Below are 56,117 nucleotides of genomic sequence, written 5' to 3'. Positions count from 1 at the left end.
GGCCGCAGCCAGGCTCGACTCGCTGACCGGCCCAGCGCCGGTGCGAAAGGTAGCTGAAGGCTTGAAGGGACTGCTGGCTCGCCAAGGGACTCTCGACGCTCAGTTGCACGAGATGCAGAGTGAGATCGAACAGCTGACTGCTCGCCTCGCCGAGCGCGAGGCCGCGGTTGACCGTTTGGCTACCCGCTTCAACCTGGTCAATCGTGCTACCAGTGAAGGCCTGTGGGATATGGAAGTGGTCGCCGGAGATCCGGTGAACCCGCGTAATGCGTTCTGGTGGTCGGATCAGTTTCGTGCCCTCCTAGGCTTTCGCAGCGAACAGGACTTTCCGAACGAACTCGGAAGCTGGGCCAATCGGCTACACCCTGAGGACAGCAAACCTACCCTGGACGCATTCGCCCGGCACCTGAATGATCGCAGCGGTAACACCCCCTATGACATCGAATACCGGGTGGCGACCAAAAGCGGCGAATATCGCTGGTTTCGCGCGAGCGGCGAGACTCTCCGCGACGCCCGGGGTACGCCGCTGCGGGTGGCTGGCTCTCTCAGAGACATCCATGATCAGCGCCAGCGCGATGCTGAACTCGAGGTGACCCTGACACGTTTCGAGCTTGCGCGTGAAATGCTCAACGATGGCCTGTGGGACATGGAGGTGATAGCGGGCGATCCGGTCAATGCGCAGAATCCTTTCTGGTGGTCGCCGCAGTTCCGCCGCCTGCTGGGATTCGAGACAGTCGAAGAATTTCCCGATGTTCTCGACAGCTGGGCGTCCCGTTTGCATCCCGAGGACAAGCAACGCAGCATCGAGGCCTTTGGCGCCCACCTCAATGACCGTAGCGGCAAGACCGGCTTCGATATCACCTACCGTCTGAAACTGAAGGATGGAAGCTACCGTTGGTTCAGGGCACGGGGTCAGACCAGGCGCGCCAACGACGGAACGCCGCTGCGGGTAGTGGGCGCCCTGACCGATATCCATGCCACCCATGAGCAGAATGCGCTTCGGGACGCGCAGCAAGCCCAGCATCGCGAGATGGAAGAGAGCCTGAAGAACGTCACCGACATCGTCAGCTCGATCCAGGGCATCGCCGCCCAGACCAACCTGCTGGCGCTCAATGCCGCGATCGAAGCGGCACGAGCCGGAGAGGCCGGTCGAGGCTTTGCGGTGGTAGCCGACGAGGTTCGAAAGCTAGCTACGCGCACGTCCGAAGCGACGCAGCGAGCGGCCAACATGATTCAACAGTGACGTTGCGCACGTCCTGGCGGCCTGGCCTGAACCGCCAATTGGCGGTGCAGTCAGCTTGAGAGAGTGCTCCAGCTCTTCTTTCAGGTTGGCATATCTGAAGGCTTCGAACTGAATCTGCCTCCGCCCTGTGCGGGGGCTTTTTTGGGCCACGATTAAGTCAACCGCTCGCGACGCCAGGACGCAAGACGCTCAAACCGAACACCTCCCCCTTGTCGCAGTCGAATCCGTGCCCACCGGCGTGGCGCTGACATCCACGCCGGTCCAGTCGCCCGGGGTGACGCTGCCTGTCCGGCAATCTCCCAACCGTCCCTCAGGCGCCGGGCCCCTTTTCGTCAGCTATTGTGCCGGTAGCCGTTCTGCCCCAGGCGAGAGCGGCCACATCTGCAGGTTAGGGGCGCGGAATACGCCTCGGCGCTGGAAGTAGACGGGGCTTTCCAGCATATAGCTCAGGCTGGTCCCATGTCCGACTTAGTGGTTAAACCCCAGGGCAACAGCTCCTCGCAGCCCGAGCGAGCCTTATCCTGGCGGCAGCTGGCTGTGGATTCGACGATGCCATTGGGAGGATGACCTACCCTGTCGACATGCAAAGGCACCTGCCGATTTTCAGGTAGGTAAAGGCTAAGGTCCTATCCAGACGCACCTGTGCATGGACCTGCATAGGCGTTTCAGAGGTGGCTAGACCCGGCCTATTTGGAATCAGGTGCATCCACCGCGCAACGCCAAACCGTGCAGCCAGGGACGCAGCGTTTTTCAAGCCGATATCGACGCCCTCCGACAACATCAGAGGACCGCGCTGGACCTTACGTGGATCGCCGCTGTTTGGGCCTGAAACGCAGAAACCCTCCTTGCGGAGGGTTTCTGGTGAAGATGGTGGGTCGTGTGGGATTCGAACCTACGACCAATTGGTTAAAAGCCAATTGCTTTTGACCCATCACTGCACCCAGGCGCGACGCGCCTCTCAGTGAAAACAAGCGGCCTCTAATGAACCCATTAGAGGCTGCAAATTTGAAAACTACATCCAAGATTTCTGGCAAGGGCGGTACCGGAAAAACCACGTCGGTAGCCAACCTAGGCGCATTCTGCGCCGATGCCGGGCTCCGTACCCTACTGATCGATCTGGACCCCGTCCAGCCTTCCCTTTCCTCGTACTACGACCTCGTCGAGCCCGCCCCCTGCGGCGTCTTCGAGCTGATCGCCAGCAACGAGACCCGCCTCGATCGCATCGTCTCCAAGACGAATATCCAGAACCTGTCGCTGATCTATTCCAACGATCCGCATAACCACCTGATCAACCTCCTCCTGCAGGCGCCTGATGGCCGGCTTCGCCTGGCTCATCTCAAGGACATCTTCCAGGATGACTTCGACCTGGTGCTGATCGATACGCAGGGCGCCCGTACCGTGCTCCTCGAGATGGTGATGCTCGCTTCGGATCTCGCCGTCTCTCCCCTCCCCCCTGAAATGCTGTCCGCCCGTGAATTCAACCGCGGCACTCTCCAGATGTTGGAGGGGCTTCGGCCCTACGCTCGCCTTGGACTGCCGATACCGCCCATCAAAGCCGTCGTGAACGGCCTTGATCTCACCTCAGACGCTCGCCAGCTGGATGCGACGATCCGCCAGACCTTCAGGGATCATCCCGACATTCAGGTCACGAGCACCATCATTCCTAAGGCGGTCGTCTACCGAGAGTCCGCGACTCGTGGCATCCCAGCTCATCGCCTTGAATACCGCCAGCCTTCTGATCGCAAAGCCCCAGCGGCCTTGCAGGTCATACGTGAGCTCGCCATCGAACTCTTCCCCGAGTGGGCTGATCGCTTCACGGCCATGAATGAGTCGGTTGTGCATGCCCTGGTGAGAGAGGGCAAGTGAGATGGCCACGCCCCAAAAGCATGATCTGACCCAGGCCACGGGCATCACTGCAGAAGTGGTGCTGGAACAGGGAAAATTCTACGACGCGAAGGATTTCCGCAAGGTGCAGACCGGGCTCTCCAGCGCAGCCCGCGAGCTCCGTGCGCTGACCCAGTACGGCAATCTCCTAGGTCGCCTCGGCGAGCAGCTCTCTCGCGAGCAGCGCGAGCTGCTTAGCAACGCTGCTGCCCTACTGGACTCAGTGAAGTACAACGTCGAGCACGCCAAGGAACGGAAGGCACGAGAAGAGAAGGCTGCCGCCAAGCTTCGTGAGCAACGCGAGCGACAAGCCCAGCAGCTGGTAGCTAAGCACTTCCAGCTGCCGACCACGACGGTCGAGCAGCAGATCGACGTGCTGAAGCTGTACATCGCCACTAGGCCTGTTACCGACGGCTGGATGCTGAAGGAGGATCATCACCTTCGCGACATGATGCAAAGCCACGCTCCCAAGTGGTCCAGTGAGCGCAGCTGGCGTCTGGACCAAGTATCCAGTCTCATCGCCGACCTGAAATATTCCGTCGAACGCCACCTGGTTCATCCTGGCCACACACCCGCCGAACGGCTGAAGGCCCTCCAAGAGCGTATCGCAGAAGTCCGGGAGGCTCAGCTCTCCAAGCCAAGCGCTCAGGAGACCCTCAAGGTCTGGACAGAGGCGCTTCAAGAAGTCGTACTGGTGTCAAACCCGGCACCGGCAGCGGCCCCTTCGCAAGGAGGGGCTGCCTGATGGACACTAACAAGCAGAAGATCCTGGAACGCGTCGCCAAGTGCTTCGCTCTGGCCAAGGACGCCGGCGCCGCGCCGAACGAAGCCGAGATCGCGCTGCGTCAAGCGCGCAAGCTCATGCAGCAGCACAACCTCATGGACGTTGATGTCCAGGCAGTGCTGGCCAGCGAAGCAGTTGTTGCCACCGGCACCCGCAAAGCACCCGCCCATTGGCTTCACCAGCTCGCACTGGTGTGTGCCCAGGCATTCGATTGCGATCCCCTGGCCTTTCGTGATCAGCGCCTGGGGTGGGCCTTCAAGTTCGTCGGTATCGGTGTCGGGCCTGAGATGGCCAGCTACGCCTATTCCGCGCTCCACCAGCAGCTCCTGGCCGCGCGCAAGGTCTTCGTCCGCAGCCAAACTCGCTGCAAGCTGGCCACCAAACGCCGTCGTGGCCAGGTCTTCGCCGAAGGCTGGATCGAAGCGGTAAGCGTCAAGGTTCACCAGTTTGCCAAGGGCAAGCCAGATGAGACCCAGCGCGTCATCGATGCCTACCTGGCCGTGCACCATCCTGACCTCACCACCTTGGAGCTTGAGCACCTGGAGGCCAAAGGCCACGACGTGCGAGCTCGCTATCAGGGCTACGAGCTGGGTACTCAAGCGCAGCTCCACCGCGGCGTTGGCCAGCGCCGCGACCAGGTAGCGCTGGGAGGTCGGTCATGAGCGTCGCTCAGCTCTTGGAAGCCCCCGCCCACGATCACACAGTCCATGTCTCAGACGCTGAGCGCGTTGCAGCCGGCTTGGTCCCGCCTCACTCCCAAGAAGCCGAGCAGTCCGTCTTGGGCGGACTGATGCTCGACAACAGCACCTGGGACCTGATCGCTGACGTGTTGCTGGAGGAGGACTTCTTCTTCCGGCACCACCAGCTCATATTCCGGCGAATCGCCCTGCTCGCCTCGCAGTCGCGGCCCTTCGATGTCGTGACCCTCGCCGAGGTGATGCCCGACGTCGACGAGGTCGGCGGCCTTGCCTATCTGGGTACCTTGGCCAAAGACACCCCCTCGGTGGCCAACATCGTCGCGTACGCAGAGATCGTCGCCCAGCGCGCGCACCTACGCCGCCTGATCCTGCTGGGCTTTGCCAGCAGCCGCGAGGCCTCAGCACCAGGTGCCAATGCCGCCGAAGTGCAGGAGCAGACCGAGCAGCGGCTGTTCGCACTCGGCCAAGATCGCAAGGGCGCTGAGTTCTGCAACGTCACTGCAACGTTGAGCAAGCTGATCGACACCATCGACGAGCGCTTCAACAACCCTATGCCGGTGACGGGCGTTCCTTCAGGTCTTACCGACCTCGATACCCTCACCTCGGGATGGCAGGACACCGACCTGATCATCGTCGGTGCCCGCCCGGCCATGGGCAAGACCGCCTTCTTGCTCAACTGCATTACCAGGGCACTCCAGCATGCGCAGAACAAATCGGTGCAGGTCTACAGCCTGGAGATGCCGGCGGAGCAGTTGATGCTCAGGCTAGTGGCGATCATAGGCCGTATCGATGCCACGAAGCTCAAGAGCGGACAGTTGGCGGATGAGGACTGGCCGAAGCTGACCATGGCCGTCAACACCATCAACAGCTTTGGCGATCGCCTGGTCATCGACGATGAGGCGGGCCTATCCCCCACGATGCTACGTGCCAGAGCCCGTCGCGCCGCGCGCCGTTTCGGCCCGCCCGCCCTGATCTTGATCGACTACCTGCAGATGATGCGCTGCGTTGGTCAGGAGAACCGCGCCAACGAGATCGCCGAGATCTCTCGCTCGCTCAAGGCGCTCGCCAAAGAGATGAAGTGCCCTGTCATCGCGCTCTCCCAGCTCAACCGGGGACTGGAGTCCCGGCCGAACAAGCGGCCTGGCCTTGCCGATCTCCGGGAGTCCGGCGCCATCGAGCAGGACGCCGACGTGATCATGTTCCTGTACCGCGACGAGTACTACCACCCGGAAACCGAGTTCAAGGGCATTGCTGAGCTGATCGTTGGCAAACACCGCAACGGCGAAGTCGGCACGGTCCGCGCCGCCTTTATCGCGAAGCAGACGCGCTTCGAGAACCTGAGCGCGCAGGCCTGGCAGGAGATGAACGCATGAACCTGCTGACCGATGCCCTCGTGCCCGCTACCGATGAGTCGCAACCCTCTTCCCTGCCCTTTCCCTCGATCGTTCGCCGGCGGGAGCCGGCAAGGAGCTGCCCGATGAGCCCGCAAGCTATGTTATCTGGGGTTACTCACCAGTGCCGCAACTGCGGCCATCACCTCTGCCGCCGCCCCCTTACCGCTGATGAAAATCTGGTCTGCAGCGTCTGCCATTCGCTCGACGTGGAGCCCCTGCAGGTCGTCGATCAGCCAGCACCTGGTCCCTTCCACGACACCACCGTCGTCTTCCGCGTCGCCGGCTCCCGCAATGACGCGGCAGGGCTGATCAAGACCCTGGACCTGCTGTTCAAGGACGATGGTCTGGCCGAGATCGTGGCCATCGAATCGGGCAACCAGCTCCAGCACCGGGCGGGAGGCCAATGACATGCTCTCCCATCACACCCCGGAACAGGATCTCCCTTCTCATACCAATCGCGAACGTGACCGGCAGAGGCTGGATGCAGCGCTGAACGACTTCCTGGCCAATGGTGGCCAGGTCGTTGAAGAGAAGCCCACCGAGCGCGCCGCCGGCGGCCCGAGCTTCGTCATCAGCGCGCAGCGCGAGGAGCTGCGTCAGATCGCCGAAGCGAAGCCGGCAACCGAAGTTTCCGATGAGGATCTGGTGCGGCTCCTTCGAGCCCGCGCTTTGCTCGGGGATACCCTGCGTACCGCGTCCAAGCGCCTACAGCAGCCCCTGGAGCGTTGCCATGCCCTTGCCAGGGCGCATCGGCTGCCTTTCAAAGTCGGGTACGTGAAAGGGGGTAGCCGCTCATGACGACGCCCGCCCATGCGCTACGTGGTGCCAACAAGAACCTGCAAGACCTGGTGGCGTTCGCCCTGGACGAGGGCTGGATCGTTGCCCGTACCAAGGGCGGCCACGTCAAGTTCTTGAAAGTCGGCTACTGCCCCATTTTCACGTCTTTCACGCCCAGTGATCGCCGCGCCGGCCTCAATGCCCGCGCCCAACTGCGCCGTGCCCAGCCTATGAACGAATTGGATCAGACCCTATGACTACCGCAACCAAGCGCAAGCCATCCGTACGGAAATCTGCAACAGAGGATGAGAAGTTCGTCGTCCGCTTTCCCAAGGGGCTTCGTCCTCAAATCGCCGAGGCCGCCAAGCAGGCCCATCGGTCGATGAACGCAGAGATCATCAGCCGCATGGGCCGCACGCTCGAGCTCGAGGATGAGGTCTTCCGTCTGCAGCGCGTTATCGACCAGCTGCTGGCCGCCAATGATGAGCCCAGCCGGCCCGTAAGTCGTGTTGCTCAGGAGATCCACGCATGAGCAAGCCCAGCAACGAAGCCGTCACTCAGCGTCTGTTGGCCGGCGGCTTTGCCGGATCGAGCGTTCCTGTCGCACGCCTGGCGGATCCGATCAAGGAAACGCCTATGGTCCTGACACTGGACCAACTAGCGCCCTACGACCATAACCCTCGCAGAACGCGCAACCCGATGTTCGATGACATCAAGGCCTCCATCTCTGCGAGAGGTCTCGACCAGCCGCCCCCAGTTACTCGCCGACCAGGAGAGGAGAAATTCATAATTCGAAGCGGCGGTAATACCCGTTTGGCGGCTTTGAATGAACTGTGGCAAGAGACCAAAGACGAGAGATTCTTCCGTATCAGCTGCCTGTTCCGGCCCTGGGGTGACCGCGGCGAGATCATCTCGATGACAGGCCACCTGGCTGAGAATGATCTACGCGGCAACCTTATGTTCATCGAGCGAGCGGTACATCTTGATGCCATTAAGCAGCGCTACCTAGACGAATCCCCCGAATCGCTATCACTGAGAGAATTCTCAAGGAAGCTCAAAGAAGATGGCTATTCAATCTCCCACTCGCATCTATCGAAGATGCAAGATGCAGTGCGACTGCTGTTACCGGCTATTCCCAGCCTGCTCTACTCTGGACTGGGCAAACATCAGGTCGAAAAGCTACTGACATTGCGCAGCTCTAGCTTGAAAGCATGGGTGAGCTTCAATGGTCAGGAAAGCGATTTTGAGCTGCTGTACCAAGATGTGCTCAATGGCTTCGATGGCTCGACCGACAACTTCGTATTCGAGACCATCCAGGACGAGCTGATCGGCCAGATCCGCAGAGCGCTGAATGTCAGCTACGAAGAAGTACTCAAGGCGATCCTTGATCACCAAGACAGTAGCCGACGCTCGCAACTTGTGGGGGTGCAAGTGCCCGATGGCCAGGCTCCTCAGGTTCCTACTACCGGTGCTATCGCGCACGCGCCTGGCAACAGTACTAGGCAGGAACAACCATCAGGAGCGCCCAGCAAGCAGAAGCAGGGAGCTGCCTCCCCTTCCACACCACCGCCACTACCTGAGCGTACGGGTGGTTCAGGCGCAATCGACACCACTCCCCTTCAGCACACTCCGCCGGATCCCGAGCAGCTCTCCGAGGAGGAACGTGCCGCTCGCCTGAACGGCCACATCGTCACGCCCGATGGCATCGGTCAGAAGGTAAGGGACGTTCAGCGTCGCATCGCGGCCGAGCACGGCGAGACACTGCCTGACTTCAACAGTGATGCCCTACGTGCGATCCCTGTCCAGGCCGGCGGCCTGCATGCCATCTCGGATGTCTGGTACATCGAGCGCAACACCGATACCCCTGAAGAGTTGCGTAAGGTCCTGCGAACGCTGGTCTTCGAAATTGCCCAGCTGTGCGACGTTTCTGGAGAGCTCCTCAAGCCCACCGATTTCGCACTCGGCTTCACGCTTTCTACCCCTCATTCAGAGCTGACCGCACGCGGAACAACGTCTTGGCAATTCCTGCAGTCGTTGACGGGCATGTACAGCTACGTGGTGTCGCGTGATCCAGAGACTGCCGAGGAGCTCAAGGCAAGCATCGCGGAAGAGAACGCGACCTTTGCCCTGAACCTGGGCCAGTTGCTCCTTGGCGATCCCCTTTTCGATAGCAAGTCAGCCAGCACCGAAGGCCGCATGACCGATGCCGCCGTCGTGAAGCTGTTCAGGGTGATCCGTCTCGCCCGCCGGCTGATCGAACTCGAGGCCGGGCAGTAGCCCGGTCACCTTCTGGACCTGCATTAGGAAGTCGCATATGTCCACGAAGTACAACCCCATGAACCAGGCGCTGATGGATCAGATCCTCCATCACCTGCGCAACGGCCAGGTCCAGCGCTGCCTGGACATTGGCCTGGACGTCGAAGTCTTGAACCTGCTGCGTCAGCCCCAGGCTCACAGCATCCTGAAAAATGCCCCAGCGCGATGGTGCAAGGTCCAGATCGATCTCGATATGGTCAAAAAGCTCCTGGAGAACTGCGAGCGCGATGAGCGCGAGACCCGCCTCGTGCATCGCGCCATCCAGTTAGGCGCTACCAACGGGATGATCCGCGAGTTCTTCGGCATGGCCCCCAGCGAGATCAGCGTGGTGCGCCAGCTTCTGAACGTCCCCGGTCGCTCCGGGCGGGTTGCAGGGCTCAACGATACCGATCAGGTCTGGTATCGCTTTCTCGACCTGATGAACGCTCACGAGGTGGACCACAAGGACGCCATCGCCCTGCTCGACATCTGCATGATGATCACCGAGGAGCTCAACGGCCCGTTCGAGTCCATCAAGGACAAGCACGATCAGATCACCCTCGGCCTCATCTGGAATCTCGTACAGACCTGGCTCAATGAAGGTCTCTACCCACCCAAGATCGCCCGGGCACCGCTCTTGCTGATTTCCGATGCAAGGAAGCGGCGAGATCGGCAACTCGGTGAGGAGCAAGCCGTCGACGATGCCCTGCCAGAGGCGCAAGAACAGGATCCGTCCGCTGCCCTCGGGCAAATGAGCTTGATCGAGCTGGATTCGGCAGAAGGCGACAATAGGTGAAAACCACTGCTCCACGCGGCTCCCATCTACTCGGTCGCGCCCTGGACGTTGCAGCGTCACACCTGAACGTCCATGTCCAAGCCCAGCGCGACTACAAGCAAAAAACCGGCGAAAACCTACCCAAGGAATTCGCCGGCATCGTTTTCAGCGGTAACCCTCACGAGACCGTTCCTCGCCGACTGCTGCTCGATGAACGTCTCTCGCCCCTTGAGCGCAACGCCTGGCAGGTGTTTCGCCTGCTCATGAATGGTGATGGGGTCACGGCGTTCCCGACCTACGATCAGCTGCGCCCCTACCTGGGCAATAACCCAGGACGTCCTGCTTCGCGTGAGACCGTGGCCAAGGCCTTGACCGTACTGCGCCTGACTCGCTGGCTGAGCCTCGGCCGCCGTGTCCGCGACGCGATTACCGGCCAGGTCCAAGGCAACATCTACATCCTGCACGACGAGCCCGTGGCCTACTCCGAGGCCATCCAACTCGATCACGACTTTCTGCCACTTGTGGCTAATGGCCTCGAACACACCAACACCTCAGTCCGCGAGATCGCCGGCCTGACCTTTGACGAGATGCTGGTCAGCGAGACCCAGGACCTGCCCACCCGCGTGGAAGTGTTCAGAGAGCGCTTTCGCGCCCAGGGGCTCGAAGATCCAGCACGTGCAGCGAGACCTCCCGCTGAGTTCGGATTCCGAACGCCGGTGTTGGCAGCTATGAATCACCTGAGTTCGGATTCCGAACTCAGTCAAAAAAGCCTTGTTGATCAGGTCTTGAGCCTCAGTTCGGATTCCGAACTCAGTGAAAATCAGGGGGCTTCACCCTTAGTTCGGAATCCGAACTCATCTAGTACGTATACGAATACAAATACTGATGTATCTAAAAGCTCTGTACTGCGCGAGCAGGCGGACGTGGACCTTGTGTGGCCGAGCGCCTATCAACGGATGACGTCGGAGCAGCAGCAGCGGGCCCAGCTCGTGATCCTGGCTGTTCCCGCAGACATTCGAATGCCCCTTGTGAAGCAATGGGGCGTTCGCTGCGCTTCGGGCAAGGTAGCAAAGCCCTTTGGCTACCTGATGAAACTCATCCAGAAGGCCCAGACCGGTGACTTCAACGCCGATTGGCAGCCATCCGCAGTTCAAACCGCCACTCCAGCCATGCCCATACAAGCGCCTTCATTGCCGGCAATTCCGCGATTTGAGCCGGCCACTGTCCAGCCAAAGGCAGTCAGTGATGCTCAAACCGGAAATGACGTACTCAAGAGCCTTCGGAAGATGATGGGCCGTGGAGGTAGCGAATGATCTCCGCTCACTCCATCCGCATCTTCTCAATCTCAGCCATTGAGGCTAGCGATGACAGTTGGGAATCGATCACCCGACCGCCCCCAGTAGCGGTTCCCAGGGAAACACTCTCCGAATTCAAACCAGTGGTTCCCGGGGAAACACCATGCGGGTTCGAAGCCCTGGTTCCCGGGGAAACACCTTACGGGTCCAAAGTTCTGGTTCCCGGGGAAACACCTTACCGGTTCGAAGCTCTGGTTCCCGGGGAAACACCTTACGGGTCCAAAGCTCTGGTTCCCGGGGAAACACCTTACGGGTCCAAAGCTCTGGTTCCCGGGGAAACACCTTACGAACCCGAAGCTCTGGTTCCCGGAGAAACACCCCGCAGTTGTCAGCGAGTGATTAACAGAAAACAGGCTGATCGAAGACGTCGATCACAACCTCCTCGCACCCAAATACGGTTTTCCGCTGCCCTCCAGCGCCAGTCTCGGCACCCTGCCCGAGCGTCATCTCACAACCCAAGGAATCCTTCTCATGGCTGATACCTTCCAGCTCAACCTGGGCTCGCTCAGATCGAAAGTCGATCTCACCCTGCATACCCATCACGCTTCCCGCCTCTGGTTCGGTCGGCAGCGCTCCGATAACAAGCCCGGCATGATCGGCTTGTCCGGCTTCTCCAACATCATCAACCGCATCTCCGCCGGCGCCGCCAAGGACGATCCCTATTCCGATCTTTTCCTCATCATCATCGAGGACAAAATCGAGGAGTCGGAGCAGCAGCTGACCGCTATAGATGAACGACTGAACCAGGTCATGGCCATGCTGCCCAAGCAGCTCGACGTGGGTGTCAACCTGTCGATCCAGCCGCTCAAGTTCCCGCTCTACCTGAACTCGCCGCTGGCCTTCAAGGGCGTGTACCTGCTCACCCGCTATGACGAGCTGGTACGCCGGATCCTCCTGGCCGCTCACATCGGCCTGATCGACAACGGCTCCAAGGAGGCCTGGCTGGATGAGGGCGCCGCCGTGCTTCGTCGCCTGTACGGCGTCGGCCAGCGCTACAAGGGCTACAGCGGTGCATCGCGCGACGACATCGCCGCCAACAATGCCCGCGCCACCAACGCCCAGCAGATGTACAGCTTCCTGGAAATGCCCAAGGACGTCCTGGAAGGGACCCGCCGTAGCAAGTTCGCCCCGGCGATCCAACGTCCCGGCGATGTCCCCGCTAGCTCCAGTGGTGGCGATGACGGTTTCGATGGCGACTCTGCCGACGAGGATGAGCATTTGGGCGCTATGACCAGCTCCCAGAACATCACCGAGATGAGTGAGGCCTGATCGCCATGGCACTGCAACAGTCCACTCAAGGTTCGAAAACCGCAGACCTGCAACAGGCCGCCTTCCAGCCCCTGCAACAGGATGTCTTCGCGAACCTGCAACACGCACCCTTCTACAAAGGGCTTTTAAAACCCTTTAAAGGTAAGGGAGCACTGGACCAATTAGCCGAGCAGTGCCGTTCCCTTGAAGCCGAACTGAACACCCTTGCCCAGGAGCGGATTCTCGCGCAGGCCCAGCGCTTCCCCTTCACGCTCTTGCCGATCCGGATGACCCACCAGCACACCTCCGCTGGCCCAGTCTTTCTGCGCTGGCAGCAGAGTGGGACACGAAAGATGGGCGTGGGGCTTTGGGCGGACCTGTGCCGCCACGACCTGGTCACCGAAACACTGCTCCAGGATCTGCACGCCATGGAGCTGCAGCGCATTGCTTTGAATATGCAGATCAGCCTGGTCCATGCCATTGGCCGGCAGGCCGCCGAGTGCGCCGAGAAGATGGCCCAGGCCGATGCCGTTTACACCGAACAGCTGCAACAGATCATCCAATCCCGCGGCGAAGACGCCGCATCCCAACAGGAGGCCTGACATGGGCACAGCAGTAGTATGGGAAGGCAACATCGGTTCCGCCCCCGAGTACAAGCGGTTCCAGAAGGACAATCAGGATCCGCGGCACCTGCTCCGGCTGAACGTCTATTTCGATAACAGCATTCGCCTGCAGGATGGCTCCTACGAGGATCGCGGCGGTTTCTGGGCCAACGTCGAGCTCTGGCACCGCGACGCGGAAAGCTATAGCCGGCTGTACCAGAAAGGTATGCGGGTGCTGGTCGAAGGCCGTGCGGTCCTCGACAACTGGAAGGATGGCAACGGCATCGAACAAGCCGCGATGAAAGTCCAGGCCAACCGGATTGCGTTCCTGCCCCAACGCATCGAGTCCATCACCATGGGCCAGGGTACGGGTCAGGCGCAGGCGCGGCCGGTAGCGAACGGCCAGTCGCGGACACCTGCCCCCACGCCGGCACCGATGTCCGAGGATTTCGACGACCAGATCCCCTACTAGCTGCCCCCCGAAAAATTTGCCGCCCCAGCGTGAAGCTGCCGGAAGACAGGACTCACTGAGCGTGGGCCTGTCGCCCCGGGCCGAGCAGTGGCAGAAAAGTCGCGCCACTGCGTGAAGCTGCAGGGAGATCTACCTCGCACCTCGTGTCTCCCCCGCCACCCACTCAACCTCAGGGTTGTCAGGAGCCGCGGCCCCACGTGAAGCCGCAGGTATCACTCACTCGAATAGCGTGGAACTGCACATGGACAACTCCTACCGTTTCAAACGCGCCGTCCAGATTGCCAGCTGCGATATGGATGCTATACGGGGCCTGTGCCAGGCGAAGGTCAACGAGGTAGCAAAGGTTCGTAGGCTCCGTGCCATCGGGGATGTATCGATGCGCGCCCAAGGCTACATCGACGCCTGCCACGATTTTCTGGGCCTGCACGAAGACGATGTACGGCGCCTGGTCTGGAGCCTGAACGAGAATCGAATGACTCGACGCGAGCAGTTGGTTGGGGCCTATTTCCGTGGTGAAGCTCCAGACGTCACCCACGAGGTGGAAGTCGCCATCGACTGGTGGAATGGTATGGATCAGGCCGAGCAAGAGCACTGGCTGAGTCAGGCCGAATCCACATGTCCACGGCATGCGCGCCGGGCCTATATGGGCCACCTGAAGCAGGAGTGCGAACGAATGGGGTTTCCTTCGTAGATCGCGGCTCAACGTGACTCTGCTGGTGGATTCAGCCTTATCAATCGGGACACTGCCATGGTGAACGAAGCCCAATCTAGAGTGACTTCCATGGATGGTCGATCTGGAGCGAACGCTCACCGATCCGCCATGCGTGCAGGTGAAGCCGCAGGCCTAGCCAGAGCCGGTGTTCATACCTGTCCCTACCAGCACCCCGCCTTTCGATCGTCCTGGCTCAAAGGGTATGCCCAGGCCCAGCAGCAGAGCTTCGACTTCTAGGCCAACCTATTCCCTTCCAGTTAGGGTTTTCCCTTCCGCCGCTGACCGGCTCACCGCGACCCTAGACCTTCCTACCCACTATTGAAGGTCTTCACCATGTTTATTCGGACCCTCTTCTGGTTGTCCGTCATCACTGTCTTGGCTGTTGCGGGCGCAGCCGTTTACTGGTTGTACGGCTACTGCGCCCTGCGTGAGGCTCAATCCTTCGTCTCTTTCGGGTTCCGTGCACTCGCATTGGGCTGGGGCTGGCTGCTGACCTTCTGGGCGGCCAAGTTCGCACTGGAATTGCTGGTTCTCGCCCGGAAGGAGCATCAAGATGATTGCCGCCAAAAGAAAGCCGTCGAGTGGTACGTCGAGGCGCTTGGAGGGGAAATCACCCAGTCCCAGGCCGATTTCATCAACGAGCGGCTGACCTATGGCGATCGCTGGGAAGCGGCGGAAGGATTGCTCAGGGCCTACTACGGCCCGGGCATTGAAACCAGCGACATCAAGCGCCTGGATGACCTCGCGGATCGCGGCTGGCGAGTGACCGGCAAGCTCAAGGTCGACGCCCTCTGCCTGAGCCTTGCGGGCCGGCATCAGATATACACCCCGCTACGCCTACTGCCTCAGTACTCGAAAGCCCCTTTACCGGCCTCGCCTCCCTCCCCGTCGCCGCTGAAGCCCTTTCGTGAGGACGATCCCTGGTACTCGCCCGACGTGCTGAAGTTCTTCGCTGCGCGTAACACCTTCACCTTGTTCCAGCGCCATGGCGGCATCGATCTCGACTGGACGCGCAACGATGGCCAGCGCACGGACCCTATCTCGCGCGAAGACTGCGTGGCCATGCTCAAGGCCATGCAAGCCTGGACCAGGCGAAAGACGTCCGAGGCTGAAGCGGCGGCCTTAGGCACCGACCTTGAGTACGTGCGACACGATATTGCTCATGTCACCGATTCTCTCGCCCGTGAGCAGCATCGGCACTGTCACAGCGTCATGTGGGAAGCGACCAGGGACGACAATCGGGAGCGCGACAAGGACGAGCGCCGGGCGGATGAGTACTGCCACCGGCTGTATTCCGGGCCTGCCGATGAGTGAGCTTTCTAGTGCCTGCAAGGCCTCCAGGTACAGCGAGCGGCAGCTTGCCGTTGCTCATACCTGGGCCTCGCACTTCCAGATCAACGGCCCTAAGCGCGACACGTTCATCGAACATTACCTTAGCTCTACGCGGTTCACCCGCTGCTGGAGTGTCAGCGTTCAGGTACCCGGCCGAGAAAGTCCTGTCACCATCCTTCGCCTGGGGCACCTGGTGCAGCTCTACGATGGCGTGTGCATCCGGACGAAGAAGGTCAAGGCAATCGACCGCATGCCCAAGCGCAAACCGGCGGCGCAATCGGCCCTGCGCTTGGCCAGGTATCTGTTACTGCCTCACATCAGCTGGCCGCTCCAGCCGCTGATGACGTCGTTCTGCGACTCAGCCCGATCGGTTGCCAGGCAGTTGGCCTGCGACGATCTGGGGGCCTTCGGGAAGGCATGGGACATTGATGGCCATAGGCACAATCGCTATTTCAGTCCCCGGACGGCCTACTACCTCACGCAGATCGGCGCGGCGCTCAAAGCCTTTCTCGCGGCGGTCGATCAACCGCGGCTGTTCGCTATTCGCTCCGCGAACTGCCCTTCGGCTGAACTCTACAATTGGCTGTCGCGGGGTAACTCTGAACGACGACATCAGGCGTTGCGGTCACAGCCCATCCTGGTGCCGCTTCTTGTGCTATGTGAGGACGACGACTGGCCTATTGGGAGGCGAAACTTCGACCAATGCCCCGCCCAGCTGCAGGCATCGCTTCGGTGTTATCAACCCAACGACACGACCCTTGCGGAGGCACTTCTTGGAACGGCGGTGGATGCAGGGCTACCTCTGGTGCCGTTGCTCGCCTGGGTGTTTGGGGCACCAGCCGCCTCGATCCGTTTTCTAGGAAGCGTCCGCCCCAACTGCGCCGGCACGGCCCTCAGCCTCATCAAGCGGGAGGGGCGTGGCTTAGGATGGCTGGGGCTGCTGGTGGGCGCCCAACTAGGCAATCGCAGGCCTCAAAACCGCCGTGATTGGTGGGCCGTCCATGAGCTGCACCGCTGCGTGCCCCACAGCGCCGCTGGTGTCATCGACTGGTCGCGTCTACTCGCCGGTACTCCGACGGCATGGGATGACCCCCGATGGCCAGGCATCCGCGCGACGCTGACGGACGTCAGGGAGCTGCTCAGCGCTGTGTGTGATGAGTCACCGAGTGCCCAGCGCGCCGCCAGGGGGCTTGAGGACTTTCTTGGACGTAGCTCCTACGCCCAGATCGCCCGCCTGGTGGGTGACTTCCACGAGGCCATGACCAGGGCCCGAGAGTTTGCCGACAGCCAGGGTCCGCTACGGGAAACGGATGCGCACACCGCCTGGTCGCCTCTGCTGAGCAAGTCGCGCACCGTCGATTGCCCGAATGGCCTGCAAATCTTGGAGCTGGTGTGTCCTGCTGATCTGATGAGTGAGCACCTCGCCCTGGGTCACTGCATCGATAACTACGACTATCGCGCCTATTCCGGAGCCTGCCGGCTGTTCTCCGTCAGGGAGTCAGGCCGCGCCCTGGCCTCGGCGGAGCTGGTCATGCCCCTCGAACGGCTCACCAAGAGCGCCCAGACGCAGCGGCTGACTCGCTCGCCCAGCGAGCTACAGGTGGTACAGCTGCGCGGACGCCGCAATCGGGCCATCGCAGGTGACGAGCCTGCAGGGGTTGCGTTCGACTGGTTCATGACCACCCTACGGCGTGGCCGACTGTCGGTCACCCTGGAATGGCCAGATGTCTCGCACACCATGAGTCGATTCGCCAAGGATGCCTGGCGTATGCACTATCATCGATTCCTGTGGGAGTGGCTGACGCACCGTTTGGGCCTTGCTGACGCTGTCGCCGGCCTGGCTCACACGGCATGAAGCGGCCCTCCCTTCGCAATACCTCAGGCACATCCCAGCTACTGCAGCGCGCCGTGTTCGACGGCTATGATTTTGGCCTCAAGATGCCCTATCTCGAAGGGGCCAACCGCCTGCTGATGACCAGGGGTGGCTCCTTCATTCGCCGTGGCGAACATCCATTGTCCGGGTATTGGCGGCTGCCCCAACGGCGGCTGCTGGAGGACCTGGACGTGCTCTTTCACCAGTTGGGCGAGCTGGCAGATAGTCGATTCGTGCTGGACTGGTCTGGTTTCAGCCGTAAGATCGCCGACGCCCAGGCCGATGCTCGGCGGGACCTCTTCATCTGGGGGATGCGTCTGCGGATCGCGCCGCTGTCTGGTGGCGGCGTGGTGCTGTCCGGGGATTATCACCCGGGGTGCGTGGCCGTGGCCAAGCGCATGCAAGGCCTTTTCCTCTCCACCAGTCGCGCCTGGCGGGTGCCAGCTTCGGCCGAGCTACTACGCAGTAACCTCATCCTAGAGCTGGGGCTGCTCGAGGAGCAGTTCGAGATGCTCGACGTGCTCCAGGAGTTGCTGTCGGATGGCTCGGTCAGCGCCGCCCGCGACGTCACAGCGATGTCGATAGGAGGACCGCCCCAAGAGCGAAGCGCGTCCTCAGCCGACGAGGATAGTGCTGCAGACGTATACCTGGCCGCGGTGCCGGACATCGCCAAGACCAGTTGGACCCTGCAGGCCATCGAGGCCGAGCTCAAGCCGTATTCGCTGATGTCTCACCAGCCTGCGGGGATCCGCCACCTACTGCAGCGCACCAGCGCACTGCTGGCCGATGACATGGGGCTCGGCAAGAGTCGCCAGGCGGTGATCGCCGCTGGTATTCAGTCCGCTGGCCACCAGATCCTGGTGGTGGTGCTGGCCAGCCTCGTCATCAACTGGGAGCGGGAGATCCAGGCGGTCTATCCAGACGCGCGGATCGCCCGGCAGCGGTATCAGGCGGATGCCCAGTGGGTGATCGTCAATTATGAGCGCCTGTGGGACTTCGTCGCGCTCGCCGATCAGTTCGCGGTCATGATCATCGATGAGGCGCACCGGTTGAAGGAGCCCACGGCCGCCTGGACGCGCAACGGCTTCGACATTGCCGCCAAGGTGCCCAATCGCTACCTGCTGACCGGGACACCGGTACTCAACCGGGAGTCGGAGCTGCACACCTTGCTGCGCCTGTCAGGTCACCCTATCGGTCAGCTACCGCTTAAGGACTTCTGCGAGCGCTTCGCTGGCAGCTCCGAATTCCGCCAGGGACTGCGCGCCGAGATCGGCGACTGGATGCTACGCCGGCGCAAGGACGTGCTGCCCGACCTCAAGGGCAAGCAACGGCAAACCGTGCCGGTCGTGCTCGATGAGGCGCAGCAGGTCGAGTACAACGCCATCCGCAATGCCGATCAGCCGGTGTTCGCGCGCCTGGGCCGGCTTCGTCAGCTCCTGGAGAGAGTGAAGGTGCCGGTGGTGATGGAGCTGCTCGGCGAGCTGGATCCCGAGGACAAGGTGATCCTTTTCTGCGAGTACAAGGAGACCGTCACCACGCTGCAAGAGATGTGCGAGGCCGCGGGCCTGGGATGCGTCACCCTGGTAGGCACCGACAGCCTCACGAAGCGGCAGAGAGCGATCGATCGCTTCCAGCAGGACGCCGATTGCCGCGTCTTCATCGGCACGACCTCGGCCGCGGGCACCGGCAACAACCTGACCGCAGCCAACTACGTGTTTTTCTTGGGGCTGCCCTGGACGCCGGGGCTGCAGGACCAGGCTGAGGATCGGGCCTATCGCAACGGGCAGCGGCGTCTGGTGGTCGTGAAAATCCCGCTAGTTGAGAACAGCATCGACTTGCAGCTGTGGCAGATGCTGCAAGATAAACGGCGGATCGCCCAGGATCTGATCGAGCCGGAGGCGATCAATAAGGCCCAAGAACGACTCGGCAGAGAGCTATGCCCTTGAATGACGCGCGCAACGTCGAATGGTTTCTTTCGCGACTACAGCATGAATTTCCTGAGTGTAATTGCCTGATGAGCGCAATCTGCCTCGATGGAGGCGCTGCGTTGAGCGTCATGCAGAAGCACTCGGTTGTGACCGTCACCTTGCAGATTGATGCTCGACGGCTGCGTGATGCCAGGTATATTGGGATGCTGCTGCAGTTGGTCCGTGAACAGCTGCTTCGTAGCTGAACTACCCTCACATCGGTAGGTCATTCGTTGCGGGTGCGCCAGACCACCCCCTCCAGATTTGCATTTCTGGTGGCTTCGAACTGAGTTATCCCTCGCTTGGAGCGGGGGATTTTTTTTGCCTGCGGCTAACCTCTTTCGCTCCAGATACGGTTATCTCCTGCTTTCCAGGTAGGTGACTGGCACCGTGAGCCCCACTACGAAATGGGGCCTCACCGCACATGATCTGGAAGCTCAACACCCTCTCGCCGCTCGCCCTTGCCGTCGCACTGGCAGGCTGTGCCCAGCAGGAGCCTGCGCCCAGCGCACCTGGCCCCGACAGTTCACGCAATCCGGAGCTGCTACAGCCCGACCTCTATCCGAAGGGTGCTGTGTCAGAGCCCCAGGTCCGCTACGGCCGCTACACCTTGGTCAATACCGCGCCCGAGACCGAACAGCGGGACCTGATGGCCCAGATCATCGACGTGAACATCCCGGCGAACATGAAGCCGACTGTTCGCGACGCCATGCAGTACGTGGTCAACCGCTCCGGCTACAGCCTGTGTGGCCCGGATCAGGGTCACGTCAACATCCTCTTCACCCGGCCGCTGCCGGCGGCCCAGTACAAGCTCGGGCCCATGAGTCTGCGCAACACCCTGCAGGTGCTGGCCGGGCCGGCCTGGCAGGTGAAGGTCGATGAGGTCATGCGGTCGGTGTGCTTCGTGCTGCGCCCGGGCTATCAGCTGCCCGAGGGCCAGCGCTATGCAGCGGCGCCCGCAGCGCTCTCGCCAGCCCAGGTCAGCAAACCGATCACAGCGCCCGCCAGCACTGCCGCGGTGACCGTGGCCACCGTCCCGGCAACCAAGGCGCTGGAGACCCACCCGACACCTGCGAAGGTCGTGGTGCCAAGCGCTTCCGTACCGAACACCTCCACCCCTGCCGCAGTCAAACCCATGCCCGCCGGCGCGGCGCTGACATCCGCGCCGGTCCAAACGCCTGGGGTGACGCTGCCTGTCCGGCAATCTCCAACCGTCCCCCAGACGCAGGGCACCTCTCTGGCCGCTGCAGCGCCTGTAGCCACGCCCTCTCCTGCACCGACGGTAGCACCCAGTCACCCGGTGCCGAAGCCCGCCGTGGTTGTCGCGGCCCGGACCACGAAAGTCGACCACATCCCCTCCGTTGCCGCACCGGCACCAGCGAAAACCGTCGCGTCCGCACCGTCCGCCTACCCCCTGCCCTCCGTGCGGCTGACCGAGCCGGCCAGCGTCATCGCCCAGACCTGGGACGCACCGGTCGGCAGCACCTTGCGCCGCAGCGTCGAGGCCTGGGCCAAGCGCGCCGGCTGGCAGGTGGTGTGGACGGCTGACGATCTGGACTACCCCATTGAGGCCGCCCTGCACTTCAAAGGCACCTTCGCCGAGGCCATCGCCCAGGTCTTCCCGCTTTACGACGGCGCCCCGCGCTCTTTCATCGTCGACGGCAGCTCCAGCCAGCGCATCGTCCATGTTTCCGAGAGGAAGAAGTCATGAGTCGTTTTTTCCGCCCCAGCCTGCTGGCAACAGCGGTGCTGCTCGCCAGCTGCAGCTCCGTGCAGCGTATCGACGAAGCCGCCGGGCGCGCCACCCTGCAGGGGCAGGAGGCCTCCAGTTACGCCGCAGTGCTGCGCAACCAGCAGGCCGAACCCAAGCGCGACACGGTCGTGTTCAGTGACAAGCCGTGGGTCTCTACCCAACCTCTGGTTGCCCGTCGCGGCCTGCCCACTGCCACCGATTGCGAGTTGGTCTACCGACCCTCGGGTAGCGTTGGCCTCACCGAGATCGCAGGCTACATCACCAGCCAGTGTGGCGTGCCGGTGCTCATCTCGCCGGATGCCCTGGCACCCAGCGTCTACAGCGGCGGCGCGGGCATGGCCGCCATGGCAGGCGGTAGCCCTGATAGCTTGGCCGGCCTGCTGCCGGTCGGCGTCATCACCGGCGCCGGTGCCACGGCAGGGGCAACCACCACGCCCCCGGCCGCATCTCGCCCGCTGGACGCGACGACCCTCGCCAGCATCGGCAAGGTCAGCGGCCTGGCCTACAGCGGCCGGCTCTCCGGCCTGCTGGATGAAGTCACCGCTCGCCTGGGCCTGGCCTGGCGGTACTCGCCGGCCGAGCGCGCCGTACGGATCAGCTACTACGACACCCGCGTATTCGACGTCTATGCCTTCGGCGACGACCAGGTCATCGAGAGCACTGTGCGCTCGGGCATGAACACCAGCGCCGGCGTCGGCTCGGGCACCAGCGGTGGTAGCGGCTCCAACAACAGCGGCGTCTCCGGTGAATCCGGCAGCAGCCAGAGCACCACGGTTCGCCTGAAGTCTTCGATCCTGGCCGACATCCAGAACAACGTGAAGGCGATGCTCAGCACCGCGCCGGCAGGTCGCTCGTTCTTGAGCACCTCGACCGGCACCCTGACCGTGACGGATCGCCCCGAGGTCCTGGACCGGATCCAGGCCTACCTGGACAGCACCAACCGCAGCATCAGTCAGCAGGTGCTCTTCAACGTCAAAGTCTTCGAGGTCACGCTCAACGACACCGACCAGCTGGGCGTCAATTGGGCCGCCGTCTACAAGTCGCTCTCCAACAAGTGGAACCTGTCGCTGGCCAACGTGGTGCCGGGCATCAGCACCAGTGCCATCAGTGGCTCTGTAGGCATCGTCAACACGTCGAGCTCGGCCCTGGCCGGGTCCAACGTCATCATCCAGGCCCTGGCCGAGCAAGGCCGCGTGTCCAACGTGCGCTCGCCCTCTGTCACCACCCTGAACCTGCAACCGGCGCCGCTGCAGATCGGCAACGTGAAGGGCTACGTGGCCGCAAGCTCCACGACCAACACCGCCTCGGTGGGCTCCAGCACGGCGCTCACACCCGGCACCATCACCAGCGGCTTCAACATGACCCTGCTGCCGCGCGTCATGGATCGCGACGAGCTGATGCTGATGATCTCCATCAACATGAGCTCCAAGCCCACCTTCCAGACCTTCACCTCGAACAGCTCGAGCATCCAGGTCCCGGACTACGACGCCAAGTCGCTATCGCCCAAGGTCAAGCTCAAGAGCGGCCAGACGCTGATCCTGTCCGGCTTCGATGAGCTGAGCGAAGACACCAACAAGGTTGGCGTCGGTGAGCCCGGCTTCTTCGGCCTGGGCGGCGGTCGCACCCGCACCTCGACGCACAGCGTCCTGGTGGTGCTGATCACGCCGATCCTGATGGGCTGACCATGGCCAAGTCACTGTTTGGCTCACGCAAGCGTGCAGCAGCTGTCGCACCGGCGGCAGACGGCACCGTCCAGGTGCTGCACTACCACGGCCGCGACTTCGTGACCGGCCTGATCTGGCACCCCCTGGGCAGCCTGACCAAATACATGAAGGAAGCCCGCGACTATGGTCGCGAGCACCAGATGGACATCGTCGCCATTCGCCACTCAGGCTCGGTGATCCAGGCCGGCTTCGTCGCGCGCAGCGCCGGCGCCATGAAGGGCATGTACTCACTCGCCGCCGCGCTGGCTGGCCAGTTGGGCAATTCGTGGCTTGCGGCCTGGGCCGTGGATCCGGAAGCCAAGCGCTATGCCCTGGTGGCCGTCCACGACGGCGCCGTGGTGCCCGGCAGCGATCGGGTCGGCTCGCGTGAAGAGATCGAGCGCAAGCTGAACCAGCTGCTGGCCCGCAGCCTGGTCTTTGACGAGCTGTATCTGCCGGCGGAGTTCGGCCGCGGTGGCCAGGTCCTGGACATCGAGGCGCTGCTGGCACCGGCCAACCTCAAGCGCGACTACCGCCTGCGTCAGCTCACCTTAGGCCTTTCGACCGGCGAGGCCACCCGGATAGGCCTTATGGCTGTCCTGGTCGTGGGTGGCTTTGCGGGCTGGAAGGTATGGCAGTCCCACAAGCAGGGCGAGGCGCGCGAGACTCAGGCCCTGATCGCGGCCCAACAGCAAGCCCAGCTGGCCGCCATGAGCAAGGAGACCGGCAAGGCGCAGCCGCTGCAGGCCCTGGAGCATCCCTGGGCGAAGCAGATCGCCCCGGACATCTTCATCGCTGGCTGCAATGGGGTGATCGACAGCCTGCCGCTGGCCATGGCCGGCTGGCGGTTCGACTCGGCGCAGTGCGACGGCGCCCTAGTCTCAAGCGTGTACAAGCGCACGGGCACGAGCTCAGCGCTGGACCTACTCGCTGTGACTGCCGGCCACTTCGCGGACGACCCGGGCTTCTTCGACGCCGGCAACAGCGCCGCGCTCAAGCGCGACCTGCAGCTGGCCGTGGCTGGCGATGAGTCGTTGGCACCCGCCAGCAGCGCGCTGGCCGTCCTGACGTCGCACTTCAATCGGCAGCAGACCGAGCTGACCGTGCGCGAGCTGCCGGTGACGCCGCCGGCGCCACCTGCTCTGCCGGGCCAACCCGTTCCGCCCGCACCGCCGCCACCGGACTGGAAGCACTACGAATTCCAGTACCAGAGCCTGCTACCTCCCGCCGTGATGCTCCAGGACCTGGCTCAGCCAGGCCTGCGGCTGCGCGAGATCAAGACCCAACTGCAAGGTGAGCGACTGCTGTGGTCGGTCACAGGAGACCTCTATGTCCAATGACCTCTCTCGTCTGCTGCTCATCGCCACGATCACGGTGGCCGCCCAGGGCGCCCACGCCGCTGAAACAGGTGGCATCAACGTCGGCGAGCTCTCAGCCGTGCAGAGCCAGACGCTGTTCTTCAAAGCGCAGGCCGAGCTGAACCAGGCCAAGGCCAGCGCCGGACAAGGCAGCACCGCCAGCCTGCCGGTCTACGCACCGGCCCCTGCTATCGCACCGGTTGCCCCCGCTCATAGCGACCAGGCGCAGCACGCGCCGAGTGCAGCGCCCGAGTACCTGCCGGTGGTGAAGACGCTGTATGGATCGCCCCGGGATCTGCGCGCCACCCTTCTCTATCCGAACGGCCAGACCGCTGAGGCCCGCATGGGCGGCGACCTGCTGCCAGGCGGGTACAGCCTGTCCGGGATCTCCCTGCAGGGCGTCGAGCTCAGCCGCGGCGGTCGCCGTTTCCCGCTGGGTTTCGCCGACCAGGCACCGGGGTCGATGCCGATGGCCAGCCAGCCGCTGCCCGGCGCTGAATCTGCCCTGCCGGGGGTTCCGGCTGGCCAGCCCACCGCCCTGCAGGAGCCCTGATATGAGCAGCGCCATCCATTCGCTAGAAGACCAGGAGCCCAAGCCCCGGCCTACGCTGGTTGCGCCAGAGGAAACCGCCAGGCAGCTGCATGCGGCCGCCACCGGCGCCGATCGTGAGCTGCTGACTATCGACGGGGGCCGCTGGGCGCTTACGGCTGAGCTACGGCAGCTCTGCGCACTGACTGCAGGAGGTGACCTGTACCTGTCTCAGGCTCACCAGACTGACGCCTATGTCCTGGCGTTCATGGATCGCCTGGAGCGCGCGGGCGTCGACTTCACCGTGAAGCTGGTGACGATGAGCGTGATCAAGGGCCTGTATGACGCCGAGCAGCGTGCAGGAACTGGTCTGGCAGCCGCCGGCGCCAACAGCACTCAGCGTCAGCTGGAGGTGATCCGCATCATGGGCATCGCCCACCAGCGCGGGGCGTCTGACATCCATTTCCTGCTGGGCCACGAGATCACCAAGATCCGCTTCCGCGAACACGGCCGGATGACCAACTTCAGCGAGATCCCGACCTCGATCGGCTTGGAGCTGTGTTCGGCGCTGTACAACTCCATGTGCGACGTCTCCGAGGAGCATTACCAGCCCGAGACCAAGCAGGATGCCCGCGTCAGCCGCCGCTTCGTCGACCAGCTAGGCCTCTTTGGGGCCCGTGTCGCCACCCGTCCCAAAGCAGACGGCCCGATGATGGTGCTGCGCCTGCTGTACGACGACCAGACCAAACGCAGCGTGGAGGACCTTGGCTTTCTGCCCGAGCACTGTGAACTGCTGCAGCGTGTTCGCACCCTGCCCTATGGGATCAACCTCTTCACCGGTCCCACCGGATCGGGCAAGTCCAAGTCGATGCAGGTCATGATCAACCTCATGGCCGAGGAGTGCCAGGAGACCAAGCACATCCTCACCGTCGAGGATCCGCCTGAGTATCCAATCAACGCAAACCAGACCGCGCTTGGCGCCGACGAAACCTGGGCCGATGCCATCACCAACAGCATGCGTCTGGACCCGGACATCCTCATGTACGGGGAAATGCGTGACCTGGAGTCGGCCAAGGCTGCCTATCGCGGCGCCATGACCGGTCACCTGGTGCTGTCGACCCTGCACACCAACAATGCCATCGCCAGCCTGCAGCGCCTGGTCGACCTTGGTGTGGATCAGAGCCTCGCGACCGACCCCGCGCTGACCACCGGCATCATCAACCAGTCCCTGGTGCCCGTTCTCTGCCCGCACTGCCGGATCCCCCTGAGCTCGCCGGCCTCGCGCCGCCGGATCGACAGCGCCTTGTTCGAGCGTCTGGCCAGCCTGATTCCGCTCAAGAACGTCCACCTGCTGGGCGATGGCTGCGACCACTGCCGCGGCCTGGGCATCGTCACCCGTACGGTGGTCGCCGAGATCCTGCTGCCGACCCACCGCTTCATGCAGGTCTTCCGCGACGAGGGTGCCTCCGAGGCACGCAACTACTGGGTCAAGGAGCTGGGGGGCGTCACCAAGCTGCGCCATACCCTGATGAAGATCGCCGAGGGCCTGGTCGATCCGGTCATGGCGGAGAAGGTCGTGGGCCCCCTGGACAATGACCGCTACGTGCTCGAGCACGCCGCCGGCGAGGACGCTACTCATGCTGGCTAAGATCCTGGACGCCTTCAGTACCTTCAGCGATACCTGGCACGCCAAGCAATTTGGCGCCAAGGAGCGGATCCAGTGCTACGAAAGCCTGGTAGCGCTGCTGGAGAACGGCATCAATCTGGACCAGGCGCTGGAGCGCGTGGGCGCCATCTACCAGGAGAAGTCGCGCAAGGCGCGTCATCCGATCGCCCTCGCCTGCCAAGGGATCGGCAAGGGCGTGCGCAATGGCCAGTCGCTGGCCGAAGCCTGCGAGGGATGGATGCCCTATCAGGAGCGCGCCGTGGTCGGCGCCGGCGAGCGATCGGGCAACCTGATCCAGGCTTTCCACGACGCCGTGCGGATGATCGAGGCCAGCCAGCGCATGCGCTCGCTGATCCTGGGCGCGGCCTTCTACCCCGTCATCACCTGGGCGCTGATGGCCTACCTGCTGCACGTAATCGCTGCGCGGGTCATCCCGGCTATGAAGCGGGCATCCGACCCTGAAAGCTGGTCCGGCGCCTCCGCGTTGCTCTATCACCTGGCCACCTACGTCAACGACTGGGGCCTGCTGACGCTGATCGTCGCGGTGGTCGTCATCGTGCTCAGCCTGGTGAGCTTGCCCTACCTGACCGGCCCGCTGCGCCGGCCGCTGGAAGTCTTGCCGCCCTGGTCAATCTACAAGTCCCTGCACGGCTCGACCTTCCTGCTCAACATGGCCGTCATGCTGCGCTCGAACATCAACCAGCTCGAGGCGCTGGAGATCCTGATGAAAGGCGCCAACCCCTGGCTGCGCGAGCGCCTGGTGGCGGCGCATTACGGCGTCCGTCAAGGCAAGAACTTCGGCGTCGCCCTGCAGCTGGCCGGGCATGGTTTTCCTGACCCGATGGCCATCCAGTTCCTGGTCGCGCTCTCGACCACCGGCAGCTTCGCCACCGCGATCCACCGCTACAGCCTGCGCTGGCTGGAGACCTCGCTCAAGCAGGTCGCCGGCATGACCAAGTCGCTCAGCACCGTCTCCACCATCCTGATTGGCTGCCTGATGATCCTCGTGATGATCGGGACCTACAGCCTGACCGGTACCGCCACAGCCGCACGTTGAACCCTTTCATCCACCCCGAGGTTATCGCCATGCAGTACCCCGAACCCTCCGCTGTCTGCACCATCCGCTCCCCATCCACGCGCCGCCGGCAGGCCGGCTACATGTCCATCGAGATGATGTTCGTCCTCCTGGTGGCGCTGATCGGCGTGGGCTACGCCTTGTTCAACGGCAGCGCCCTGATGGGCACCTCCGACGTGGGCAACGAACAGGGCAACATCGGTCAGCTGATCGCCAACACTCGCAAGCTCAAAGGAATGTCCGGCTACGGCGCCTCCAGTACTAACTTGGTTCCGCAGCTGATCGCCGTCAAAGGCGTACCCAATATGTCGATCTCCAGTGGCGCGCTGTACAACGCCTGGGGCGGGTCGGTCACGGTCGTCAGCAACGGCATGACCTTCACCGTCACCGAGAACGGTCTGCCGCAGGACGCCTGCATCAGCCTGGCCAGCAAGATGAGCCGGGGCTCCAAGGCCACCACCGCGATCAACAGCGGCACCGCCATCACCGGCGAGGTCGACTCCGCCGCGGCCACCTCGGGCTGCAGCAAGGACACGGGCAACACCCTCGCCTGGACCGTGTACTGAGTGGTCCATGAGTCTGATCAGCGAGGCGCAGTTCGTGGATCTCTACCTGGGCAAGTCCTTCAGTGACGTGAAGGGCCTGGCCGGCGCGGCAGCCCTGCGCGTCGAGGCGCCTGCCAGCTGGGCCGAGGAGCTGCAGGCGCTGCGCGAGCGCTGCCTGCAGCGCTTCGCCCAGGACCTCCAGCCGGAGTTTTCAGTGCTCGAGGACAACGTGGTCCTGCGGGTGACGCAGATCCCCGATGCCTACGGCGACAGCGTCTTCGTGCTGCGCAAGTCCAATGCCTGCCTCCGCGCCTTCCCCATGCTCGGCTATGCCAACGAGGTGGTCGAGGCGCTCCTGGCCCCGACCACCCGGGGCCTGGTGCTGTTCTGCGGCGAGATGAGTACCGGCAAGACCAGCAGCGCAGCGTCGCTGCTGGCTGCAAGACTTGCGCGGCACGGCGGCTTCGCGCTGGCCGTCGAGGATCCGCCGGAAACGGCGCTTCACGGCACGCACGGCGCCGGGCGTTGCATCCAGATTCCAGTGACCCGCCAGCAGGGCTACGAGGAGGCACTGATACGCGCTCTGCGTACCGGGGCCGACCTCCTGCTGATCGGCGAGATCCGCGACACCCCCACGGCTGCCCAGGCGGTACGCGCGAGCATCAACGGCCACTTCATCATCGCCACCCTGCACGCCGGCTCCATCGCCCAGGCGGTGGAGCGCATCGCGGAACTGGCAGAGCCTGAGATCCCCAATGCCCGCGCGATCCTCGCCCAGGGCCTGGTGGCCGTCATGGTGCAGGCGTTGGGGACCCAGGGCGGCATCTCGACGCTCAAGGTTCGCAGCCTGCTGCTGACCGCCGATGAAGGCCCCGCCATCCGCGAAAAGATCCGCACCAACCGCATCCAGCAGCTCGACCAGGAAGCCGAGCAGCAATCTCAGAGGAGTTACTGGACATGATGATCCGCTCGCGTGGCTTCATCGCCGTGGAAATGCTGTTCGGGCTGGTCGCGTTGGCCCTGATGACCACCATGGGCATCGAGCTCATGGCCAAGCGGATGGACTCGCAGAACTACCAGATCGCCGCCCAGCAGCAACAGCAGGTGGCCGACGCCGCGGCGAAGTATCTCAAGGACAACTTCACGGCCGTGTCGGCCTCGGCCGGCGCAACCACACCGGCGCAGATCACCGTGGCCATGCTGCGCAACACCAATTACCTCCCTACGGGGTTCGCCGACACCAATGTCTTCGGCCAGACCTTTGTCGTCCTGGCGCGCAAGCCAGCAGCGAACCAGCTCGAATCCCTGGTGCTGACCCAGGGCGGCCACACGCTGGACGAGATCGGCGCCCGCGAGCTCGCCGAGAACCTCGGCGCCCCAGGCGGCTTCATTGCCAATGACGCGACTGGCGTGGTCCAGGGCATTCGGGGCGGCTGGCAGGTGGCCCTGTCCAACTACGGCACCAGCCCCGGGGCCGGGCACGTGGCCAGCGCGCTGTTCCTGCAGGACGGCACTCTGGCCAACGACTATCTCTACCGCAACGCCATGCCCAACCATCCCGAGCTCAACCGGATGAACACCGCCCTGGACATGGGTACCCAGGACATCGTCAATGCCGGCGCCATCACGGCATCGAAGGACATCAAGACCACCGGCGACATCTACGGCAAGAACATCACGGCCTCGGCCAAGCTCACGGCTGACAACGCCGAGATCACCAACGACGCGCGGATCGGCGGCTGGATCAGGACAAAGGAAAACGGTGGCTGGTACAGCGAGAAATGGGGTGGTGGCTGGTACATGAGCGACTCGAACTTCGTTCGGGCCTATGGCGACAAGAGCGTCTACACCGCCGGGCAGATCCGGGGTGGCACCCTAGCCTCTGACGGGCGGACCCAGGTGGGTGAGTACTTGCTGCTGGGACAGGCGGCAACGGAAGGCGCGAGCTGCCAGACCTCGGGCCTGCTCGCCCGCGACGCTGCCGGCTTCAGTCTGGCCTGCCAGAACGGCGTGTGGGTACGCCCGGTGCGCTGGTACAACCAGGCCGTGTCCGCCGGCGGGACCTGTACGAGCACAGGGGGCGGCTCCCTCGCCTTCGATGCCCAGCGGGTGCTCTATGTCTGCAAGTAGGCGAATCGCGAAAGCCTGGGCTGCTGGGCTAACGCTTCTGCTGTGGGCCGGTCTGGCTACAGCAGAAGTCTGGACCGAGGTGCCGAGTGCGCCCAGCTCCGGCGGTGGCCTGACCTGGCAGAAGGTCACCTGCGATGAGGGCACGGGCTGGCAGCCCTGCCGGATCCCGCCAACGCCACCGCCGCCGCCTCCTCCACCTGGTCCATCGCCTGGCGATCAATTCCCTTTGACAGCAATGATTTGCGGGGCCGGTGATCCTGGTTATAACAACGTCTCACAAGTACCTGATACTTATAGAGGCCAATTAATTGGCACATACACGAACTTCGGGCGTGCGCGTCGATGTCCTGACGTTGGCGGATATAACTACTGGCTAGGCGAGTTACAAAGGAACTCTGCTTCTGTAGGCTATGCCTATGCCTGGCGGTCAATGCAACCCGTCATTGCTCAAGCTGCGCAACAAAACGATGAAGGCGGCCAAGGTGGTATAGACCGCGCAAACACGGAATGCCAGAATGCTGCTAACGGCCGCTACGGCTCCGGAGTTAGGGCCATCTACGTTGTGGGCTCCGGTAAGTATTGCCAAGTTCAATGAGTTAATAGGAAGCAGTCATGAACTCAGTAGAAGCACGCTCGAATATAGGATATGCGTACGATCGATATCTCTCATCCTATCCGCAGCTCAAATCGTCGATTTTGGAGAGCTTTGACGAAATACTGCCCCTTCAAGGATTTGAGAAGGCTTATGCCCTTTGCATGCAGGCAGTAATTTATGACCTTGCTGCTTATGCCAAAATCTTCCCTGGCTATTTCCCTTCCATGGCAGACGTTGCAGACCCTACGAATTTCGTTAATTCAATACCCGCTAATTTGATTGTCGATGCCTTGTATCCTTCGGCAACGGCGCAAACGAAAACAGACTTGGTCAACCAGATCAATTCTGGGTCGCTTAGCCGCACCGACTTCACCACTGGGCTAGTTGCTACAGAGCAGACGACTCCAGCCCCAACAATCGATCAGATCAAACAGAACATCCCCCATTTCGATGGCTCTGGCCTGCCCTCGGCCAGCCTGAGTTTCTCGGGCATTACCAGTGATCAAGCCGACTTCCTGGTGGGCGTTTATGTCGCCTCGTTCAGCCGCGCCCCGGACTTCGCTGGCCTGAACTATTGGGCGCATGACCTGGCAGTGCTGTCCTCCAAAGGACTGAGCAATACCGCTGCGATCCAAGAGATCACTGCCACCATGTATACCGCTGGCTCGCAGAACGGCGAGAAAGGCAGCAGCATGAGCAACAGCGCCTATGTCGACTACCTATACAACAACGTCCTGGGCCGTGGGCCCGACGCTGCCGGGCAGTCGTGGTGGGTGAACGATCTGAACAACGGCTCGCCCCGGGACAACTTCCTGGCCACCTACCTGCAGGCGGCGCTGGAGCATCAGAGCGATGCCACCTATGTCCAGGCCCGGATCTCGGTGGCCAAGTACGCCGCCCAGCTCAACCGGGATGGCGGCAGCGTCGATCTGTCGGGCGTCTTGAGCGGCGTCACCAATGCCAGCAACGCGCTCACCAAGATCGAAGCCCTGCAGGCAGCCATGCCTAAGGCCGCCGAGATCGACACGATCACCCTGACCGGCGTCACCGCTGACCACGCTATGGCCTACGCCTAGGCTGCGACGACGGGCCATGCCCAGCATGGCCCGCTTCTGGAGCTCGCATGAACTTCACCTGGCTGCTGGCCTTCCTAGCACTCACCGGCTCCGCCTCGCTCTTCTACCTGCAGGACAACGCCGAGCAGACCCAGGCACGCGCCGACGTCTCGGCGATCGCCTACAACCTCCTCACTTATCGCAATGCCCTGGCCGAGTACGCGCATGCCAATCCGATCGTCACCGGCGCGCCCGCCGATTCTGTCCTGCCACTGCCTACCTGGTACCGCAAGCTGCCGAACGTCTCTGGCTATGTGAACGCTGGTCAAAGCTTCACTTACTACCCCACGCCGCCCAATGGCCTGGTCAGCAAGATGGTCGACCTGACCCAGTCTCAAGCTATCGGCACGGTAGTAGCCAGCACGCTGCAGAGTCCCATCAGCGGCAACATGGGTGTCGTTGTTCCCCAAGCCATTCCCAACGGCTCAGCGCTCGCCTACCAGTAGCGACCCAGGCACAACCTTTCTGGAGCCAGATGCGGTTCCGCGCTGACGCCTCCTGCTGCTGCAGGCACGGTTCCTCTGCAGGCCACTCGGCCATCAACAGGGGAAGCCCATGCGTGTGTTTTTGTGCGAGAAGCCCAGTCAGGGCAAGGATATTGCCCGGGTGCTCGGCGCCACCGGGCGCGGTGAGGGCTGCATTCGCGGTCAGGGGGTGGTCGTCACCTGGGGGATCGGCCACCTCCTAGAACAGGCGCCGCCCGAGGCCTACGATCCGCAGCTCAAAGCCTGGTCTCTGGAAGCGCTGCCGATTCTGCCGGCGAACTGGAAGGTCGAGGTCAAGCCCAAGACCAGCAGCCAGTTCAAGGCGGTCAAGGCGGTGCTCAAGGAAGCGACCGAACTGGTCATTGCGACCGACGCCGATCGCGAGGGCGAGATGATCGCCCGCGAGCTGCTGGAGCACTGCGGCTACCGCGGCCCCATCCAGCGACTGTGGCTCTCGGCGCTCAACGACGCCTCGATCCGGCAGGCCCTGGCAAGCCTCAAGCCCGGGGCCGAAACCTTCTCCATGTATCACTCGGCGCTGGCTCGCTCCCGGGCAGACTGGTTGATCGGCATGAACTTCACCCGGCTGTTCACCCTCCTCGGCCGCCAGGCCGGCTACAGCGGGGTGCTGTCGGTAGGACGGGTGCAGACGCCTACGCTGCGCCTGGTGGTCGATCGCGATCGGGAGATCGCCCACTTCGTCCCGGTACCGTTCTGGAGCCTGGACGTGCTGCTGGCGGCAAAAGGCCAGACCTTCACCGCCCAGTGGCGACCTGCCCGCGACATCACCGATGACGACGGGCGCTGCCTGGACCAGCGCCATGCCCAGGCAGCGCAGGCACGTCTCACCGCGGGATCTACCGCCATTGCGGTGTCGGTCGACACCGAACGGGTGAAGGAGGTGGCACCCCTGCCCTTCGACCTGGGCACGCTGCAGGAGATCTGCTCGAAGAAGCTCGGCCTCGGAGCTCAAGAGACTCTGAACGTCGCCCAGGCGCTGTATGAGACGCACAAGGCGACGACCTACCCTAGGACCGACTGTGGCTACCTGCCCACCAGCATGCTGACGGAGGTGTCGGCCGTGCTCGAGGCGATCCGGCGAACGGATCCGTCCATTGCCCCGGTGCTGGCCAGCATCGATCCGGCGCAGCGCTCGCGTGCCTGGAACGACGCCAAGATCACCGCGCACCACGGCATCATCCCGACCCTGGAGCCCGCCAACCTGGCGGCCATGAGCGACAAGGAACGTGCGGTCTATAGCCTGATCCGCGCGCACTACCTCGCCCAGTTCATGCCCCACCACGAGTTCGACCGGACAGTGGCCGATTTCGACTGCAACCAGGTGGCGTTGCGGGCGGTGGGCAAGCGCATCGTCGTGCCTGGCTGGAAGACGTTGTTCCAGGCCGCGCCTGCAGCGGATGATGATGAGGACAGCAAGGAGAAGGACCGCTCGCAGATTCTGCCGCCGCTGCAGAACGCCTCCCGCGCCCAGGTGCAGCAGGCTCAGCTTAAGGCGCAGCAGACGCAACCACCCAAGCCCTACACCGAAGGCGATCTCATCAAGGCAATGAAGACCGTGGCCAAGCTGGTGACTGACCCGCGGCTGGCCGCCAAGCTCAAGGAAACCACCGGCATCGGCACCGAGGCCACCCGGGGCAGCATCATCCAGGGCCTGATCGATCGCGAGTTCCTGCTCAAGAAGGGCAAGTCCCTGCGGGCATCTGACGCTGGCGTCTCGCTGATCGCCGCGGTGCCGCCGGCAGTGGCCGACCCCGGTACAACTGCGATCTGGGAGCAGGCCCTGGACATGATCGAGGCCGGCACCATGCAGCTGGATGACTTCATTGCTAAGCAAGGCGCCTGGATCGGCAAGCTGGTCGCCCAGTACCGCCAGACCACGCTCAACATCAAGGTCCCGGAAGGTCCGTCTTGCCCGCTCTGCCAGGGCAAGATGGCGCAGCGAAAGGGTAAGAGCGGCGACTTCTGGTCCTGCCTGCGCTACCCCGACTGCAAGGGCCTGGTGAACATCGAAACGTCCAAAGGGAAAGGCAAGGGTGGCCCAGGAAAAGCCAAGCGCAGCAGCGCTTCGGCGTAGGCTCCAGGGCCGGCGGGAGCTTTCTTGCCTTTGTCACGGTCACAGCCCCATAATGCAAGCGTTCCACCCCGCTCGCGCGCTGGCGGTCATCAGCGGCAACCCCGGAGTTTCTCGACCTGGTCCTGAAGCTCCACCCCCAAGAGCACGCTAAGCATCGGGTAGGGCGTGTAGATCTTTGCGTGATGCTCTCCCTGTGTCTCCCTGCTCCGCAGCTGACACGCAGCCGTCTAACTTCGTGATAAGCGGGTTTACAGGCACATAGGGCTCACAGAAGGTTCGGTGCATACTGTACTTCGGGCCGACCTGGTGTGTTGGCCCACACTGTTCCTCCCCTTCAGCTGCATTCGAAGGGTAGCCTGGTCCTCTCGGCATCGCCTGGTGGACGAGGCTACCCCTCGGGTAGCCCTCCTCTCTGCCGGTGCCCGCCGGCGCAAAAATGGGATCCCTTTGTGCGCGGATGCGTGCCTTGCGATTACTGGCCCTAGCCACGATAACGGGTCGGGTGAATGCGACGATCATCAGGACGGTAGGTCAATGCCCAGGGACCACCAGTGCCGGTGCTCACGCTCACAGGTGGCATCTTTCTCTTGAGCTCCACTAGCCTCACCCTCGCCGAGGCGCCTTGCTGCTAGACCCAGCGCTGCGCCTGGCGCGCTCTTCTCTTTTCTGTTAATTACTCATGCTAGGCACGGAGCAATGAATGCAAACGTGCAGCCACTCCGTGAGCAGCTTATGAATCAAGAACAAAAATATTGCGCGATCATGATTCAAAAAAATGATTTCGACCTGGAACAAGTGAAAAGGACATGGTCGATAACGCTTCCTGACAAATTCAAAGGAAATGGTCAGTTTAGCACCAGCATCCAATACTTAATTTTATGGGAAGGCTTCGATATCAAGCTTATTGCCTTGATCGATGAATGGACGGTAAATCCTTCAGGAGCCAAACCTCAAACTGCCAAGATATTGAAATATTCTGAACAAACAGAATCATTGAGACATAATCTTCAAAATTTTGAAGAAAATTCTTTCGCTAGCCATCATTATTTAGGGTATTTAGAAAAAGCCATCAACGACCATAGAACCTTTGAAAGACCTGCCTCTCTCCCCCTAGCTCTAAATCTAAAAGATGCAGCAGCAGCAGTTGCTTATCGATATGGTGTAGAACCAAAACAGGTTCAGCTATCCATCCACTATTCCGTTGACCAGTAAAGCTCTTGACAGCCCTATCCGCCTCCTCAGATGATTGCCCCATGTTCCGCTGACGTCGTCAGCAACATGCCCAGGCAGCTCTGGATCTCAAGACTGCAACGTGGCCATCCACGTCGATCCGAACCCATAGTTCGCCAAGCTTCCGGAGGCGCGAACGGTTGACCGGTTCTACCGGTTGATGGAGGCACCTCACACATCTGCTCGACCTACCCAGCGGGGACACACTCCCCCGCCCGGGGTCAGTGTTTCTCCGCATTACTCACCTGCAGGAGAAACACCATGACTACCCCTACCCTGAGCTATCGCTTTGGCGAATCCGTCGGTACTGCCCTGCGTGAAGTCATTCGCTCCGTGCGTAATGCCCAAGCCCAGGCACGTGCTGCGCGTCCGTCCATAGCACCGGCTGAACGTCGTGTAGTCGAGTTTTCGCAACCGATCGTATCGGCTGCGGTGCTTGAGGAGATGGATCACGTGCCGGCGCTCGTTCGCCGCAACGCGATCGACCTCAACACCTGGTTCAAGCAAAACACCCAGGAAGCCCAGCCTGAAAAGCCCAAGCGTGAGCGCAAGCCGCGCAAACCCAAGGCTGCCGCCTCTGTCACTGAGCCCGTCCAGTCGCCAGCGCCCCGCGTGCTGCGTCCGGGCTCCTTGGACCAGCTGATCGCCCCGGTCGACCCTGAGGTCGCGCTGGCCAGCTGATTCACACCTTACCCACCCCTGTCGGGAAACCTCCCGTCAGGGCGGTTTTCCTGACTTCACCCCTGAAGAAGGAAGACTATGAAACCCAAGCGTCAAGCTGCCCTCGCGGAGGATCTTCGTAAGATCGGTACAACCGCTGTAGCAGCTGCCGTCGTAGGTCTTTTCCTCAGCGACCACAAGTCGTTGACGGCTTGCGCACTGGTAACTGGTGCAGTAATTTGGCTGTATGGCATCTACCTAACCAAGGAGGAATGACATGAGCCAGACCGCCTTCGGGATACTCATGCTGGGAAGCCTGCTGACTCTGTGTACTGGTTTGACGGTCTGGGCTGACTGGCCCAACCTCAAGCAGAAGGCTCAGAAACTGCTAGGCCACCACTGATTGATGCGCCGCTCTACCAAAGCCCTCCTCGGAGGGCTTTTTCATTTCAGGGGTATTGACAAGCGATACGGCCCTGAACATTCTGAGGGTGTATGCCGCTGACGTTGTCAGCAACATGCCCCAGGCAGTTTCGGATCTCACGACTGCGATGCGCTCCAAGCGCATTGATCCAAACCCAAGTTCGCTAAGCATTCGGTAGCGCGAACGATTGGCCGGCACCCCCGGTTGATGAATGCACCTTCCACCCACCCTCGACGGGACTACCCGTCAGGGCCGGTCTCCGTCAAAACCTGGAGACCTTCCATGAAAAGCGGTCTTGCGTTGTACCAGGCATTGCGCTCCATCGATGTCCCTGATGACAAAGCAACTGCTGTTGTCGATGCTCTGGAGTCCGATATGCAAACTCACCTTGCTACCAAGGCTGATCTCGCACAGCTCGAACTCAAGCTCACCATCCGCATGGGCGTCATGATTTCTACTGCTGTCGGCATCCTGCTGGCCGCGATGAAATTCATGCACTGACCTGGCACCACCCTTTCTGGCTACACCCACCCACGCGGGGAATACTCTTCCCCTCCCGGGCAAGGTGTTCTCCGTTTTCACCTATTGAAACTGGAGATACACCATGAGCAACCAAGCCAACGAAAGCCAATACTTCGACATGCACACCACCGGTATCGGTTACCTCAACCGCATCCGTGAAGTGAAGCCCAAGAAAGGCCAGCCGTTCTTGGCCGTCACTGTAGCCGCCCTCTGTGGCAGCAAAACCGATGTTGAGTATCGCTACATCGACTGCAATGTCGTCGGCGCCGAAGCTGAAAAGCTGGTTCGCCGCTGCATTGAAGCCGAAACGGCGAACAAGAAGGTCCTCGTGTCCTTCCGCATCGGCGATTGCTGGGCTGACTCTTTCACCTACTCCTCCGGACCGAAACAGGGCACCCCAGGCGCTAGCCTGAAAGGTCGACTCCTGTACATCGGCTGGATCAAGGTCGACGGTGAAACCGTGTACGAAGCCAAACCGCGCGACGCAGCCCCGGCTGAGCAGCAAGGTACGGATCAAGGGGATGACAGCGACCAATCGGCCGCTTGATTCACCCAGTTCTTCCAGGCGCCCACCGGGCGCCCCTGCTCTACCTAGGCTTTGCCACCTTTCTCTTCGCACACCCATCCGGGGGCACCATCCCCGGACCGGGGCATGGTGATCTCCATTAGCTGAATTTTGGAGCCCATCATGCAAGTCATCGCCACCATCAAGTCCGAGCTGCCCGCCCTGCCCATCGTTGCCGAAGTCTCCTATGACGACGTCGCCGAAGAGCTGCTGAGCAGCGACCTGTTCTGCGACAACGCCTGGTTTCTGTTCGAGATGAACGCCTCCAGCGCTGACCGCGTCCAGGCCTGACTGACCACACCCTATAGGCGCCCTCGGGCGCCTTTGTCTTTTGGAGGCCCCATGGCTACCGATACCCCTGCAGGCTTCGGCCGGCTCGCCTTCGAATCCGAAGGCAAACACTTTCCCCTTCAGGTACTGCGCAGCAACGCGGGCTACTACATCGGCACTGTCGATGAGGATGGCTTTCCGCTGAGTCGCGAGTCGAAGGAGTACTTCCGCAAGCAGGCCGAGGCTGACCAAGCCCTGGCAGAAGGCACCTGGAGCCAGCACGGTTTGTCGTCGCTCGTTCCTGCCTTGCTTGGCTTCTAACCGCTTCGTCTACCCTTAAGGGATTCGTCATCCCTTAAGGGCATGATGAATCCAAGGACGTTGGAGGCATCATGGATTTGATTATTCAACACTTCGAAGGCCAGGCTTTCGTCAGCAACCCGTACGCACCTGGTACGTCTCTTCGCCAAGACCTCTTCGAACGGCAGTTCACCATCCTCCTGCATGGGTCGATGGAGCTGCTTGAAGACTCCGGTCGCGGCACCTTCCACATCAATGGCCATGTCCAGCTCGGCCAGTGCGGCCTGCTCGACGACATCCTGCCCATCGCCCTGGAGGCAGTCCGACAAGACCGCTATCCAATACCTGCAGCAGCGCTCGACTTCTACCCGAAACGGATCTCCGTTTCCGATCGCCACGGCCACCTGGTCATGGCGGGCAAGGTGGATCGTGAGAGCCGCCGCATCGACTGGATTGACCCCTGCCGTACGGCCGAGGAAGAGAAGGTGGTGCTGGCTCAGATCCAGCTATTGCGTTCGCGCTCTGCGTTCCAACACGGCTGGGACAACTTCAGTACCTCACGACTGCTAGATATCGACGCTGACCTACTCAAGGGCCGGCTGATCCACAAAGCCTGGCGGCCGCACGTCCGTGCACTGCTAAGCGCCTGATCTCACCCTCCCACCCGGGGACACCGTCCCCAGGGGGCGGCTGTCTGCCAATATCAGGATCCTCGCTATGCCTCACCATCTGATTATCGGCAACGCCATTCACAGCAGTGCAGCAAGCCTCCGGGAAGCCCAGACAGGCCTCTCGACGCTTCGCGCGCAAGGGCTCAAACCGCGGTTGTTCTACTCCCTGTCGTTTGATTCGTTCGGCAGCGAGCTGGACGATGACGGTCGCCCGCTGCACCTCTACATCCTGATGTCCACGGATGAGTTCGAGTCCTACCTGACCCGCTTCGAGCGGATTCGCCTCCTGACCGACCCTGAGCACGCTGCGCCGCCGTTACGGGTCGTGGATGTCCGGGGAGTACTTGAGGGACGCGACTACCACATTGCCGAGCTGCTTTACCCCGGTTTCGCTGAGGAGCCCGAGATTCGCGTTCAGACCCTGCTGATGCGGGCCACCCAAGGGCTCGTTGACCTGCAGGACCTGCTGCACATCTAGCTTCACTGTTATCCACCTACCCAGAGGGGCTGACCCTCTGGGCAGCTCCTCGTCCGAGGAGTCTTCAATGAACAATTCATCCACCTCCACCGCCCAGGCGGTAACCGAACACAGCGGCCTGGTAGCCGTCCTGACCGATCTACAACGCCAAGGGTGGCGCGCCTCTGAACTGTGGGATGGCGAGGCCTGGGGGCCTATCCACGCCATCTGGTCCGCTGACGAGATCGCCAAGCACGCGGCGGAAACCGAGTTGGCCAAGCTGCGCTTCCTATCGGAAAGCACTGCCGGTCACGAAGGTGTGATGCTGCTGGTATGGGGCAATAGCCCTATCGAGTTGATCGCCGACATGACCATAGCCAACGGCTTCGGTGAGGCCGTCGAGCTGGCCCAGCGAAGCGTTTGGCCGCACTACCCGGAGGAGGAATAGCCATGTGCTGGACCTGCCCGCAGTGCGGTTCTACTAACGTCTCAGCTGAGGGGGAAGTGATACCACCTCGACCAGACATTGATGCGCCCGAGGATGCTGAATCCGATTGGGACGACACCTGCGAGATGACCTGTAACACCTGCCAACACCAGGATCTCTCGATGTTCTTCGCGAAGGATCTGGAGCAGCCCTAACCCTAGCTCCGCTGAGCTCCATCAACCACCACACCACCCAGAGGGGCCGACCCTCTGGGCGGCTCCTCGTCCTGAGGAGAGCCCCATGACCACCGCCAACCCCTTCATTCGCGGCTACCAAGACCTGTACGTTCGCCGCGAGCTGCTGGTGACTTACGATGATCACTTCGAGCCCTGCTACCGGCAGATCACTGCACAGCAGCAGGATCTAGCCGACCACCAGGTGGTAGGGCACCACTGCATTTTCAACGAGACCCATGCTGTGGCTGTAGAGCCTGGTGACGTCACGGAAGACCAGCACGCCCTCTACTCGGCCAACGGGCAGATACGTGCCGTGGTCTACGCGGTTCGGGCTATAGAGAACGGCCAGGAGCTTCACCTCGGCGACACGGAAACGCTGGAACGGGCCCAAGGCCTGCTTAAGCGCATCCAGTTCAAGACGGGCTTCTACAGCCGATCTTTCGAGATCACTTCGGCGCATTTGCCGGATGACGAGTGGGATGAGCTGCAGGACCTGGTGCAGCACGCCGATACCCAACAGCTGATGTTCGAGTGCTTCACCCTGCCGGACAGTGATGCCGTCGGCTTTAAGCTGCACGGTACGCCCTGGACGGACGAGCATCTGAACCAACTGGAAGGGTTCGGACTGTCTGCCCTGCAGGCCAAGCAACATGAAGAAGGCTTCATGCCGGAGACCATTCGGGTGCTTGGTCTGGCAGGCCAGGCCGACGTCAGGATCCTGATCCTTGATCCCAATGGCTGCCTGCTCGAAGGCCTGCCTCAGTTCTGACCCCCCCTACAAGGCGCCTTCGGGCGCCTTTCTTTTGCCTGAGCTATTGACCAGGTACGGCGTCGCTTTCAGAATTCATCCCACATGCCGCTGACGTTGTCAGCCATGCCCAGGTGGTCAGGATCTCAAGACCACGGCGTCCTGCGCTGATCCAACCCCAAGCTTGCCGAGCATTCGGTAGCGCAAGCGGTCGGCTCCGCCGATGGATGCACCTCTCACCGTTTTCTCCCACAGGGTACCCATCCCCTGTCGGGCATGGCGTGCCCCCTACTCACGAGGACCGCCATGATCAAGATCCCCGGCCATCTGGCCATCCGCACCATCCAGGGACGCAACGGCGCCTTCAACGTCGGCCGGCTCTCTACCTCTATCGGCGAATTCGTCATCAAGGACGCTGTGCTCGAACAACACGTCGAGGGCAAGTACCGCGGCGAATTCGTCATCACCGAGATCCGTGCATCGTCCTACAGCACCGGCGGCCGCCTAGTCATCGAGATTCGCGCGCGCCTGGACAGCATGGTGCTCGAGGATCTCGACACCCTGACGGCCTACGACAATGCGCAGATCGATGCGCAGTCGCCGGACCCGCTCGATGAAGAGCAACCTGTCGCGGCACCGCCGCCACAGGCTCGACCACGCCCCTCTCGTCCCGCCAGGCCTGCCAGCGCTCCGGTAGCGCCTGCAGACGACAACGTACCCTTCGGGATGCCGGCATCACCTGCCTCTACTCAGCTGACACCTGAGCCCGATGTCGATGAAGCTGACCAGGAGCTCTTCGGTACGGTCTGGCCACTTGGCGAGACCGTGCGGCTCGACTCCACGGTCGACCGGCAACGCCTCCGGCAGCAATGCCAGCGGCTGGGCCAGTTGGGCTACACCATGGACTTCAAGTCGCAGGCCTGGAATCGCGCGGCCTGACCTCACCCCTCACAACCACACCCGGCTGGGACCTCTCCCAGCGGGAAGGCCTGGCCATCACCACAAGGACCTTCCCTATGGGCTGGCTTTATTCGCACCCTACGCGCGATGCGCTGATCGCCGAACTCACCGCCGACGGCGAAACCGACAATTGCACCCGTACAGTCATCGATCATCACCTGGTCGACAACGTGCTGTGGCAGATCGTGAAGCTGGTACCCAAGCGCGATGGCGTCTTTCCTGGCGTGGCTGCCGGCGAAACCTGCACCTTGATCGGTTGCAACCTGCTGGATGTTCACGGAGGCCGCTGGGGCCACAAGTCACTGGATGAAAGCTCGGGCCCCTTCTACTGGAGTTGCCCGCTGCACTTCTTGCCCAGGGCCACCCACGGCATCAACCCCGAATGGCGCGAAGGCGTCCGGCGATACCACGCGGCGCGCTGAGCGCCTTCTCTCACCCACCTCGGGGCAACCGCCCCTGGGCGCGTTGCCTCCTTCAGGAGCTGACGATGCCCCTCTACCCTATTGATGAGTGCCCCGATCTGCTGGTGGACGCCTGCGTCTGCGATGAAGAACGGCGGCTGATCTTTCTGTCGGCCTGGGGCCGTGACACCGCCGTCCAGGAATTCCTGGCCAGGCTCACCCTGGGACGCAGCGAAGGCGGCCTTGAGCAATTCCACCTGGTCCAGAGCGGCCGCAGCCTGCCGGTCTTTCCGGACGCCGAGCGGCTAGAGAAACGCACGACCCGCCAGCTACGCGGCACCCTGTTTGGCAGCCTGCTTCACGTCTGGCTGTTCGACGGGCGCTGCGCGTTACCGGATCGCGCCAATCACCTGGCCTACGCCCTGGTACGCGACAACATCGACCCCCAGGCCAGCCTCTGGCCGTTGGTGGTCGACACCTGCCCACTCCCGCTCCTGCCGCACTGGCAGGGAACGGTCATGGAGCTGCTCCTGCAGGAGCAGATGCTCGAGCGCCTACCTGGCGCCCTGGGCGACCTGGCCGGCTGGCGACTCCGACTCAAGCTCGACGAGCTGCAGTACCACCTTGCCCGGCGCATCCGTGCTGGTCAGCTCACCACCTCCTGATCGGGCCGCTAGCGGCCCTTACTCATTAACGTTTTTAACGTTCCTTAACTTTGCCCAACAGGAGCTCTACCCATGGCCCTGATGTTTCCGCGCCTGGCGCGCAACTTCGCCAAGAACGGCTATTACCCCACCGATGAGGTCACCCTCGAACGTACTCTGCAGGGCCTGAGCCCTGCCTCCACCGGCACCATGCGGATCCTCGATCCGTGCGCCGGCGAAGGTGTGGCTCTGGCAGAAGCCGCTCATATCCTCGGGCGTGAGCGCGTCCAGGCCTGCGCGGTGGAGTACGACCGGGAGCGTGCCGAGCACGCCCGTAGCCTGCTCGATCGCGTCCTGCAGGGCGACCTGATGGACACCATCGTCACGCGGCAGGCCTTTGGACTGCTCTGGCTCAATCCACCCTATGGCGACCTGGTCGCCGACCACAGCGGCGCCACCCAGTATCAGGGCAGCGGCCGCCGGCGACTGGAGAAGCTGTTCTATCAGCGCTCGCTACCGCTGCTGCAGTACGGCGGCACCCTGGTGCTGATCGTGCCGCACTACGTCCTGGACGATGAACTGTGTGGATGGCTCTGCAACCACTTCACCAGCCTGCAGATCCATGCGGCCGCGGATCCGACCTTCAAGCAGGTGGTGATCTTCGGCATCCGGATCCGCCGGCAGGACCTGGCGAGACCCGCTGACGTCAAGGCAACCCGAGAGCACTTCCGAGCGATCGGCAGCGGCGAGGCCTTGGCCGAATCGCTACCAGAGGTATGGCTCAGTGAACCCTATGGGGTGCCGGCTGCCGTCATGGAGCTGGAGCACTTCTACCGCGTCACCCTGGAGCCCGAGCAGCTCGCCCTGGAGACAGGTCGACTGGGCGGACTCTGGAGCGACTTCACGCTGCACTTTGGCCAGGCTGGCCAAGCACCACGACCACCGGTCAAGGCGCTGTCGCAATGGCACCTGGCCCTGGCTCTCGCGGCCGGGGCGATCTCGGGCGTGGTGACCTCTCCCAATGGGCGCGTCCTGGTTCTCAAGGGCGACACCTACAAGGAGAAGGTCAGCCGCACTGAGTTCACCGAGGATGAGGATGGCAACGTACTGGAGTCGCGGATCCTGACTGACCGTTTCGTGCCCGTGATCCGGGCCTGGGACATGACACCGGGATCTCAGACGCTGGGACAGGTCCTGACCATCACCTCGGCGCCGGCAGCGGCCGAGCCACCACAACCTGCAGCACCTGAACCGCTCGGGCTACCGGCTGGACGCTTCAACCCTGGTCGGATCGTCATGACGGCAGCGGTGAGCGAGCTGGTGGAGCGCGGCGAGCTCAACCCCGTGACCTACCTGCGGCGTCACCTGCAGGCGGACTGGGGCGAGCTTGACCACGAGGACAAGCACAGCAATGACCAAGCCCTGCGCCTGGGCAATCGCCTGTTTTCCAACTACGAGACCCCGATGTCCGATGAGCCCCGGCTCTGGATCATCACCGAAGCTGACCGCAGCGTGACCACGCTGCTGTTGCCCTCGGATTACTAACCGACACCGCCCGCAGGCGGAACCGTTCCATCACCTCAACCCCTTGGGTACGCCGATACCCGTCCGGGGTCGGTCGTGCCCGTTTCTCATCCTAGGAGATCCACATGACCGACCTCAACGCTGGCCAACCGGCCCTGCTCACCACCGTCAGCCTGACCGACTTCATCGCCGAGTTCGGCGAGGGTCTGCTCGACTCCCTCAACCGTTCCAACCCACCGGTCTATGCCGGCGCCGCTCACCCCGGGCGCCAGGCCGTGATGGCAGGTCTCAAACGCACACCCTTCCCGGCGCAAGCCGATGTCGTCCAGGCGATCGCCGCCCTGCTGCTCGACCGCGGCGAACAGGCTGGCATCATCAACGCCGAGATGGGGACTGGAAAGACCATGATGGCCATCGCCGTGGCCGCAGTACTTCACGCCAAGGGCTATCGCCGCACCCTGGTCGTCTCGCCGCCCCACCTGGTCTACAAGTGGCGGCGCGAGATCCTCGAAACCGTTCCGGGCGCGCGCGTCTGGGTACTCAACGGGCCGGACACCCTGGTGAAGCTGCTCAAGCTTCGCCAGGCCCTGGGCGAGTCGTACGATGGTCGTCAGGAGTTCTTCATCCTGGGCCGCGTGCGGATGCGGATGGGCTTCCACTGGCGGCTGGCGTGCGGTACGCGCCGCGCCGCCGGCGGAAGACGATTGGCCTGCTGCACTGACTGTGGTCGCGTGCTCGAAGATGAGGAAGGCAACTACCTCACCCTGGAGGACTTTCAGCGCGAGGAGCGGCGCCGGCAGTGCCCTAAGTGCAAGGCGCCCCTCTGGACGCTGATGCGCCCGGGTAAGACCGCCGGCGGTGACAGGCGCGGCGTGATCCTCAAGTCGATGTGCCGCATACCGACCATCGGCCCGATCCGGGCGGAGAAGTTGGTAGCGGACTTCGGCGAAGAGTTTCTCGCCACGATGCTGGCTGACAACGTCCACGAGTTCATCAACCTGATGGACGCCAAGGGCAACTTCGTCTTCAGCGACCGCCAGGCCAAGCGGATGGAGCGGGCCATGGCCAACCTGGAGTTCGGCTTCGGCGAGGGCGGCTACCAGCCGACCGAGTTCATCAAGCGCTACCTTCCGGACGGCTACTTCGACCTGCTGGTGGTGGACGAGGGACACGAGTACAAGAACAGCGGCTCGGCCCAAGGCCAGGCCATGGGGGTGCTGGCAGCAAAAGCGCGCAAGACGCTGCTGCTGACGGGCACGCTCATGGGCGGCTACGCCGACGACCTGTTCTACCTCCTGTTCCGGATCCTCTCCCGGCGCATGATCGAGGACGGCTACCGACCGAACGCGCGCGGCAGCATGGCCCCCGCGGCCATGTCGTTCATGCGCGACCACGGCGTGCTCAAAGACATCTACACCGAGCGCGACAGCCAGTCGCACAAGACGGCCCGGGGCAAGAAGCTCTCGGTACGGACGGTGAAAGCCCCAGGCTTCGGCCCCAAAGGCGTCCACCGCTTCGTGCTGCCCTTCACTGTGTTCCTCAAGCTCAAGGACATCGGCGGCAACGTGCTGCCGGCGTACCAAGAGGAGTTCGTCGACATCCCGATGGAGGCGCACCAGGACGCGGCCTATCGGCAGCTGGCCAGCAAACTGACCGCGGAGCTCCGCCAGGCCCTGGCACGGCGAGACACAACCCTTCTCGGGGTGGTGCTCAATGTGCTACTAGCCTGGCCGGACTGCTGTTTCCGGCCGGAGGTGGTGAAACACCCTCGGACCCGGGACACCTTGGCCAGGGTCGACGCAATCTTCGACGAAGACCAGGCCAGCCCCAAGGACGAGGCGCTGATCGAGCTGTGCCGTCAGGAGAAGGCGCTGGGCCGCAAGGTGCTGGCCTACACCGTCTACAGCGGCACCCGGGACACTACTAGTCGGCTCAAGCGGTTGCTCGAACAAGCCGGCCTGAAGGTGGCGGTACTGCGTGCTTCGGTGGACACGGCCCGGCGCGAGGATTGGATCCTCGACCAGGTCGACCGCGGCGTCGAAGTGCTGGTCACGAACCCGGAGCTGGTGAAGACCGGTCTGGATCTGCTGGACTTCCCGACCATCGTCTTCCTGCAGACGGGCTACAACGTCTACACCCTGCAGCAGGCCGCTCGCCGGTCGTGGCGTATCGGTCAGAAGCAGGCGGTACGGGTGCTGTTCTTCGGCTACGCCGGCAGCTCGCAGATCACCTGCCTGCAGCTGATGGCCAAGAAGATCGCGGTAGCTCAGAGCACGTCGGGAGACGTTCCAGAATCAGGGCTCGATGCGTTGAACCAGGATGGTGATTCGGTCGAGATGGCGTTGGCCAGGCAACTGGTCAGCGGCTGACAATAGCCCCTCTTCGGAGGGGTTTTTATTGCGCGCGCCCTGTCGATTGCTGACACTGTGACCACTATCAGATGCAGTAGGCAGCGGTCGATAACATGAGCGACTACACGGTGACCATCAGCGCCGCCGAGCTGGCCGACCTGCGCCTTGCCGCCGACCGGTACCGGTGGATTCAGCAGCGGGCCGTCCGCCTGCAGTGCGATTCCACGTCCTACAGCGGTCACTATCTCGACATCCGTTGCGACGTAGGGCGCGAGCATGTCGCCGAGGTGCAGGCCTTAGAGCAGCAGCACCCGCCGCGGCTGCGCCGCGAGTAATGGAACCCTCCTCACCACCCACCCAACTCGGCGCCGCCAACAAGGGGCACCCACATCACAAAGGAAAACCACAAATGCCAGACTTCAAAATGAGCGACGTGAAACAGGTGCGCGAGACGACTTCAATCAATACTGCGAATAGCTACTTGGCCGAAGGCTGGGTGATGTTGGGCACCAGTAACGGCAAGGATGAGACTGGTTATCCGATCACTTCCTATTCGCTGGGCTGGATACGGGAAGAAAATCCGCCGAAGTCCTATTGAGTGCAGGCGGTCGTGTCAAGGCTAAGAAGAGATGTCGCGCTGACAGCTAAGTAAAAATGTCATTATGGCCTTACGGCCGAGCCTAACTCTTATCTGAGTGACATCAATAGTTGGTACCTAGCTCTGCCTTTCTGAGAGTTAGATAAGCGTGTCATGTGCGCAGACTAGTCCGGCGCGTGAAGGTCAGGATGAATGCCGTTCGACCTCCTTGGGAGGTACATGAAATCGTGCCACCATGCGCTTGCATCAGTGACCGGGCAATCGCTAACCCAAGCCCTGCGTTCCCATCACCTTCGCGGCGTGCAGGATCCACCCGATAGAACCGGTCGAAGATCTTCGCCAGGTGCTCCGGCGGAATTTCGGGGCCGGGGTTTTCTATCCGAAGCTCTACACGGCTGCCATAGTCCTGGATGTAGACCTCAATCGTCTCTCCAGAAGGGGTATAGCGCAGGGCATTGGACAGCAGATTCGACACGACACGGTCGATCATCACGCTATCCGCAAAGATCAAGGCGCTTCCCGATGCCTTGAGCTGGATACCCTTATCCTCAGCCAGAAGCTCGTAGTATCCGAACAGCTTGCCGATGACCCTACCCAAATCCAGCTCGACCGGTTCAGGTACGATCAGGCCGTTGTCGGACTTGGCCAGGAACAGCATGCCGTCGATGATTCCCGACAGGCGATTGAGCTCTTCCAGGTTGGAGGTCAGATTCTCCTCGTACACGTCCGAGTCCCGCTTTTGGGCCAGGATCACCTCGGTATGAGTCCGCAGGTTGCTGATCGGGGTTCGTAGCTCGTGTGCGATGTCGGCAGAAAAATTCGATAGACGTATGAACGAGTCGTCCAGGCGACCGAGCATGGAATTGAAGGCGGTGATGAGCTCGCGTAACTCATCGGGCACGGGCTCCAGAGGAATACGCTCCTTCAAGGAGCCTGCGGACATCGAGGCGGCTGTCTGGGTCACCTTGGCCACCGGCCGCAGCCCATTCTTGGCAACCAGCCAACCAAGTGCGGCACTCAGCACGGTGCTGGCTAGCAGAACGCCCCAGAACCAGCGCTCCAGCATGGCGAAGAAGTGCATATGCGTCGTGACGTCCAGTACCAACCACATGGTCAGCGGAGCAGTGGCCTCCGACGACGAGACTGGCGCCTTCAAGGCCCTGAACATGTGTCCGTCACTTTCCCACTCCCACACGCCATCGTGCTCGGTCGCCTGAGCCAGGGACGGCACCGATGACTGGGGAGGCTCTGCAAAAAAGAGGCTTCCGTCAGCCTGGAGGAATACCGCGCTGAGATCGGGATGTGCTCCCAGTAGCGTGTGCCAGCGAATCTTGAGCTGGTCCGAATTTGCGCCGGGCTCTTTAGCGATCTGGGTGATCGCTTCCAGCTTTTCTTCCAGAGCCTGGGCATCCAGAGCACGAAAATGGTGGCGGCTCAGCTCGTTGAAAGCGATGCCCACGATGATGAGGACAGCGACGACCGCGGCTACAAACATGAGGCTGAGGCGGAAGGTAAGTGAACCTGGCTTCATCCTTCGTCCTGCACGTCTAGCCTGTAGCCCATTCCACGGCAGGTGTGGAGAAGTTTCGCCTCGAAGTCATCGTCAATCTTGGCCCTTAACCGCCGAATCGCCACCTCGATGACATTCGTATCGCTATCGAAATTCATGTCCCATACTTGTGATGCGATAAGAGATTTTGACAGGACCTCGCCTCGCCGACGCATCAACAACTCCAGCAAGGCGAACTCTTTAGCGGTAAGGTCAATTCGCTTGCCGCCCCGCGTGGCGCGGCGCTTGAGTAGGTCAACCTGTAGATCTCCGATCTGCAGGTTCGTTTGAACCGGCGGGCTGGCGTTCCCGCGCCTTAATAGAGTTCGAACACGTGCCAGCAGCTCTGAAAAGGCAAAGGGCTTGATCAGGTAGTCATCGGCGCCCAGCTCTAATCCTTTGACTCGGTCATCCACGCCATCCCTTGCCGTCAGAAACAGCACCGGTACCGACTGACCTGCAGCACGCAGGCGTGTTACCACCCCCCAACCATCGAGGCCGGGCATCATCACGTCGAGAATCAGCAGGTCATAGGCTTCAGTCTGCATCTGATCGATGGCATCCGTTCCAGTGACCACTCGATCTACCGTGAAGCCAGCCTCTCGCAGGCCCTGCTGCAGATAGATTCCTGTCTTGGGTTCGTCTTCGGCTACCAGCAGTTTCATGCTTCACCCTCGGGGACACGATCTTGGCGAGACGGCACGACGGGGCCAGGCAAACTTACTTCCCCGCTTCCATCTCGGGAGACAGCGTACCAAGCCAAGCAATCAGTCCTAGCACCAAAATGGCGGAGCCTAGCTCCAGTGCCATGCTGTAACGGATAGACCGTGCCGCACGCGTGTAATCGCCTTGGTGGACTGCTTGCTCCAATGCCGGGCTCAAGAGAAAGCGGTTGGCCGAAGCCAGCCCGATCATCACGACGAAAAGGCCCAGTTTGACCAGCAGCAGCAGGCCATAGGTGCTTTGTGCCAGACCCGTGATTTGGGGTCCGACGATGAGCAGATAGTTCATCACACCCGTGAAGACGATCAGCACCACGATCACCGCACCGGCTCGCTCAAAGCCGGTAAGCGTGCGCGAGAGGATCTGGACTGATGCCTGCGTTTCCGATTTGCTGGGCCGCAGCAATAGGGCAAAAGCCACCAGCGCGCCGAACCAGCCACCACTGGCCCATAGGTGGAGAATGTCTGCGCTGAAGTGCCAGAAGCGGCGCAAGCCTTCGTCCATAGCGCCGTGCCCAGTCCACGCCAGCGTGGCCAGCGCCACGCCTGCCAGCAGCGAAACCACGAGCAGGCTCGCCAATGGCCAACGAGGATTGAAGGCAATGGCCACAGCAGCGGCCACGAGGGCGGCCATACGGATAAGCCAGGCGGTGCCAAGCTCCGTCTCGGCGATCATCATCTCAACATGCGGTATGGCCTCGCCCCATTCCTCAACCCCGCTCATAGCCTTGGCCATTTGCACCATGGACACGACCGAGAGCAAGAGGCCCGTCGCCGCGCTTGTAGCCAGCAGAGGCAAGAACGGCAATACCATGCCCGAGCGGCGCTCAGGGCCACGCAAACTATAAAGGCCGAAGAGCGCCAGCCCGAACAGCATCATCAAATCGGCATACAACGCGAAGCGAAGTCCGATGCTGAACGGATCTTCCATACTTACTTGACCTTGAATGTCACGCTACCGGTGATGGGGTGGGTATCTGATGACACTGCCCGCCAATCGACCTTGTAGGTGCCGGCCGTCAACGGCGAGGCAGGTGCGATGACCATGGTCTTCGGATCACTGCCACCCGAAACAGCCGCCTTGACCGCCATCGGCGGATGCTCCATACCAGGCATCGCCGTCATGACCAGTTTCGCGCCGGAAAACTGAGTGACCAGGTTTTCAGAAAAGTGCAGCTCGATCTTTGCCGGGGCGGCGCCTTCAGCTCCTTCGGCAGGCGTCGAAGACACCAGCTTGGGATGGGCTTGAGCCAGGACGCTAAACAGCATTCCAGCGGCTAAGAGCGTTATGAAAGGTGCACGATTGAACATGCGAACTCCTACAGCCCAAGGGGCGTTCGTGGGGAATGAGATTTGGTGTCTGGTTAGAACCACATACGTACACCCAGGACCAGTCGGGCTTCGCTGCGGTCTTCCCCTTCCTCCCGGGCAAAATCGGCAGTGTTGCCATAGGAGCGGTTCCAGCTGACACCAATGTACGGGGCGAACTCTCGGTAGATTTCGTACCGCAAACGCACTCCGACTTCCGTCTCGGACAAGCCAGAGCCGATTCCGCGTTTTGGGTCGTTCTGCCCGTAAAAATTGGCTTCGGCGGTGGGCTGCAAGATCAGGCGATTGGTCAGCAGGATGTCGTAGTCGCCCTCCAGCCTCAACGCCGTTTGGCCACCCTCTCCGAGGAAAGCAGTCGCTTCGGCCTCGAAGTTGTATAAGGCCAGGCCTTGGAGGCCAAACGCGGCCCACGTCTGTGACGGTCCTGGTTTGAAGTCCTGCCGTACGCCACCAACCACGTCCCACCACGGGCCGATGGAGTGGCCCCACAACGCTTGTAGCTCGGCGGATTCGGTTTTGCCGTTGGAGCGCTCCCCCTCGGAGCGAATCCACAGCCGGTCAATATCCCCCCCTACCCAACCATTGACGTCCCAATTCAGCACACTGCCGTTATCAGCGTTCTGCCACTCAAGCTGATCGAACAACAGGAAGTAGTTGAGGGCATCGTCATGGACCGTATGACCTTTACCACTTTGATAGACGGCCGCCCGGTTGGCATCCGTAATGGGCGGAATAGGTGTGCGGCTTTGCGTGGGGGCTGCTGGCTTGCTGGGCGCCATGGTGGTCATTCCAGAGTCCATACCCTGCATCTGGCTGTGGTCCATGCCCTGCATCTTGGAGTGATCCATCCCCTGCATCTGGCTGTGGTCCATGCCCTGCATCTTGGAGTGATCCATCCCCTGCATNTGGCTGTGGTCCATGCCCTGCATCTTGGAGTGATCCATCCCCTGCATTTGGCTGTGGTCCATGTCAGAACTGCCCGCTTCAGCAGCAAAGGCATAAACCGGTGCGATGGTGAAGCTGGTAACTGCAAGCAGCGAACAAACGTGGAGTCGATTCAACACGGTCACTGGCTTCACTCCTCTACCCGGACTTCGCGGAACATACCCATCTCCATGTGGTACAGCAGATGGCAGTGGTAGGCCCATCGCCCCAGGGCGTCGGCGGTGACGCGATAGCTGCGCTTGGATCCGGGTGGCATGTCGATGGTGTGCTTGCGAACCAGGAAGTTGCCTTCCTCGTCCTCCAGGTCGCTCCACATGCCGTGCAGGTGAATTGGGTGCGTCATCATCGTGTCGTTCACCAGCACGATCCTCACACGCTCCCCGTATTTGAGAACCAGAGGGTGAGCTTCGGAGAACTTGATCCCATCGAAGGACCAGGCAAACTTCTCCATGTGTCCTGTCAGATGTAGCTCGATGGTACGGCTTGGCTCGCGGCCATCAGGGTCTTCGAAAGTGCTTTTGAGGTCGGCGTAGGTGAGTACCTTGCGTCCGTTGTTACGCAGGCCGAGGCCGGGATCATTCAATTTGGCGGTAGGCGTCATCGCCTGCATGTCGACCAGCGGGTTGTTCTTCTCACTCGTGGGATGACTTTGCATCGTCATGCCGCTCATCCCAGACATCGAACCGTGGTCCATCCCCGCCATAGCGCTGTGATCCATGCCCTGCATAGAGGACATCTTGCTGTGGTCCATGGCTGGCATAGGGCTGCCTCCCATGCTGCTCATGGTCTGCATATCATCACCGGCCACAGAATTCGTACCCTTCATGCTGCCGTGGTCCATGCCGCCATGGTCCATACCGCCCATACCCATGTCGTCCATCGTGACCAAGGGCCGAGGATCAAGCGGAGGGACTGGAGCCACCAAGCCATCTCGCACGGCAAGGGTGCCGCGGGCATAGCCGGTACGATCCATTGACTGGGCGAACACCGTGTAAGCCTCCCCTGTGGGCTCGACGATGACATCGTAGGTTTCGGCCACGGCGATACGAAGCTCGTCGACCTCAACCGGGTTCACGTAAAGACCATCAGACGCTACTACGGTCATTTTCAGGCCTGGGATACGGATGTCGAAGTACGTCATGGCGGAGCCATTGATGAATCGAAGGCGTAGCTTCTCGCCAGGACGGAACAGGCCAGTCCAATTCATGTTTGGAGCCTGGCCATTGAGCAGATAGGTGTAGGTTGCACCGCTCACGTCCGCAAGATCCGTGGGGTTCATCTTCATCTCAGCCCACATCTTTCGATCCGCCAGCGTCGCGGCCCAGCCCTTGTCAGCCACGTCATTGACGAAATCACCAACGGTGCGCTTGTGGAAGTTGTAGTAGTCGGACTGTTTTTTCAGCGTGCGCATCAGCGAAGCCGGATCTTCATCCGTCCAGTCCGTCAGCATCACCACATGCTCACGATCGTATTTGAAAGGCTCGGGCTCCTTCGCCTCGATGACAAGGGGGCCGTAGACCCCTACCTGTTCCTGGAAGCCTGAGTGGCTGTGATACCAGTAGGTCCCGTTCTGTTGGAGCTTGAATTGATAAACGTACATCCCGCCCGGCTCAATGCCTGCGAAACTCAGGCCCGGCACCCCGTCCATGTTTGGCGGAAGGATGATGCCGTGCCAGTGAATCGAGGTGGCCGCATCAAGCTTGTTGCGCACGCGAAGCGTCACCGTGTCGCCCTCCTTCCATCGCAAAAGGGGCCCTGGCAATCCGCCGTTGATCACCATCGCTGTGCGACGCTTGCCGGTAATGTTCACTGGCATCTCGCCAATCGACAGGTCGAACTCCGTGCCCGTCAGAGTGCTGAGCGCCGTTGAGCCAGCTGCTGCCCAACTGGGAGAACGCCACAAGCCCAGTCCCCCCAGCATGCCAGCAGCCGCGAGGCCTTTGACGAAGGTACGTCGAGAGGTTCTTGATTCCATACGAGCAGGCCCTGGTAGGGAGGACGGCAGTGGCGCCGTGCACAGGAGTTAGAAGATTAGGCGGAAAGATGTCATAGCGCTTTGTAGGGCGCGATTACATTTCTGTAAGCATTAGGTGGCCGCTCCACTAGCAGCAAACCTTGCCGCCCTCATCCTTTTTTTCTTCAGACATCCCGGCTAGCCTCGGCTCGGCTTTTTCGCTTTGCGCTGCTTGTTGGGCGTCCATCATGCGAGTGAAGACGCGATCGGCGCCCCCTTCAGCAAAAGCAGACGAGGAAAGGGTGAAAGCAAGAGCGAGGAACACAGCTTTAGAAAGGTTCATGACGAAGCACCTCAGGCAAACACAGCGGCACATGCCGCGGACCACAAGGTAGCGCTGGAAAGCTTTCAGTAGACTGAGCCGAGGATTACAAAGTAGTCAGCTTTCGACCCAGAACCCTCGTATTTCAATGCCCTGTGCATACCCGTTGAGCGTATCGAGTGACTGAAATACCCTTACTACTTCGCGTCTAGAGCGGAGAGGAAAATGTCGGCTCTCTTTGCTGTAACGCACCTGCAATTGCCACCCATGGCCGTCGGGACCTGGAATTGCGCGCACGTCGTATGCGGCCCCGGCCGCTACAAGCGCACTGAGCCCTTCAGCGCTGATTGACTGACGCATGACGGCTACGCTTCGGAGGCCGGCTTTTATCGAGGGCAGCCACGATATCCTCCGGCATGAAATCTTTCGCCTTCTTCTTCGGCGGCTCTTGGCGCTGCGCTTTGGTTGGCTTTGGATTGCCAGGTACCGCTTGGGACCGACGGCTATCGCGCTGCTCTTGCATCCGCTGCGCGACCTGCAAGACGTGGCCCAGCCGCTTGTTTTCCACGATGGTGCCTTGGCTGACCTCAGGCAACTGATCCAACGTCTCGTAGGAAAAGAGAATCCCTGCTGAACGGACCTCAATCCGGCCGTCAGGGTAGTGATAGATCTCTGCGTATCGGCCTGCTAAAGCTCGTGCTTGCAGCGTGTCGTGCAGGACATAGAGACGTCTGTCGTACTGCAGCGTGAGGCTTTTCGATACCCGCCGCGGTTCCCGCCATGTGAAGGTTAGAGACAGGTCCTCGTCGTCGCGTACTGGCCGGTGCGCATCGAAATCCGAGCGGGCAATTTTACCGAAGCGGCGATTGTAATCGGCCATGAAAAGCGGCAGATAAGCGTTAGCGGCGTCGACGGTGCTGATGTTTCGTAGTCGCAATTCTTTGACCAGGCGATCCTGCAAGGTGAGATGGGCTCGCTCCACGCGGCCCTTGGCCTGGCTGGAGTTGGCGCAGAAGGTATCGATGTTCAGCTCGAACATGGCCCTGGCGAACTGCGTGTGGCCATCGCCACCCTGAGCATCTTTGCTGTTGACTCGAAACACACTGGCCTTGTCGCTGTAGAGCGCCAAGGGCTTACCGTGGTGCTCCAAGTAGGCCCGGGTAGCCTGGAAGTAGCTGAAGGTCGATTCGCTGCGGGTGAAGGCTAGGTGCATCAGGCGACTGGTGGCGTCGTCGATGTAGACCAGAAGGGTGCATGCCGGTGCTCGGTCCTCGAACCATCGATGATCGCTGCCATCGATCTGGATCAGCTCGCCCAGGCAGGCCCGGCGATTGCGTGGCTGGTACACCTTGGGCGGTCGCTGCCGACGCGGCGTCCATAACCCGGCATCCATCATGATGCGCCGGACGGTTTCCTTGGCCAGGCGTAAGCCGTGACATTCAACGAGATTTTCGGCCGCAAGCGTGGGACCGAAATCCTGGTAGTGCTGCCGGATTAGAGCGGCGGCACGCTGCTCAAGGCCAGGCCGCAGCTGATGATTGCTGGGCTGGCCGCGCTTACGTGAGGTCAGGCCCGAAACGCCGGCGTCCCGGTAACGCTGCACTAGGCGGTGAACCTGCCGGGTACTCAGCTGCAGGCGCTGGGCGGCGCGTGTGGGCGTAAGGAAACCCTCGGTCACCGCCTGGATGACCTTGAGGCGATCGACTTCGCGTAGGCTCATCGTGATCCGCTCGTAGGCTGACATCCTGATCGCTCCGCATCGGCTGCAAAGCCGCTAGGCTAGCTGCCATACGTGATCGGGACATTTCTATCTGGCTGGATCGCGACATTACTATTTGGCCGTAACAG

At 61.8% G+C, this 56,117-nt stretch carries 59 protein-coding genes (1 of these 59 running past the window's edge); 51 read left to right on the top strand and 8 right to left on the bottom strand.

Annotated elements, in window-relative coordinates:
• The 51 genes from PVZ72_RS04470 to PVZ72_RS04220 form a co-directional block, all read left to right on the top strand.
• A protein-coding gene (locus PVZ72_RS04470) for a methyl-accepting chemotaxis protein (protein WP_273861300.1) crosses the window boundary here: on the top strand, nt 1-1,243 show its 3' portion. The gene continues 71 nt to the left of window position 1, outside the view; only the last 1,243 of its 1,314 coding nucleotides appear in the window; its start codon lies beyond the left edge, outside the window; it ends in the stop codon at nt 1,241-1,243.
• Between the two features lie 1,005 nt (nt 1,244-2,248).
• Nucleotides 2,249-3,109: a ParA family protein gene (locus PVZ72_RS04465; protein ID WP_145248654.1), complete on the top strand. Its 861-nt coding sequence runs from the start codon at nt 2,249-2,251 to the stop codon at nt 3,107-3,109.
• 1 nt (nt 3,110) lies between these two features.
• Nucleotides 3,111-3,872, top strand: coding sequence for a hypothetical protein (locus PVZ72_RS04460; RefSeq protein WP_145248148.1), 762 nt, complete (start codon nt 3,111-3,113; stop codon nt 3,870-3,872).
• On the top strand, nt 3,872-4,573 hold the full coding sequence (locus tag PVZ72_RS04455; RefSeq protein WP_263258809.1) for a DUF2786 domain-containing protein: 702 nt from the start codon (nt 3,872-3,874) through the stop codon (nt 4,571-4,573). The genes PVZ72_RS04460 and PVZ72_RS04455 overlap by 1 nt, the downstream gene beginning before the upstream one ends.
• A complete protein-coding gene (gene dnaB, locus PVZ72_RS04450; RefSeq protein ID WP_273861299.1) occupies nt 4,570-5,982 on the top strand; it encodes a replicative DNA helicase in 1,413 nt (470 codons plus the stop codon). The genes PVZ72_RS04455 and dnaB overlap by 4 nt, the downstream gene beginning before the upstream one ends.
• On the top strand, nt 5,979-6,410 hold the full coding sequence (locus PVZ72_RS04445; RefSeq protein ID WP_263258807.1) for a hypothetical protein: 432 nt from the start codon (nt 5,979-5,981) through the stop codon (nt 6,408-6,410). Before dnaB ends, PVZ72_RS04445 begins: the two co-directional genes overlap by 4 nt.
• Before the next feature lies 1 nt (nt 6,411).
• Nucleotides 6,412-6,801 carry a hypothetical protein gene (locus PVZ72_RS04440; RefSeq protein WP_263258806.1) on the top strand — a complete coding sequence of 130 codons (390 nt, stop codon included), beginning with the start codon at nt 6,412-6,414 and terminating at the stop codon, nt 6,799-6,801.
• A complete protein-coding gene (locus tag PVZ72_RS04435) occupies nt 6,798-7,037 on the top strand; it encodes a hypothetical protein (RefSeq protein ID WP_007160909.1) in 240 nt (79 codons plus the stop codon). Before PVZ72_RS04440 ends, PVZ72_RS04435 begins: the two co-directional genes overlap by 4 nt.
• The gene (locus PVZ72_RS04430; RefSeq protein WP_145248160.1) at nt 7,034-7,312 is read left to right on the top strand and encodes an Arc family DNA-binding protein; all 279 of its coding nucleotides are present in this window, start codon (nt 7,034-7,036) and stop codon (nt 7,310-7,312) included. The genes PVZ72_RS04435 and PVZ72_RS04430 overlap by 4 nt, the downstream gene beginning before the upstream one ends.
• Nucleotides 7,309-9,057, top strand: a complete 1,749-nt coding sequence (locus PVZ72_RS04425) for a ParB family protein (RefSeq protein ID WP_273861298.1) — start codon at nt 7,309-7,311, stop codon at nt 9,055-9,057. The genes PVZ72_RS04430 and PVZ72_RS04425 overlap by 4 nt, the downstream gene beginning before the upstream one ends.
• A gap of 37 nt (nt 9,058-9,094) precedes the next feature.
• Entirely contained in the window at nt 9,095-9,871 is a 777-nt protein-coding gene (locus tag PVZ72_RS04420; RefSeq protein WP_145248164.1) for an STY4526/YPO1902 family pathogenicity island replication protein, read from the top strand.
• Nucleotides 9,868-11,163 carry an STY4528 family pathogenicity island replication protein gene (locus PVZ72_RS04415; protein WP_273861297.1) on the top strand — a complete coding sequence of 432 codons (1,296 nt, stop codon included), beginning with the start codon at nt 9,868-9,870 and terminating at the stop codon, nt 11,161-11,163. The genes PVZ72_RS04420 and PVZ72_RS04415 overlap by 4 nt, the downstream gene beginning before the upstream one ends.
• 513 nt (nt 11,164-11,676) lie before the next feature.
• The gene (locus PVZ72_RS04410) at nt 11,677-12,474 is read left to right on the top strand and encodes a PFL_4669 family integrating conjugative element protein (protein WP_273861296.1); all 798 of its coding nucleotides are present in this window, start codon (nt 11,677-11,679) and stop codon (nt 12,472-12,474) included.
• 5 nt (nt 12,475-12,479) lie between these two features.
• Entirely contained in the window at nt 12,480-13,055 is a 576-nt protein-coding gene (locus tag PVZ72_RS04405) for a DUF3158 family protein (RefSeq protein ID WP_273861295.1), read from the top strand.
• Between the two features lies 1 nt (nt 13,056).
• A complete protein-coding gene (locus tag PVZ72_RS04400; protein WP_145248172.1) occupies nt 13,057-13,527 on the top strand; it encodes a single-stranded DNA-binding protein in 471 nt (156 codons plus the stop codon).
• A gap of 241 nt (nt 13,528-13,768) precedes the next feature.
• Entirely contained in the window at nt 13,769-14,218 is a 450-nt protein-coding gene (locus PVZ72_RS04395; RefSeq protein WP_145248173.1) for a hypothetical protein, read from the top strand.
• 57 nt (nt 14,219-14,275) lie between these two features.
• Nucleotides 14,276-14,476, top strand: coding sequence for a CrpP family ICE-associated protein (locus PVZ72_RS04390; protein WP_244950571.1), 201 nt, complete (start codon nt 14,276-14,278; stop codon nt 14,474-14,476).
• Nucleotides 14,477-14,572: 96 nt separating this feature from the next.
• Nucleotides 14,573-15,553, top strand: coding sequence for a hypothetical protein (locus PVZ72_RS04385; protein WP_273861294.1), 981 nt, complete (start codon nt 14,573-14,575; stop codon nt 15,551-15,553).
• Nucleotides 15,510-17,426: a hypothetical protein gene (locus tag PVZ72_RS04380; protein WP_273861293.1), complete on the top strand. Its 1,917-nt coding sequence runs from the start codon at nt 15,510-15,512 to the stop codon at nt 17,424-17,426. Before PVZ72_RS04385 ends, PVZ72_RS04380 begins: the two co-directional genes overlap by 44 nt.
• On the top strand, nt 17,423-19,390 hold the full coding sequence (locus tag PVZ72_RS04375) for a DEAD/DEAH box helicase (RefSeq protein WP_263258805.1): 1,968 nt from the start codon (nt 17,423-17,425) through the stop codon (nt 19,388-19,390). Before PVZ72_RS04380 ends, PVZ72_RS04375 begins: the two co-directional genes overlap by 4 nt.
• Nucleotides 19,387-19,617 carry a hypothetical protein gene (locus PVZ72_RS04370; protein ID WP_145248181.1) on the top strand — a complete coding sequence of 77 codons (231 nt, stop codon included), beginning with the start codon at nt 19,387-19,389 and terminating at the stop codon, nt 19,615-19,617. The genes PVZ72_RS04375 and PVZ72_RS04370 overlap by 4 nt, the downstream gene beginning before the upstream one ends.
• Before the next feature lie 218 nt (nt 19,618-19,835).
• The gene (gene pilL2, locus PVZ72_RS04365) at nt 19,836-21,122 is read left to right on the top strand and encodes a PFGI-1 class ICE element type IV pilus protein PilL2 (protein WP_263258804.1); all 1,287 of its coding nucleotides are present in this window, start codon (nt 19,836-19,838) and stop codon (nt 21,120-21,122) included.
• Entirely contained in the window at nt 21,119-22,846 is a 1,728-nt protein-coding gene (gene pilN / locus PVZ72_RS04360) for a PilN family type IVB pilus formation outer membrane protein (RefSeq protein WP_263258803.1), read from the top strand. The genes pilL2 and pilN overlap by 4 nt, the downstream gene beginning before the upstream one ends.
• Before the next feature lie 2 nt (nt 22,847-22,848).
• A complete protein-coding gene (gene pilO2 / locus PVZ72_RS04355) occupies nt 22,849-24,207 on the top strand; it encodes a type 4b pilus protein PilO2 (RefSeq protein WP_273861292.1) in 1,359 nt (452 codons plus the stop codon).
• Complete coding sequence (gene pilP, locus PVZ72_RS04350; protein WP_273861291.1) at nt 24,197-24,778, top strand: type IV pilus biogenesis protein PilP; 582 nt, start codon at nt 24,197-24,199, stop codon at nt 24,776-24,778. Before pilO2 ends, pilP begins: the two co-directional genes overlap by 11 nt.
• A gap of 1 nt (nt 24,779) precedes the next feature.
• A complete protein-coding gene (locus PVZ72_RS04345; RefSeq protein WP_273861290.1) occupies nt 24,780-26,402 on the top strand; it encodes a GspE/PulE family protein in 1,623 nt (540 codons plus the stop codon).
• Nucleotides 26,392-27,477 carry a type II secretion system F family protein gene (locus PVZ72_RS04340; protein ID WP_273861289.1) on the top strand — a complete coding sequence of 362 codons (1,086 nt, stop codon included), beginning with the start codon at nt 26,392-26,394 and terminating at the stop codon, nt 27,475-27,477. Before PVZ72_RS04345 ends, PVZ72_RS04340 begins: the two co-directional genes overlap by 11 nt.
• Before the next feature lie 29 nt (nt 27,478-27,506).
• The gene (locus tag PVZ72_RS04335) at nt 27,507-28,061 is read left to right on the top strand and encodes a type 4 pilus major pilin (RefSeq protein ID WP_439001533.1); all 555 of its coding nucleotides are present in this window, start codon (nt 27,507-27,509) and stop codon (nt 28,059-28,061) included.
• 7 nt (nt 28,062-28,068) lie between these two features.
• On the top strand, nt 28,069-29,001 hold the full coding sequence (locus PVZ72_RS04330) for an ATPase, T2SS/T4P/T4SS family (protein ID WP_273861288.1): 933 nt from the start codon (nt 28,069-28,071) through the stop codon (nt 28,999-29,001).
• On the top strand, nt 28,998-30,170 hold the full coding sequence (gene pilV / locus PVZ72_RS04325; RefSeq protein WP_273861287.1) for a shufflon system plasmid conjugative transfer pilus tip adhesin PilV: 1,173 nt from the start codon (nt 28,998-29,000) through the stop codon (nt 30,168-30,170). Before PVZ72_RS04330 ends, pilV begins: the two co-directional genes overlap by 4 nt.
• Before the next feature lie 612 nt (nt 30,171-30,782).
• Nucleotides 30,783-31,841 (top strand): DUF4214 domain-containing protein, encoded by a 1,059-nt coding sequence (locus PVZ72_RS04320; protein ID WP_145248201.1) that lies wholly within the window; start codon nt 30,783-30,785, stop codon nt 31,839-31,841.
• A 47-nt stretch (nt 31,842-31,888) separates the two neighbouring features.
• Entirely contained in the window at nt 31,889-32,326 is a 438-nt protein-coding gene (gene pilM / locus PVZ72_RS04315; RefSeq protein WP_273861286.1) for a type IV pilus biogenesis protein PilM, read from the top strand.
• Nucleotides 32,327-32,435: 109 nt separating this feature from the next.
• The gene (locus PVZ72_RS04310; protein WP_273861285.1) at nt 32,436-34,460 is read left to right on the top strand and encodes a DNA topoisomerase III; all 2,025 of its coding nucleotides are present in this window, start codon (nt 32,436-32,438) and stop codon (nt 34,458-34,460) included.
• Between the two features lie 732 nt (nt 34,461-35,192).
• Nucleotides 35,193-35,672, top strand: coding sequence for a hypothetical protein (locus tag PVZ72_RS04305; RefSeq protein ID WP_186304681.1), 480 nt, complete (start codon nt 35,193-35,195; stop codon nt 35,670-35,672).
• Nucleotides 35,673-35,951: 279 nt separating this feature from the next.
• A complete protein-coding gene (locus PVZ72_RS04300; RefSeq protein WP_186304682.1) occupies nt 35,952-36,371 on the top strand; it encodes a hypothetical protein in 420 nt (139 codons plus the stop codon).
• Between the two features lie 256 nt (nt 36,372-36,627).
• Complete coding sequence (locus PVZ72_RS04295; protein WP_007160880.1) at nt 36,628-36,753, top strand: hypothetical protein; 126 nt, start codon at nt 36,628-36,630, stop codon at nt 36,751-36,753.
• Nucleotides 36,754-37,056: 303 nt separating this feature from the next.
• Nucleotides 37,057-37,275 (top strand): hypothetical protein, encoded by a 219-nt coding sequence (locus PVZ72_RS04290; protein ID WP_027597849.1) that lies wholly within the window; start codon nt 37,057-37,059, stop codon nt 37,273-37,275.
• 103 nt (nt 37,276-37,378) lie between these two features.
• Nucleotides 37,379-37,843, top strand: a complete 465-nt coding sequence (locus PVZ72_RS04285) for an STY4534 family ICE replication protein (protein WP_145248208.1) — start codon at nt 37,379-37,381, stop codon at nt 37,841-37,843.
• Nucleotides 37,844-37,984: 141 nt separating this feature from the next.
• Nucleotides 37,985-38,152, top strand: coding sequence for a hypothetical protein (locus PVZ72_RS04280; RefSeq protein ID WP_186304683.1), 168 nt, complete (start codon nt 37,985-37,987; stop codon nt 38,150-38,152).
• Between the two features lie 51 nt (nt 38,153-38,203).
• Nucleotides 38,204-38,452, top strand: coding sequence for a hypothetical protein (locus tag PVZ72_RS04275; protein WP_145248210.1), 249 nt, complete (start codon nt 38,204-38,206; stop codon nt 38,450-38,452).
• 71 nt (nt 38,453-38,523) lie between these two features.
• The gene (locus tag PVZ72_RS04270; RefSeq protein WP_145248212.1) at nt 38,524-39,081 is read left to right on the top strand and encodes a hypothetical protein; all 558 of its coding nucleotides are present in this window, start codon (nt 38,524-38,526) and stop codon (nt 39,079-39,081) included.
• Nucleotides 39,082-39,148: 67 nt separating this feature from the next.
• Nucleotides 39,149-39,580: a hypothetical protein gene (locus tag PVZ72_RS04265; RefSeq protein WP_145248214.1), complete on the top strand. Its 432-nt coding sequence runs from the start codon at nt 39,149-39,151 to the stop codon at nt 39,578-39,580.
• 67 nt (nt 39,581-39,647) lie between these two features.
• A complete protein-coding gene (locus PVZ72_RS04260; protein ID WP_058772466.1) occupies nt 39,648-40,007 on the top strand; it encodes a hypothetical protein in 360 nt (119 codons plus the stop codon).
• 279 nt (nt 40,008-40,286) lie between these two features.
• Nucleotides 40,287-40,991, top strand: a complete 705-nt coding sequence (locus PVZ72_RS04255; RefSeq protein WP_273861284.1) for a DUF5983 family protein — start codon at nt 40,287-40,289, stop codon at nt 40,989-40,991.
• Nucleotides 40,992-41,276: 285 nt separating this feature from the next.
• Nucleotides 41,277-41,909 carry a DUF3275 family protein gene (locus tag PVZ72_RS04250; RefSeq protein ID WP_273861283.1) on the top strand — a complete coding sequence of 211 codons (633 nt, stop codon included), beginning with the start codon at nt 41,277-41,279 and terminating at the stop codon, nt 41,907-41,909.
• 77 nt (nt 41,910-41,986) lie between these two features.
• Entirely contained in the window at nt 41,987-42,352 is a 366-nt protein-coding gene (locus PVZ72_RS04245; protein ID WP_273861282.1) for a hypothetical protein, read from the top strand.
• Between the two features lie 65 nt (nt 42,353-42,417).
• Nucleotides 42,418-42,996 carry a hypothetical protein gene (locus PVZ72_RS04240; protein ID WP_273861281.1) on the top strand — a complete coding sequence of 193 codons (579 nt, stop codon included), beginning with the start codon at nt 42,418-42,420 and terminating at the stop codon, nt 42,994-42,996.
• 72 nt (nt 42,997-43,068) lie between these two features.
• The gene (locus tag PVZ72_RS04235) at nt 43,069-44,520 is read left to right on the top strand and encodes a DUF6094 domain-containing protein (RefSeq protein WP_273861280.1); all 1,452 of its coding nucleotides are present in this window, start codon (nt 43,069-43,071) and stop codon (nt 44,518-44,520) included.
• 104 nt (nt 44,521-44,624) lie between these two features.
• On the top strand, nt 44,625-46,868 hold the full coding sequence (locus tag PVZ72_RS04230) for a DEAD/DEAH box helicase (RefSeq protein ID WP_044340842.1): 2,244 nt from the start codon (nt 44,625-44,627) through the stop codon (nt 46,866-46,868).
• A gap of 95 nt (nt 46,869-46,963) precedes the next feature.
• Nucleotides 46,964-47,185 carry a hypothetical protein gene (locus PVZ72_RS04225; RefSeq protein WP_044340843.1) on the top strand — a complete coding sequence of 74 codons (222 nt, stop codon included), beginning with the start codon at nt 46,964-46,966 and terminating at the stop codon, nt 47,183-47,185.
• 74 nt (nt 47,186-47,259) lie between these two features.
• Nucleotides 47,260-47,448, top strand: coding sequence for a hypothetical protein (locus PVZ72_RS04220; protein ID WP_044340844.1), 189 nt, complete (start codon nt 47,260-47,262; stop codon nt 47,446-47,448).
• Nucleotides 47,449-47,599: 151 nt separating this feature from the next.
• On the opposite strand, the gene PVZ72_RS04215 is transcribed toward PVZ72_RS04220, so the two are convergent.
• The 8 genes from PVZ72_RS04215 to PVZ72_RS04180 form a co-directional block, all read right to left on the bottom strand.
• Entirely contained in the window at nt 47,600-48,979 is a 1,380-nt protein-coding gene (locus PVZ72_RS04215; protein WP_044340845.1) for a heavy metal sensor histidine kinase, read from the bottom strand.
• Complete coding sequence (locus PVZ72_RS04210; protein ID WP_044340846.1) at nt 48,976-49,662, bottom strand: heavy metal response regulator transcription factor; 687 nt, start codon at nt 49,660-49,662, stop codon at nt 48,976-48,978. The genes PVZ72_RS04215 and PVZ72_RS04210 overlap by 4 nt, the downstream gene beginning before the upstream one ends.
• 55 nt (nt 49,663-49,717) lie before the next feature.
• Nucleotides 49,718-50,650, bottom strand: a complete 933-nt coding sequence (copD, locus tag PVZ72_RS04205; RefSeq protein WP_044340847.1) for a copper homeostasis membrane protein CopD — start codon at nt 50,648-50,650, stop codon at nt 49,718-49,720.
• A 2-nt stretch (nt 50,651-50,652) separates the two neighbouring features.
• Nucleotides 50,653-51,030, bottom strand: coding sequence for a copper resistance system chaperone CopC (copC, locus tag PVZ72_RS04200; protein WP_044340848.1), 378 nt, complete (start codon nt 51,028-51,030; stop codon nt 50,653-50,655).
• A 53-nt stretch (nt 51,031-51,083) separates the two neighbouring features.
• Nucleotides 51,084-52,118, bottom strand: a complete 1,035-nt coding sequence (locus PVZ72_RS04195) for a copper resistance protein B (protein ID WP_443218231.1) — start codon at nt 52,116-52,118, stop codon at nt 51,084-51,086.
• Nucleotides 52,119-52,123: 5 nt separating this feature from the next.
• On the bottom strand, nt 52,124-53,968 hold the full coding sequence (locus PVZ72_RS04190; protein ID WP_145248226.1) for a copper resistance system multicopper oxidase: 1,845 nt from the start codon (nt 53,966-53,968) through the stop codon (nt 52,124-52,126).
• A 127-nt stretch (nt 53,969-54,095) separates the two neighbouring features.
• Nucleotides 54,096-54,290, bottom strand: coding sequence for a co-regulatory protein PtrA N-terminal domain-containing protein (locus PVZ72_RS04185; protein WP_007162445.1), 195 nt, complete (start codon nt 54,288-54,290; stop codon nt 54,096-54,098).
• A 316-nt stretch (nt 54,291-54,606) separates the two neighbouring features.
• The gene (locus tag PVZ72_RS04180) at nt 54,607-56,013 is read right to left on the bottom strand and encodes an ISNCY family transposase (RefSeq protein WP_145248228.1); all 1,407 of its coding nucleotides are present in this window, start codon (nt 56,011-56,013) and stop codon (nt 54,607-54,609) included.
• Nucleotides 56,014-56,117 lie beyond the last annotated feature (104 nt).

Source organism: Pseudomonas sp. LA5, from assembly GCF_028640825.1.
Taxonomy (GTDB): domain Bacteria; phylum Pseudomonadota; class Gammaproteobacteria; order Pseudomonadales; family Pseudomonadaceae; genus Chryseomonas; species Chryseomonas aestiva.
The sequence above is the reverse complement of the archived record's forward strand: the minus strand, read 5'-3'. Positions and strand labels throughout refer to the sequence as shown.

What these genes read in the sequence shown, in the direction of transcription:
- PVZ72_RS04215 (WP_044340845.1), bottom strand. Translation starts at nt 48,979, where the DNA reads ATGAAGCCAGGTTCACTTACCTTCCGCCTCAGCCTCATGTTTGTAGCC.
- PVZ72_RS04430 (WP_145248160.1), top strand. Translation starts at nt 7,034, where the DNA reads ATGACTACCGCAACCAAGCGCAAGCCATCCGTACGGAAATCTGCAACA.
- PVZ72_RS04345 (WP_273861290.1), top strand. Translation starts at nt 24,780, where the DNA reads ATGAGCAGCGCCATCCATTCGCTAGAAGACCAGGAGCCCAAGCCCCGG.
- PVZ72_RS04255 (WP_273861284.1), top strand. Translation starts at nt 40,287, where the DNA reads ATGACCACCGCCAACCCCTTCATTCGCGGCTACCAAGACCTGTACGTT.
- PVZ72_RS04425 (WP_273861298.1), top strand. Translation starts at nt 7,309, where the DNA reads ATGAGCAAGCCCAGCAACGAAGCCGTCACTCAGCGTCTGTTGGCCGGC.
- PVZ72_RS04290 (WP_027597849.1), top strand. Translation starts at nt 37,057, where the DNA reads ATGAAAAGCGGTCTTGCGTTGTACCAGGCATTGCGCTCCATCGATGTC.
- pilM (WP_273861286.1), top strand. Translation starts at nt 31,889, where the DNA reads ATGAACTTCACCTGGCTGCTGGCCTTCCTAGCACTCACCGGCTCCGCC.
- PVZ72_RS04225 (WP_044340843.1), top strand. Translation starts at nt 46,964, where the DNA reads ATGAGCGACTACACGGTGACCATCAGCGCCGCCGAGCTGGCCGACCTG.
- PVZ72_RS04440 (WP_263258806.1), top strand. Translation starts at nt 6,412, where the DNA reads ATGCTCTCCCATCACACCCCGGAACAGGATCTCCCTTCTCATACCAAT.
- PVZ72_RS04270 (WP_145248212.1), top strand. Translation starts at nt 38,524, where the DNA reads ATGGATTTGATTATTCAACACTTCGAAGGCCAGGCTTTCGTCAGCAAC.
- PVZ72_RS04185 (WP_007162445.1), bottom strand. Translation starts at nt 54,290, where the DNA reads ATGAACCTTTCTAAAGCTGTGTTCCTCGCTCTTGCTTTCACCCTTTCC.
- PVZ72_RS04250 (WP_273861283.1), top strand. Translation starts at nt 41,277, where the DNA reads ATGATCAAGATCCCCGGCCATCTGGCCATCCGCACCATCCAGGGACGC.
- PVZ72_RS04455 (WP_263258809.1), top strand. Translation starts at nt 3,872, where the DNA reads ATGGACACTAACAAGCAGAAGATCCTGGAACGCGTCGCCAAGTGCTTC.
- PVZ72_RS04300 (WP_186304682.1), top strand. Translation starts at nt 35,952, where the DNA reads ATGACTACCCCTACCCTGAGCTATCGCTTTGGCGAATCCGTCGGTACT.
- PVZ72_RS04335 (WP_439001533.1), top strand. Translation starts at nt 27,507, where the DNA reads ATGCAGTACCCCGAACCCTCCGCTGTCTGCACCATCCGCTCCCCATCC.
- PVZ72_RS04180 (WP_145248228.1), bottom strand. Translation starts at nt 56,013, where the DNA reads ATGTCAGCCTACGAGCGGATCACGATGAGCCTACGCGAAGTCGATCGC.
- pilV (WP_273861287.1), top strand. Translation starts at nt 28,998, where the DNA reads ATGATGATCCGCTCGCGTGGCTTCATCGCCGTGGAAATGCTGTTCGGG.
- PVZ72_RS04240 (WP_273861281.1), top strand. Translation starts at nt 42,418, where the DNA reads ATGCCCCTCTACCCTATTGATGAGTGCCCCGATCTGCTGGTGGACGCC.
- PVZ72_RS04210 (WP_044340846.1), bottom strand. Translation starts at nt 49,662, where the DNA reads ATGAAACTGCTGGTAGCCGAAGACGAACCCAAGACAGGAATCTATCTG.
- PVZ72_RS04385 (WP_273861294.1), top strand. Translation starts at nt 14,573, where the DNA reads ATGTTTATTCGGACCCTCTTCTGGTTGTCCGTCATCACTGTCTTGGCT.
- PVZ72_RS04265 (WP_145248214.1), top strand. Translation starts at nt 39,149, where the DNA reads ATGCCTCACCATCTGATTATCGGCAACGCCATTCACAGCAGTGCAGCA.
- pilN (WP_263258803.1), top strand. Translation starts at nt 21,119, where the DNA reads ATGAGTCGTTTTTTCCGCCCCAGCCTGCTGGCAACAGCGGTGCTGCTC.
- PVZ72_RS04400 (WP_145248172.1), top strand. Translation starts at nt 13,057, where the DNA reads ATGGGCACAGCAGTAGTATGGGAAGGCAACATCGGTTCCGCCCCCGAG.
- PVZ72_RS04235 (WP_273861280.1), top strand. Translation starts at nt 43,069, where the DNA reads ATGGCCCTGATGTTTCCGCGCCTGGCGCGCAACTTCGCCAAGAACGGC.
- PVZ72_RS04190 (WP_145248226.1), bottom strand. Translation starts at nt 53,968, where the DNA reads ATGGAATCAAGAACCTCTCGACGTACCTTCGTCAAAGGCCTCGCGGCT.
- PVZ72_RS04245 (WP_273861282.1), top strand. Translation starts at nt 41,987, where the DNA reads ATGGGCTGGCTTTATTCGCACCCTACGCGCGATGCGCTGATCGCCGAA.
- PVZ72_RS04435 (WP_007160909.1), top strand. Translation starts at nt 6,798, where the DNA reads ATGACGACGCCCGCCCATGCGCTACGTGGTGCCAACAAGAACCTGCAA.
- PVZ72_RS04390 (WP_244950571.1), top strand. Translation starts at nt 14,276, where the DNA reads ATGGTGAACGAAGCCCAATCTAGAGTGACTTCCATGGATGGTCGATCT.
- PVZ72_RS04330 (WP_273861288.1), top strand. Translation starts at nt 28,069, where the DNA reads ATGAGTCTGATCAGCGAGGCGCAGTTCGTGGATCTCTACCTGGGCAAG.
- PVZ72_RS04220 (WP_044340844.1), top strand. Translation starts at nt 47,260, where the DNA reads ATGCCAGACTTCAAAATGAGCGACGTGAAACAGGTGCGCGAGACGACT.
- PVZ72_RS04275 (WP_145248210.1), top strand. Translation starts at nt 38,204, where the DNA reads ATGGCTACCGATACCCCTGCAGGCTTCGGCCGGCTCGCCTTCGAATCC.
- PVZ72_RS04375 (WP_263258805.1), top strand. Translation starts at nt 17,423, where the DNA reads ATGAAGCGGCCCTCCCTTCGCAATACCTCAGGCACATCCCAGCTACTG.
- pilL2 (WP_263258804.1), top strand. Translation starts at nt 19,836, where the DNA reads ATGATCTGGAAGCTCAACACCCTCTCGCCGCTCGCCCTTGCCGTCGCA.
- PVZ72_RS04230 (WP_044340842.1), top strand. Translation starts at nt 44,625, where the DNA reads ATGACCGACCTCAACGCTGGCCAACCGGCCCTGCTCACCACCGTCAGC.
- copC (WP_044340848.1), bottom strand. Translation starts at nt 51,030, where the DNA reads ATGTTCAATCGTGCACCTTTCATAACGCTCTTAGCCGCTGGAATGCTG.
- PVZ72_RS04305 (WP_186304681.1), top strand. Translation starts at nt 35,193, where the DNA reads ATGAATCAAGAACAAAAATATTGCGCGATCATGATTCAAAAAAATGAT.
- PVZ72_RS04395 (WP_145248173.1), top strand. Translation starts at nt 13,769, where the DNA reads ATGGACAACTCCTACCGTTTCAAACGCGCCGTCCAGATTGCCAGCTGC.
- pilP (WP_273861291.1), top strand. Translation starts at nt 24,197, where the DNA reads ATGTCCAATGACCTCTCTCGTCTGCTGCTCATCGCCACGATCACGGTG.
- PVZ72_RS04260 (WP_058772466.1), top strand. Translation starts at nt 39,648, where the DNA reads ATGAACAATTCATCCACCTCCACCGCCCAGGCGGTAACCGAACACAGC.
- copD (WP_044340847.1), bottom strand. Translation starts at nt 50,650, where the DNA reads ATGGAAGATCCGTTCAGCATCGGACTTCGCTTCGCGTTGTATGCCGAT.
- PVZ72_RS04460 (WP_145248148.1), top strand. Translation starts at nt 3,111, where the DNA reads ATGGCCACGCCCCAAAAGCATGATCTGACCCAGGCCACGGGCATCACT.
- pilO2 (WP_273861292.1), top strand. Translation starts at nt 22,849, where the DNA reads ATGGCCAAGTCACTGTTTGGCTCACGCAAGCGTGCAGCAGCTGTCGCA.
- PVZ72_RS04405 (WP_273861295.1), top strand. Translation starts at nt 12,480, where the DNA reads ATGGCACTGCAACAGTCCACTCAAGGTTCGAAAACCGCAGACCTGCAA.
- PVZ72_RS04295 (WP_007160880.1), top strand. Translation starts at nt 36,628, where the DNA reads ATGAGCCAGACCGCCTTCGGGATACTCATGCTGGGAAGCCTGCTGACT.
- PVZ72_RS04280 (WP_186304683.1), top strand. Translation starts at nt 37,985, where the DNA reads ATGCAAGTCATCGCCACCATCAAGTCCGAGCTGCCCGCCCTGCCCATC.
- PVZ72_RS04285 (WP_145248208.1), top strand. Translation starts at nt 37,379, where the DNA reads ATGAGCAACCAAGCCAACGAAAGCCAATACTTCGACATGCACACCACC.
- PVZ72_RS04380 (WP_273861293.1), top strand. Translation starts at nt 15,510, where the DNA reads ATGAGTACTGCCACCGGCTGTATTCCGGGCCTGCCGATGAGTGAGCTT.
- PVZ72_RS04420 (WP_145248164.1), top strand. Translation starts at nt 9,095, where the DNA reads ATGTCCACGAAGTACAACCCCATGAACCAGGCGCTGATGGATCAGATC.
- PVZ72_RS04445 (WP_263258807.1), top strand. Translation starts at nt 5,979, where the DNA reads ATGAACCTGCTGACCGATGCCCTCGTGCCCGCTACCGATGAGTCGCAA.
- PVZ72_RS04320 (WP_145248201.1), top strand. Translation starts at nt 30,783, where the DNA reads ATGAACTCAGTAGAAGCACGCTCGAATATAGGATATGCGTACGATCGA.
- PVZ72_RS04410 (WP_273861296.1), top strand. Translation starts at nt 11,677, where the DNA reads ATGGCTGATACCTTCCAGCTCAACCTGGGCTCGCTCAGATCGAAAGTC.
- PVZ72_RS04340 (WP_273861289.1), top strand. Translation starts at nt 26,392, where the DNA reads ATGCTGGCTAAGATCCTGGACGCCTTCAGTACCTTCAGCGATACCTGG.
- PVZ72_RS04310 (WP_273861285.1), top strand. Translation starts at nt 32,436, where the DNA reads ATGCGTGTGTTTTTGTGCGAGAAGCCCAGTCAGGGCAAGGATATTGCC.
- dnaB (WP_273861299.1), top strand. Translation starts at nt 4,570, where the DNA reads ATGAGCGTCGCTCAGCTCTTGGAAGCCCCCGCCCACGATCACACAGTC.